General features: G+C 61.5%; 53 protein-coding genes, 1 tRNA gene and 2 pseudogenes (2 of these 56 running past the window's edge). 16 read left to right on the top strand and 40 right to left on the bottom strand.

The features are described from left to right. The 7 genes from CQ12_RS02730 to CQ12_RS02760 form a co-directional block, all read right to left on the bottom strand. Positions 1-140, bottom strand: partial view of an antibiotic biosynthesis monooxygenase family protein gene (locus tag CQ12_RS02730; RefSeq protein WP_057833826.1) — the 5' portion only. The gene continues 493 nt to the left of window position 1, outside the view; only the first 140 of its 633 coding nucleotides appear in the window; it begins with the start codon at positions 138-140; the stop codon falls past the left edge of the window. Between the two features lie 179 nt (positions 141-319). Then, positions 320-1,117 (bottom strand): MBL fold metallo-hydrolase, encoded by a 798-nt coding sequence (locus CQ12_RS02735; RefSeq protein ID WP_057833827.1) that lies wholly within the window; start codon positions 1,115-1,117, stop codon positions 320-322. Continuing rightward, positions 1,114-1,905, bottom strand: coding sequence for a TatD family hydrolase (locus tag CQ12_RS02740; protein ID WP_057833828.1), 792 nt, complete (start codon positions 1,903-1,905; stop codon positions 1,114-1,116). The genes CQ12_RS02735 and CQ12_RS02740 overlap by 4 nt, the downstream gene beginning before the upstream one ends. A 14-nt stretch (positions 1,906-1,919) precedes the next feature. After that, a complete protein-coding gene (metG, locus tag CQ12_RS02745) occupies positions 1,920-3,860 on the bottom strand; it encodes a methionine--tRNA ligase (protein ID WP_083519104.1) in 1,941 nt (646 codons plus the stop codon). Positions 3,861-3,913: 53 nt separating this feature from the next. Further along, the gene (locus CQ12_RS02750) at positions 3,914-4,954 is read right to left on the bottom strand and encodes a DNA polymerase III subunit delta' (protein WP_057833829.1); all 1,041 of its coding nucleotides are present in this window, start codon (positions 4,952-4,954) and stop codon (positions 3,914-3,916) included. Further along, a complete protein-coding gene (gene tmk / locus CQ12_RS02755; RefSeq protein WP_057833830.1) occupies positions 4,951-5,637 on the bottom strand; it encodes a dTMP kinase in 687 nt (228 codons plus the stop codon). The genes CQ12_RS02750 and tmk overlap by 4 nt, the downstream gene beginning before the upstream one ends. 2 nt (positions 5,638-5,639) lie before the next feature. Further along, entirely contained in the window at positions 5,640-6,902 is a 1,263-nt protein-coding gene (locus CQ12_RS02760; RefSeq protein ID WP_057833831.1) for a D-alanyl-D-alanine carboxypeptidase family protein, read from the bottom strand. Between the two features lie 165 nt (positions 6,903-7,067). Between CQ12_RS02760 and CQ12_RS02765 the strand changes: the two genes are divergently transcribed. Then, positions 7,068-8,012, top strand: coding sequence for an alpha/beta fold hydrolase (locus CQ12_RS02765; RefSeq protein WP_057833832.1), 945 nt, complete (start codon positions 7,068-7,070; stop codon positions 8,010-8,012). A 60-nt stretch (positions 8,013-8,072) separates the two neighbouring features. Here CQ12_RS02765 and CQ12_RS02770 read toward each other — a convergent pair whose 3' ends face one another. The 5 genes from CQ12_RS02770 to CQ12_RS02780 all read right to left on the bottom strand — a co-directional run bounded on the left by CQ12_RS02770 (position 8,073) and on the right by CQ12_RS02780 (position 12,026). Continuing rightward, on the bottom strand, positions 8,073-8,999 hold the full coding sequence (locus tag CQ12_RS02770; RefSeq protein WP_057833833.1) for a septal ring lytic transglycosylase RlpA family protein: 927 nt from the start codon (positions 8,997-8,999) through the stop codon (positions 8,073-8,075). Between the two features lie 1,391 nt (positions 9,000-10,390). After that, on the bottom strand, positions 10,391-10,648 hold the full coding sequence (locus CQ12_RS43315) for a hypothetical protein (RefSeq protein ID WP_157087964.1): 258 nt from the start codon (positions 10,646-10,648) through the stop codon (positions 10,391-10,393). Positions 10,649-11,356: 708 nt separating this feature from the next. Beyond that, the gene (locus CQ12_RS43320; protein WP_157087965.1) at positions 11,357-11,500 is read right to left on the bottom strand and encodes a hypothetical protein; all 144 of its coding nucleotides are present in this window, start codon (positions 11,498-11,500) and stop codon (positions 11,357-11,359) included. 92 nt (positions 11,501-11,592) lie between these two features. Continuing rightward, on the bottom strand, positions 11,593-11,796 hold the full coding sequence (locus CQ12_RS02775) for a hypothetical protein (RefSeq protein WP_057833834.1): 204 nt from the start codon (positions 11,794-11,796) through the stop codon (positions 11,593-11,595). Further along, entirely contained in the window at positions 11,796-12,026 is a 231-nt protein-coding gene (locus CQ12_RS02780; protein WP_057833835.1) for a hypothetical protein, read from the bottom strand. The genes CQ12_RS02775 and CQ12_RS02780 overlap by 1 nt, the downstream gene beginning before the upstream one ends. Positions 12,027-12,302: 276 nt before the next feature. Between CQ12_RS02780 and CQ12_RS02785 the strand changes: the two genes are divergently transcribed. The 3 genes from CQ12_RS02785 to CQ12_RS02795 all read left to right on the top strand — a co-directional run bounded on the left by CQ12_RS02785 (position 12,303) and on the right by CQ12_RS02795 (position 13,937). Continuing rightward, a complete protein-coding gene (locus CQ12_RS02785) occupies positions 12,303-12,530 on the top strand; it encodes a hypothetical protein (protein ID WP_347337404.1) in 228 nt (75 codons plus the stop codon). After that, positions 12,527-12,673, top strand: coding sequence for a hypothetical protein (locus CQ12_RS44830; protein WP_198164052.1), 147 nt, complete (start codon positions 12,527-12,529; stop codon positions 12,671-12,673). Before CQ12_RS02785 ends, CQ12_RS44830 begins: the two co-directional genes overlap by 4 nt. An 835-nt stretch (positions 12,674-13,508) precedes the next feature. Next, entirely contained in the window at positions 13,509-13,937 is a 429-nt protein-coding gene (locus tag CQ12_RS02795) for a hypothetical protein (protein ID WP_157087966.1), read from the top strand. 248 nt (positions 13,938-14,185) lie between these two features. Here CQ12_RS02795 and asnB read toward each other — a convergent pair whose 3' ends face one another. From asnB to CQ12_RS02810, 3 genes are all read right to left on the bottom strand, one after another. Then, on the bottom strand, positions 14,186-16,102 hold the full coding sequence (gene asnB / locus CQ12_RS02800) for an asparagine synthase (glutamine-hydrolyzing) (protein ID WP_057833839.1): 1,917 nt from the start codon (positions 16,100-16,102) through the stop codon (positions 14,186-14,188). A 90-nt stretch (positions 16,103-16,192) separates the two neighbouring features. Beyond that, positions 16,193-17,860 (bottom strand): hypothetical protein, encoded by a 1,668-nt coding sequence (locus CQ12_RS02805; RefSeq protein WP_157087967.1) that lies wholly within the window; start codon positions 17,858-17,860, stop codon positions 16,193-16,195. Positions 17,861-17,962: 102 nt separating this feature from the next. Then, complete coding sequence (locus CQ12_RS02810; protein WP_057833841.1) at positions 17,963-18,823, bottom strand: class I SAM-dependent methyltransferase; 861 nt, start codon at positions 18,821-18,823, stop codon at positions 17,963-17,965. Positions 18,824-19,035: 212 nt separating this feature from the next. Between CQ12_RS02810 and CQ12_RS02815 the strand changes: the two genes are divergently transcribed. The 4 genes from CQ12_RS02815 to CQ12_RS02830 all read left to right on the top strand — a co-directional run bounded on the left by CQ12_RS02815 (position 19,036) and on the right by CQ12_RS02830 (position 24,057). Then, positions 19,036-19,818, top strand: coding sequence for a class I SAM-dependent methyltransferase (locus CQ12_RS02815; RefSeq protein WP_057833842.1), 783 nt, complete (start codon positions 19,036-19,038; stop codon positions 19,816-19,818). Between the two features lie 23 nt (positions 19,819-19,841). Beyond that, complete coding sequence (locus tag CQ12_RS02820) at positions 19,842-20,555, top strand: class I SAM-dependent methyltransferase (protein WP_057833843.1); 714 nt, start codon at positions 19,842-19,844, stop codon at positions 20,553-20,555. Beyond that, positions 20,552-21,415, top strand: coding sequence for a glycosyltransferase (locus tag CQ12_RS02825; protein ID WP_057833844.1), 864 nt, complete (start codon positions 20,552-20,554; stop codon positions 21,413-21,415). The genes CQ12_RS02820 and CQ12_RS02825 overlap by 4 nt, the downstream gene beginning before the upstream one ends. Before the next feature lie 665 nt (positions 21,416-22,080). Beyond that, positions 22,081-24,057: an acyltransferase family protein gene (locus tag CQ12_RS02830; RefSeq protein WP_063799666.1), complete on the top strand. Its 1,977-nt coding sequence runs from the start codon at positions 22,081-22,083 to the stop codon at positions 24,055-24,057. 377 nt (positions 24,058-24,434) lie between these two features. On the opposite strand, the gene CQ12_RS43325 is transcribed toward CQ12_RS02830, so the two are convergent. The 5 genes and pseudogenes from CQ12_RS43325 to CQ12_RS02845 all read right to left on the bottom strand — a co-directional run bounded on the left by CQ12_RS43325 (position 24,435) and on the right by CQ12_RS02845 (position 28,164). Next, positions 24,435-25,034 carry a hypothetical protein gene (locus CQ12_RS43325; RefSeq protein ID WP_157087968.1) on the bottom strand — a complete coding sequence of 200 codons (600 nt, stop codon included), beginning with the start codon at positions 25,032-25,034 and terminating at the stop codon, positions 24,435-24,437. 104 nt (positions 25,035-25,138) lie between these two features. After that, entirely contained in the window at positions 25,139-25,495 is a 357-nt protein-coding gene (locus CQ12_RS02835; RefSeq protein WP_157087969.1) for a hypothetical protein, read from the bottom strand. Continuing rightward, positions 25,496-25,642 (bottom strand): annotated as a pseudogene (locus CQ12_RS47550) (DUF5681 domain-containing protein); the annotation flags it as partial. It lies immediately after the preceding gene. Between the two features lie 291 nt (positions 25,643-25,933). Further along, complete coding sequence (locus CQ12_RS02840; RefSeq protein WP_083519100.1) at positions 25,934-27,796, bottom strand: AAA family ATPase; 1,863 nt, start codon at positions 27,794-27,796, stop codon at positions 25,934-25,936. Positions 27,797-27,984: 188 nt separating this feature from the next. Then, positions 27,985-28,164: a MerR family transcriptional regulator gene (locus tag CQ12_RS02845; protein WP_057833848.1), complete on the bottom strand. Its 180-nt coding sequence runs from the start codon at positions 28,162-28,164 to the stop codon at positions 27,985-27,987. Between the two features lie 168 nt (positions 28,165-28,332). Between CQ12_RS02845 and CQ12_RS02850 the strand changes: the two genes are divergently transcribed. The 3 genes from CQ12_RS02850 (at position 28,333) to CQ12_RS02860 (ending at position 30,093) form a co-directional block, all read left to right on the top strand. Further along, positions 28,333-28,779: an Arc family DNA-binding protein gene (locus tag CQ12_RS02850; protein WP_198164053.1), complete on the top strand. Its 447-nt coding sequence runs from the start codon at positions 28,333-28,335 to the stop codon at positions 28,777-28,779. Continuing rightward, a complete protein-coding gene (locus CQ12_RS02855; RefSeq protein ID WP_057833850.1) occupies positions 28,769-29,935 on the top strand; it encodes a site-specific integrase in 1,167 nt (388 codons plus the stop codon). The genes CQ12_RS02850 and CQ12_RS02855 overlap by 11 nt, the downstream gene beginning before the upstream one ends. Before the next feature lie 68 nt (positions 29,936-30,003). After that, positions 30,004-30,093: transfer RNA gene (locus CQ12_RS02860), tRNA-Ser, on the top strand. A gap of 272 nt (positions 30,094-30,365) precedes the next feature. Here the strand turns inward: CQ12_RS02860 and CQ12_RS02865 are convergent. Both CQ12_RS02865 and CQ12_RS44835 read right to left on the bottom strand, forming a co-directional pair. Then, positions 30,366-30,563, bottom strand: a complete 198-nt coding sequence (locus CQ12_RS02865) for a hypothetical protein (RefSeq protein WP_057833851.1) — start codon at positions 30,561-30,563, stop codon at positions 30,366-30,368. A gap of 96 nt (positions 30,564-30,659) precedes the next feature. Then, complete coding sequence (locus CQ12_RS44835) at positions 30,660-30,818, bottom strand: hypothetical protein (protein WP_198164054.1); 159 nt, start codon at positions 30,816-30,818, stop codon at positions 30,660-30,662. Positions 30,819-32,353: 1,535 nt separating this feature from the next. On the opposite strand from CQ12_RS44835, the gene CQ12_RS45920 reads away from it, so the two are divergent. Continuing rightward, on the top strand, positions 32,354-32,536 hold the full coding sequence (locus CQ12_RS45920; protein WP_057833853.1) for a hypothetical protein: 183 nt from the start codon (positions 32,354-32,356) through the stop codon (positions 32,534-32,536). Between the two features lie 39 nt (positions 32,537-32,575). On the opposite strand, the gene CQ12_RS02880 is transcribed toward CQ12_RS45920, so the two are convergent. The 12 genes from CQ12_RS02880 to CQ12_RS02925 all read right to left on the bottom strand — a co-directional run bounded on the left by CQ12_RS02880 (position 32,576) and on the right by CQ12_RS02925 (position 43,351). Further along, a complete protein-coding gene (locus CQ12_RS02880) occupies positions 32,576-32,872 on the bottom strand; it encodes a hypothetical protein (protein WP_057833854.1) in 297 nt (98 codons plus the stop codon). A gap of 108 nt (positions 32,873-32,980) precedes the next feature. After that, positions 32,981-33,112, bottom strand: a complete 132-nt coding sequence (locus CQ12_RS47180) for a hypothetical protein (protein ID WP_283807343.1) — start codon at positions 33,110-33,112, stop codon at positions 32,981-32,983. Positions 33,113-33,959: 847 nt separating this feature from the next. Continuing rightward, positions 33,960-34,142 carry a cbb3-type cytochrome oxidase assembly protein CcoS gene (ccoS, locus tag CQ12_RS02885; RefSeq protein ID WP_057833855.1) on the bottom strand — a complete coding sequence of 61 codons (183 nt, stop codon included), beginning with the start codon at positions 34,140-34,142 and terminating at the stop codon, positions 33,960-33,962. Next, positions 34,142-36,334 (bottom strand): heavy metal translocating P-type ATPase, encoded by a 2,193-nt coding sequence (locus tag CQ12_RS02890; RefSeq protein ID WP_057833856.1) that lies wholly within the window; start codon positions 36,332-36,334, stop codon positions 34,142-34,144. Before CQ12_RS02890 ends, ccoS begins: the two co-directional genes overlap by 1 nt. Before the next feature lie 11 nt (positions 36,335-36,345). Beyond that, positions 36,346-36,792 carry a FixH family protein gene (locus tag CQ12_RS02895; RefSeq protein WP_057833908.1) on the bottom strand — a complete coding sequence of 149 codons (447 nt, stop codon included), beginning with the start codon at positions 36,790-36,792 and terminating at the stop codon, positions 36,346-36,348. Positions 36,793-36,863: 71 nt separating this feature from the next. After that, positions 36,864-38,327: a cytochrome c oxidase accessory protein CcoG gene (gene ccoG, locus CQ12_RS02900; protein ID WP_057833857.1), complete on the bottom strand. Its 1,464-nt coding sequence runs from the start codon at positions 38,325-38,327 to the stop codon at positions 36,864-36,866. A 99-nt stretch (positions 38,328-38,426) separates the two neighbouring features. After that, positions 38,427-39,299: a cytochrome-c oxidase, cbb3-type subunit III gene (ccoP, locus tag CQ12_RS02905; protein ID WP_057833858.1), complete on the bottom strand. Its 873-nt coding sequence runs from the start codon at positions 39,297-39,299 to the stop codon at positions 38,427-38,429. Between the two features lie 7 nt (positions 39,300-39,306). Further along, positions 39,307-39,471, bottom strand: coding sequence for a cbb3-type cytochrome c oxidase subunit 3 (locus CQ12_RS02910; RefSeq protein ID WP_057833859.1), 165 nt, complete (start codon positions 39,469-39,471; stop codon positions 39,307-39,309). 27 nt (positions 39,472-39,498) lie between these two features. Further along, positions 39,499-40,233: a cytochrome-c oxidase, cbb3-type subunit II gene (gene ccoO / locus CQ12_RS02915; protein WP_057833860.1), complete on the bottom strand. Its 735-nt coding sequence runs from the start codon at positions 40,231-40,233 to the stop codon at positions 39,499-39,501. Positions 40,234-40,244: 11 nt separating this feature from the next. Beyond that, a complete protein-coding gene (ccoN, locus tag CQ12_RS02920) occupies positions 40,245-41,864 on the bottom strand; it encodes a cytochrome-c oxidase, cbb3-type subunit I (RefSeq protein WP_430642177.1) in 1,620 nt (539 codons plus the stop codon). 539 nt (positions 41,865-42,403) lie between these two features. Beyond that, positions 42,404-42,544 (bottom strand): hypothetical protein, encoded by a 141-nt coding sequence (locus CQ12_RS44840; protein WP_198164055.1) that lies wholly within the window; start codon positions 42,542-42,544, stop codon positions 42,404-42,406. Positions 42,545-42,637: 93 nt separating this feature from the next. Further along, positions 42,638-43,351, bottom strand: coding sequence for a Crp/Fnr family transcriptional regulator (locus CQ12_RS02925; RefSeq protein ID WP_057833909.1), 714 nt, complete (start codon positions 43,349-43,351; stop codon positions 42,638-42,640). Between the two features lie 190 nt (positions 43,352-43,541). Here CQ12_RS02925 and CQ12_RS02930 point away from each other — a divergent pair, with 190 nt between their 5' ends. Continuing rightward, entirely contained in the window at positions 43,542-43,859 is a 318-nt protein-coding gene (locus CQ12_RS02930; protein WP_057833862.1) for a c-type cytochrome, read from the top strand. A gap of 41 nt (positions 43,860-43,900) precedes the next feature. Here CQ12_RS02930 and CQ12_RS02935 read toward each other — a convergent pair whose 3' ends face one another. The 3 genes from CQ12_RS02935 to CQ12_RS02945 are packed head-to-tail and all read right to left on the bottom strand — an operon-like array spanning position 43,901 to position 46,921. After that, positions 43,901-45,004: an ABC-type transport auxiliary lipoprotein family protein gene (locus tag CQ12_RS02935; RefSeq protein ID WP_057833863.1), complete on the bottom strand. Its 1,104-nt coding sequence runs from the start codon at positions 45,002-45,004 to the stop codon at positions 43,901-43,903. Between the two features lie 4 nt (positions 45,005-45,008). After that, positions 45,009-45,782 carry an ABC transporter ATP-binding protein gene (locus tag CQ12_RS02940; RefSeq protein WP_057833864.1) on the bottom strand — a complete coding sequence of 258 codons (774 nt, stop codon included), beginning with the start codon at positions 45,780-45,782 and terminating at the stop codon, positions 45,009-45,011. A 2-nt stretch (positions 45,783-45,784) separates the two neighbouring features. Then, a complete protein-coding gene (locus CQ12_RS02945) occupies positions 45,785-46,921 on the bottom strand; it encodes an ABC transporter permease (RefSeq protein WP_057833865.1) in 1,137 nt (378 codons plus the stop codon). A 285-nt stretch (positions 46,922-47,206) separates the two neighbouring features. Between CQ12_RS02945 and CQ12_RS02950 the strand changes: the two genes are divergently transcribed. The 3 genes and pseudogenes from CQ12_RS02950 (at position 47,207) to CQ12_RS02960 (ending at position 51,093) form a co-directional block, all read left to right on the top strand. Further along, on the top strand, positions 47,207-47,632 hold the full coding sequence (locus CQ12_RS02950) for a hypothetical protein (protein WP_057833910.1): 426 nt from the start codon (positions 47,207-47,209) through the stop codon (positions 47,630-47,632). A gap of 2 nt (positions 47,633-47,634) precedes the next feature. After that, positions 47,635-50,227 (top strand): annotated as a pseudogene (locus CQ12_RS02955) (cation-translocating P-type ATPase). A gap of 26 nt (positions 50,228-50,253) precedes the next feature. Further along, positions 50,254-51,093: a universal stress protein gene (locus CQ12_RS02960; protein ID WP_057833866.1), complete on the top strand. Its 840-nt coding sequence runs from the start codon at positions 50,254-50,256 to the stop codon at positions 51,091-51,093. 58 nt (positions 51,094-51,151) lie between these two features. On the opposite strand, the gene CQ12_RS02965 is transcribed toward CQ12_RS02960, so the two are convergent. The 3 genes from CQ12_RS02965 to CQ12_RS02975 form a co-directional block, all read right to left on the bottom strand. Then, the gene (locus CQ12_RS02965) at positions 51,152-53,845 is read right to left on the bottom strand and encodes a bifunctional acetate--CoA ligase family protein/GNAT family N-acetyltransferase (RefSeq protein WP_057833867.1); all 2,694 of its coding nucleotides are present in this window, start codon (positions 53,843-53,845) and stop codon (positions 51,152-51,154) included. A gap of 103 nt (positions 53,846-53,948) precedes the next feature. After that, positions 53,949-55,805: a PHA/PHB synthase family protein gene (locus CQ12_RS02970; protein ID WP_083519102.1), complete on the bottom strand. Its 1,857-nt coding sequence runs from the start codon at positions 55,803-55,805 to the stop codon at positions 53,949-53,951. A 13-nt stretch (positions 55,806-55,818) separates the two neighbouring features. After that, positions 55,819-56,044, bottom strand: the 3' portion of a protein-coding gene (locus tag CQ12_RS02975) for a hypothetical protein (RefSeq protein ID WP_057833912.1). 143 nt of this gene lie beyond the right edge of the window; the window shows 226 of its 369 coding nt (coding positions 144-369); its start codon lies off the right edge, out of view — the gene reads right to left on this strand; its stop codon occupies positions 55,819-55,821.

Genomic DNA, 56,044 nt, shown 5'->3' on the forward strand with positions numbered 1-56,044 from the left:
TCCCGCGTCAAACTCCTGAAGCGATCGATGAAGAGGCAACCGCCCATCGCCTCGAGATCGGGCTTCAGCGAGGCCGCGAGATCGAGATACTGATCGCGGTGTCCGGGCCTTGTCTGGACTTCGAAGAACAGGCCAATCATCGAAATTCCTCCGCGGCCTGCGATCGAGTTTGCACTGCGCAACCGATCTTCTGTCCGGGTTCTCAAGCACCAGCCTGATCCCGTCATAGGCCGGTATGACGCCCGGCGAAAGGCCCCGCCACGGTGTCATTTAGTCGAGTGTGTGTTGGCAAGGATGGCGCACTTCCCGCGCTGCGGTCCTAGCCGAGCTCCAGCCGCATCCCGTCATAGGCCGGGATCACGCCGGCCGGCAGGCTCTGGCGCAACACCTCGTAATCGAGGTCGGAATGCATGTTGGTGATGACGGCGCGCTTCGGCTTGAAGCGCTCGATCCATGAAAGCGCGTCGTTGACGCTGAAATGGCTGGGGTGGCCGGCATAGCGAAGTCCGTCGACGATCCAGAGGTCGAGGTTTTCCAGCGCCGACCAGCTTTCCTGGGGAATGTCGTGGAGGTCGGGCGTGTAGGCGGCGGCTCCGACACGAAAGCCGAGCGCGGGAATCCTGCCGTGGTGAACCAGGAAGGCGGAAAGCTTCACGGGTCCGCCCTTCCCCTCCGTGTTGTGGCTCTCGCCGGCTTCAATCGAGTGGCGAGTCAGGATCGGCGGATAGTCGCTGCCTTCGGGCGAGATGAAGCAGTAGGAGAACCGCGCCATGATGTCTTTGGCGGTCGACTGGTTGAAATAGACGGGAATACGCCGGCGCTGGTGCAGCACGACCGAACGCAGATCGTCGATGCCATGGGTCTGGTCGGCATGTTCATGCGTCAGGTACACCGCATCGATGTGATCGACATTGGCGTCGATCAATTGCTCGCGCAGGTCGGGCGAGGTGTCGATCACGATCCGCGTGGTGCCGTGGGCGCCGGTACGCTCGACCAGCAGCGAGCAGCGGCGGCGGCGGTTTTTGGGATTGTTGGGGTCGCAGGCGCCCCAGCCGAGTGCCGGGCGTGGCACGCCGGCGGAGGATCCGCAGCCGAGGATCGTCAGCGTCACCGTCATGCGGCTGCCTTTGGCGCCGGCACCTTGGAGAACAGGCGAAAGAAGTTTTCCGTCGTTTGCCGCGAGATTTCCTCCAGCGAAACGCCGCGCGTTTCCGCCAGCACCTTCGCGACCTCGACCACGTAGGACGGCTCGTTGCGTTTGCCGCGAAACTTGCCAGGCGCCAGATACGGCGAGTCGGTTTCGACCATGATGCGGTCGGCCGGAAGTTCAGCCGCGAGCGCGCGCAAGGCTTCGGACTTCTTGAACGTCAGGATGCCGGTGAACGAGATCGAAAGGCCCAGACCAATCGCCTTCATCGCCAATTCGCGTCCGCCGGTGTAGCAATGCAGCACCGCGCGGAACGGCCCCTTGACGATCTCGTCTTCGAGGATTCGGCCGCAATCCTCGTCGGCCTCGCGGGTATGGATCACCAGCGGCAATCCCGTCGCTCGCGCCGCTGCGATATGGGCGCGAAAGCCGCGTTCCTGCGCTTCGCGCGAGCCGTGCTCATAGAAGTAGTCGAGCCCCGCCTCCCCCAGCGCCACGACCTTCGGATGATTGGTCAGCTCGATCAGCTCGCTTGCCGGGAGGCCGTCTTCCTCATCGGCGTTGTGCGGATGGGTGCCGACCGAGCAATAGACGTTGGGAAACCGCTCGGCGATGGCGAGCAGCCCGCCAAGCCGCTTCACCCGGGTCGAAATCGTGACGATGCGGCCAATGCCGGCCGTCTCGGCGCGCGCGACGATGCCGTCGAGATCTTCGGCAAAATCCGGAAAGTCGAGATGGCAGTGACTGTCGACGAGCATGGCTTGCAAACGGCTCAATCCGCCTTTGGTTCGACATAGCGCGGAAACACGCCGACCGGCGGCGGCAAATTCATGCCGGCCGTGATCCGTGTTCCGATCGCCGCAAAGTCCCTGCTGTCCTGGGGAATGCCAAGGCTGTCGAGCAGCTTGCCCGAGGCCTCCGGCATCACCGGCTGCGTCAGGATCGCGATCTGCCGCACCACTTCCGTGGTCACATAGAGCACGGTTTTCTGCCGCGCCGGATCGGTCTTGGCCAGCGCCCATGGCGCCTCGCCCGCGAAATAGCGGTCAGCCTCCGCGATCACGGACCACACCACGTTCAGCCATTGATGGATCTGCTGGGTCGCCATCGCCGTCCGCGACGCCTCCAGCATGGCGTCCGCTTCCGCCAGCATCTCCTTGTCATTGTCGGTGAACTCGCCCGGCTCCGGCAGCACGCCGCCGAGTTGCTTTGATATCATCGACAGCGAACGCTGCGCCAGATTGCCGAGACCATTGGCAAGATCGGCGTTGATGCGCGCGACAATGGCTTCATGGTTGTAGTTACCGTCCTGTCCGAACGGCACCTCGCGCAGGAAGAAATAGCGCATCTGGTCGACGCCGTACTGGTCGGCCAGGTTAAAGGGATCGACGACATTGCCGACCGACTTCGACATCTTCTCGCCCCTGTTGAACAGGAAGCCGTGGGCATAGACCCGCTTCTGCACGGGGATGCCGGCCGACATCAGGAATGCCGGCCAGTACACCGCATGGAAGCGGATGATGTCCTTGCCGATGATGTGCACGTCCGCCGGCCAGTAGCGCCAGTTCGCATCGCTCTCGTCAGGGAAGCCGACGCCGGTGATGTAGTTGGTGAGCGCATCGACCCAGACATACATCACGTGCTCGGGGTCATTCGGTACCTTGACGCCCCAATCGAACGTCGTGCGCGAAATCGACAGATCCTTCAGGCCGCCCTTCACGAAGCTGACGACTTCGTTACGGCGCGAATCCGGGCCAATGAAATCCGGCTGGCTCTCGTAAAGCTGCAGCAAGCGGTCCTGGTAGGCGGACAGTTTGAAGAAGTAACTCTTCTCCTCGACCCATTCGACCGGCGTGCCCTGCGGGCCGCGGCGCACATTGTCCTCGCCGAGAACGGTTTCCTCTTCGGAGTAGTAGGCCTCGTCGCGCACCGAATACCAGCCGGCATAGGTGTCGATATAGATGTCGCCGTTCTGCTGCATCCGGTTCCAGACCACCTGGACCGAACGATGATGCTCGGGCTCCGTGGTGCGGATGAAGCGGTCGAACGACACGTTCAGGCGTTCGTCCATCTCCTTGAACCGGCCGGCATTGCGCGCGGCGAGTTCGGCGACGCTCATGCCTTCGCTCTCGGCGGTCTGCACCATCTTCAGGCCGTGCTCGTCGGTGCCGGTGAGGAAGAACACATCCTTGCCGTTGAGCCGCTGAAACCGCGCCAGCGCGTCGGTCGCGATCGCCTCATAGGCGTGGCCGATATGCGGAATGCCGTTCGGATAGGCGATTGCGGTCGTGATGAAATAGGTGTTGCGTTCGGCGGCGGCGACGGAGTTCGCCGCAGGAGTCGGCTTCAGACTTGTCGTGGACGGCTTTGCGCGGTCGACGGCGGCCGCGAAGGCCCATGCGGTCGGGCTCGCTTCTTGCGGTGCGACGGCCTGCGGTTTCGTCGCCTTGTGCGCAGACTTTTTGGCCGGCTTTTTGGCGGACTTCGGAGCAGCTTTCTTTGCGGACTTTTTCGCGGCCTTGCCGGCGAATTTCTTCGAGGTCTTCTTCTTCCCCTTCTTGGCCTTCTTCACGACACGGCCGCGCTTGGCCGCACCCTTCTTGGCGGCGCGCTTCTTCGCGGCCTTCTTGGCGGCTTTCTTTGCCGCGCGCGGGGGTGGCGACTTGCGGGCCTTCTTCGCCTTCTTCGAAGCTTTCTTTGCAGCCTTCGCCACCACGAAATCCTTTTCAACTCAACGATTGCAGGGAATATTGTCCGATTGAGCGTTTACCGCGTCGCTTCCGCGAGCATCCCGAACACCGAGAAAACCAGCGGTTTTCGCTCCAAATTGTAGGATTCGGTGTCGCGCGCGGCGCGGACGATCTTTTCCCATACCTCCGCAAGCCGTGCAAGGCGGGGCAGATTCGCGTTGGCATCGCCAGCACGCAGCTTTTCGCCGATCCAGCGATCGATGCCGTCGATGAAGGCAGCCAGCGCTACCCGGTCGCTGGTGCCCAGCGCTTCGCCAAGGGCATGCAACTCGCGCGGATCGACCTGCGGCAGCGTCGCCAGCAGCGCTGCGGTCCGCTGCTGCAGCTTCAGCGCGTCGCCGCCGAGCAGCGTCAGCGCGCGGGACACGCTCCCCTCCGCGGCATCGGCGGCCTCCGACAGCGCCGGATCATCGGGGGCGATGTCTGCGGCGTCCGATGCCGCGCGAATGACGTCGTCGGTCGCAAGCGGCCGCAGCGGCAGCTTGCGGCAGCGGGACAGGATCGTCGGCAGGGCCCGCGCCGGCGAATGGCTGACGAGCATAAACAGCGAGCGGTGCGGCGGCTCCTCGAGAATCTTCAGCAGCGCATTGGCGGCGTTCGGATTGAGCTCGTCGACGGTATCGACGATGCAGACCCGCCAGCCGTCGATCGCCGCGGTCGAGCCGAAGAATGAAATCGTTTCCCGCGTCTCGTCGACGGTGATCACCGTCCGCATCACGCCGCGATCGTTGAGGCCGCGCTCCAGCACCAGCAGCCCGCCATGTGCGCCGGCGGTGATTTGGCGTGCGACGTGATCGTTTGGGTCGAGCGCCAGCGTCTCGGCGCGCTGCACCGAAGGCAGGGTCGGGTTGGGATTGGCGAGCACGAAGCGCGCCATGCGATAGGCCAGCGTCGCCTTGCCGATGCCTTGCGGGCCGCCGATCAGCCAGGCATGCGGAATGCGCCCGCTGCGATAGGCCGTCAGCAAGGCGGTTTCCGCCTCGCGGTGGCCGAACAGATCGGCCGTTTCGCGGGGATGCCTGACCGCCGTTTCCTGCTCGGCCTTGCGCGCGCTCATGCCGTTCCCGCCGGGCTCTTGGTTGCTAACAGGTGATCGCGCAGCGCGGCCCAGACGCGGCCGGCAACCGTGTCGGCGTCGGCATTCGCATCGATGAGCACGCAGCGTTGCGGCTCTTCCGCGGCGATCTGCTTGTAGGCGTCGCGGAGCCCCTGATGGAACTGCAGGTCTTCCGCCTCGAACCTGTCAGGCACGCCGCTGCCGCGGCGGGCCGCGGCGCGCTGGTGGCCGACATCAACCGGGATATCCAGAATGATGGTCAGGTCCGGCTTGAGATCGCCGATGGTGACCCGCTGCATGGCGTTAAGAACGCCGGGCGCGACTTGCCCCAACCGGCCCTGATAGGCGCGGGTCGAGTCCGAGAAGCGGTCGCACAGCACCCACGTGCCCTGGCTGAGCGCGGGCTGGATCACGGTGCGGACGTGGTCGTCGCGCGCGGCTGCAAACAGCAACGTCTCCGCGTCCGGTCCCAGCAGCTTGCCCATCCCCGAGAGCACGAGATGCCGCATGATCTCCGCGCCCGGCGAGCCGCCGGGCTCGCGGGTAACGATGGCGCGCAGCTTCGTCGCCGCCAGACGCTCGGCGAGCTTCTTGATCTGCGTGGATTTGCCGGAGCCCTCGCCGCCTTCAAAGGTAATGAACTTCCCGCGTCCGGATGGCCGCTGCAGCGTTGCCTGGTTCATGCTCAGAGCTTCTCTGCACTCGCGCGGAACACGCCGATGACGAGTTCGCTGGCTCCGTCGATCGCGCGGCGCATGGTCGACCCGGTGCCCACCGCCTCCGCAGCATAGACCGGCGCCTCCACGGCGACATTGGCGCCGCGCCACACCTTGACGACGCCGACCGGTTGGCCGGCCTGTACCGGCGCCCGCACCGGGCCATTGTAGACGATGCGCGCGATCAGTTTCTCACTGCCGTTCTTCGGCACCATCACCTTGATCGGCTGGGGGCTGGCAAGTTTCACCGAGCGGCTTTCGCCGCCGAACACCTTGGCGTAGCCGACCTGCTGGTTGGCCGCGAACAGCGTGCGGGTCTCGAAATTGCGAAAGCCCCATTCCAGCATCTTCTTCGCCTCAGAGGCGCGATCGTCGGGATCTTCGAGCCCATTGATCACGACAATCAGCCGCGTGTCGTTCTGCACGGCCGAGCCGACCATGCCGTAGCCGCCCTCCTTGGTGTAGCCGGTCTTGAACCCGTCGGCGCCGTTGAGCGTGTTCAGAAGCGGATTGCGGTTTTGCTGGCGGATCTTGTTCCAGGTGAACTCCCGCTCGCCGAACAATTTGTACATGTCGGGATAGGCCACGATCAGGTGGCGGGCGAGCTTTGCCAGCTCCCGAACCGTCATCTTGTTGGCGGGATCGGGCAGGCCGCTGGAATTGCCGAAGGTCGACTTCATCAAACCAAGCTCGCGGGCGCGCTTGGTCAGGAAGTCGGCGGCAAAGATCCGCTCGTTGCCGGCCATGCCTTCGGCCAGCGCAATGCAGGAATCATTGCCGCTCTGGATGATCGCGCCCTTCAACAGGTCGTCCACGGAGACCTTGCTGTTGAGGATGGCAAACATGGTCGAGCCGCCCGCCGGCGCACCGCCCTTGCGCCAGGCGTTCTCGCTGATCCGATATTCGTCCGTCAGCTTGACCTTGCCTTCCTTGAGGGCATTGAAGACCACCTCGACCGTCATCAGCTTCATCATGCTGGACGGCGCCCGCAATTCGTCGGCGTTCTTCTCGAACAGCACGCTGCCGCTGGAGGCCTCGATCAGGATCGCGGTCGGCGCATCGCCGTCAAAGCCGCCGTCTTCCTTCTTCGGCGCGCCCTGCACGCTGTTGTTGGCGGCGTAGACGATCCCGCCCCAGCCGACCGACAGGGCGAGAACAGCCGCCATCAGGCTCCGCCACGGGAGAACGGCCGCGGCGTCGAATTTGCGGGAAACGGAGGTCTCTGCTGCCATCGGCGATGTCCTGAATCCGCGCGTTCTAACAGTTGGAAGTATCGCAAACAACAGAGGTTTTGGACGTGCAGCCCATGTCGATCGGATTGCGGCAACGGACCAAGGAACATATCGTGGCGATGCTGCAATCTCCTGACAGAATACGAAAAACAGGGCGGAAACGCGATGCCATCTTCACGCACTATTTCTGCCAACGGGCTGGACTTCTTTGTTGTCGAAGAGGGACAGGGTCCGCTGGTGCTGCTCTGCCATGGCTGGCCCGAACTGTCCTACTCCTGGCGGCACCAGATCCCCGCGATCGCGGAAGCCGGTTTCCACGTCGTCGCTCCCGACATGCGCGGGTTCGGCCGGACCAGCGCGCCGGCCGATGTCGGCGCCTACACCATCTTCCACAATGTCGGAGACATGGTCGCGCTGGTGGCGGCGCTTGGCGAAAAGCAGGCAGTCATTGTCGGGCATGACTGGGGCGCGCCGGTCGCCTGGCACGCGGCGATGTTCCGGCCCGATGTCTTCACCAAGGTCGCGGGCCTCAGCGTTCCACCGCCCTCCCGCGGCCGCGGCCGGCCGCTCGAAACCCTGCGCCAGAACGGCATCACCAATTTCTACTGGCAGTATTTTCAGGCCCCGGGCGTGGCGGAAGCCGAGTTCGAGCGCGACGTCGCAGCGACCATGCGAATCGTGCTGGCCGGGCGCGGGCTCGCCGATCCGGCAGCCCATCAGTTCGTTCAGGAGGGTAAGGGCTTCCTCGGCGACACCGATCCGAAGCGCCCGTTGCCGAACTGGTTGACCGAGGCCGACCTCGCCTATTTCGCTTCCGTCTATCAGGCCTCCGGCTTCCGCGGCGGGCTGAACTGGTATCGCAACATCGACCGCAACTGGGAACTGACGGCGCCCTGGCAAGGCGCGCAGATCCGCCAACCCTCCCTATTCATCGCGGGCTCGAAGGACGGCGTCATCACCGGGCTGATCGGCGCCAAGCAGGTCAAGGAGATGGAGCGCGTGCTGCCTGATCTGCGGCAGAAGCTGATTCTCGACGGGGCCGGCCACTGGATTCAGCAGGAGCGGCCCGACGAGGTCAACGCCGCCCTGATCGCCTTCCTGAAGGGGTAGAGTCTTTCGTTTGACTCGTTTTCTCGACGCGAATCGGCTGCCACTTCGCTTGAAAACGCTCTAGTAGAGGCCGCGGCCGCTGAGGACTTCGCTCGGCCCCCGCGGATCGACCGGCAGGTAAGCCTGGATCGGGGCCGCATAGTTGGCCTCGTTCTCGTAGGACACGGCACGCGGATTTTCCGCGGCACGGCCACGCGAACGGCTGGAGGCCGACATTTCCGAGGTCGCATTGACCGAGGCGTAGTCCGCCGACGTATTGCCGAGGCTATAAGGCCGTCCCTCCGGCATCGGCACCTCGCCCCGGATCCGGCCCGCGGACGACGGCATCATCTCGGGAACAAACGGCCGGGCCGAAGCGACCCGTACCGTGGACGGGGACGGCGCGGGCTCGCCGGTCCGCAGCGTCGCCAGCAGCTGGCGGTCGTCGGAACCCTCCAGCGGGGCCCGGCCGACATACTCAACGCGGACCTTGGCGACGCCATTGGCTTTGAATTCAAGCAGTTCCGCGGCCTTGTTTGAGACGTCGATCAGCCGGTTGCCGTGATAGGGTCCGCGGTCGTTGACGCGGACGATCAGCGACTTGCCGTTCCGGACATTGGTGACGCGGGCATAGCTCGGAATCGGCAGGGTCGGATGGGCCGCCGTCAGCGAGGTCATGTCGAAGACTTCGCCATTGGCGGTCAGCCGGCCATGGAAATCATCGCCATACCAGGAAGCCATTCCCTCGGCACGGTAGTTCGGATCTTCCTCCGGCACGTAGACCCGGCCCGCGACGGTATAGGGCTTGCCGATACGGTAGGTTCCCCCGCCCTTCGGCACGGGATCCCCGAACGCCACGACACGGGGGCTCGAGGAGACGCCGTATTTGGGATCGATGCGCTTGGCGAATTTGTCCGACGAAGCGCAGTTGGCGAGGACAAGGCATGTTGCCACGGCAACCGTGCCACGAACCGCCCGAACGATCGTTGTTGGCCGTCGAATCCCCATCACCCCAAGTACCATTTTCAGCGGCCTGCTGCCTACGTTGAAGCGCTACGGCCTGATCCCCACGATGCAGCCCACCTCCGCATCACGTCGTGAAGATATCGCAACCGGAACACGGCGGAAATGGGGTGCGGCCTCACGTGGTGAATGATCTGGTCGCGCGTGGTGAATCAATGGTTGCCTGCTCTATCCGTTGATTTACGGGCATAGCGCTTCGATTCACAGCGTATGCATCCTTCGTCGTAGCTCTTCCTGTGCCGCTTTCAGACAATCTGTTGCATCAAATCACCACTCACGACCGATCTGCGATTCCGCCCAGTGAATCTTTTTGACTGTGCAACGGTGGAGTCGTTCTGTGGATTGCAGGGGCGCAAAGGATTTGTGCGATGATCGAGACGGTTACAGCAGTGATGGGCCTGGTGAGCGCAGGCATTTTTTTGGCTCATGCATTTGAAGGCTATCGTTACAGAGCTTGATTTTTGACGGCCGGGGTTCGGGTAACCGCCCGGACTTCAGACAGGGAAATGGCAAGGCAGTTCGGATCGGGGATTCGGAAAGCTTTAATAAATTCGGACGAGCATCTGGTGTGGTAGGTGTCCTATGCGCAACCACGACATTGTCTCCAACGGATTTCTCGCTCTGGCGACGGCCAGCTTCGTGCTCCTCTGCTCGAGCCTGCTGGCAGTAGCGTTCGGCTAGCGACAGCCGAACCATTGGGCGATGATGCCGGAGCGATGCGATCCCGGGCGAAATTGGCAAGTGCCGACAAACTGCCGGCGAGCGATCAATGGTCGATGCCGCCATCACTATTCCCGACGCGTGTGACGCGGCTCCTCCGGTCCAACCGGCGACACTGATTCGTCGTGCCTCCTGCCCTGGCGATTCCCGGCAAATCCCGTTTTCTTCTCTTGTGTTTCCACCTTCGCATCGGCTAAGCGCTTGATCGTAAAGGCAAGGAAGGGTGGCCGAGTGGTTTAAGGCACCGGTCTTGAAATTCTGGAATGGCCGTCTCGTCTGGTGTCGAGATGTCTCATTGAGTGCGGAAATGTTGGGGAATTACCCGCGCCCGCTCTCCTTTCGTCACCGCCTATTCAGCGTCGTCCCAGCTAGTTGGGTAGCAAAACGGGTAGCAAATCCGCACCCCAATTGCTCTCCAGCGCCATGCGAGGGGACGATACTATGCGAGACGGTGATCCCGACTTACCGGAAGTGCTGGCGTGGCTCGCCTGGCTGCTTCGGCTAATGTGCCGGCGCAGCAAGAAAAACCCGACAGCGTGAGTGTCACGGCGCTTCGCTTGCCTTTCGCAACTCGCCAATGCTGTATGGCTCGTTGACGCGATTACTCAGCATACTGATCGATCGCAACCGGCGTCACTTTGTCCGCCAACGTCAACCTAGCGCTGTCCTATCGTCGTCCACGAGGCGCTTGGCGCTTCCTGAGCGGCGGGTACGATCAAATGAGGTGAGTAAATGTTGTCCGGCTCCCCTCGCCTGTTGACCCACCAGCGACTTCTCAAGACCAGGCTTTCGACGAGGTAGCAATATTCGCTGGATCGCTCGATGCCGGCTGGCGGATCGATCACTCGGGCAGCGATGCCAGGAAAACCGAGCCGGTACAGGTTTCCGATTTTCAGACCGTCTGTTGGGTACATCGCTCAGTCTCCACCGCTGTCGCGAATCGTAACGCAACACCCAATCAATTGGGCCCGCGAATGGTCAACAATAACTAACAGATGATTGAACCTGCGGGGTGGGCGCGACGACAATTACCGGATGGATATCCTCATTGTCAGTCTTGGGATCGCTGCAGGCCTTTACATCGCGGTAAGGCTTACCCTGCGGTACTACTTCCCGCCCGATACCTGACCGCGCCGTAGCCCCCTGCTAAGGTTCGGCGCCGATGTTCGGCCCAAATTCCAGTATGCGAGCAGGCACGTGATGAAACGGCTTTGGCGCGGGGCTGGGGGCTAAAATGCGCCAGAGCCGTCCTCTCAAGATGCGCCCTTTCGAGCGCAGAATCATCCTACCGGGATAAAGCGGCAAAACCGTGCGACATCGCCCGGAGTGTCAACGAGCGGCATCCTTTCCCTTCGGCGGGCGGCTTCCCTTCGCTCGCTCGGCTTGCCAGGCGTCGTAGGCCGCTGTCCCGGGTCTCGGAGGCGCGTTGGCCGGCAGTCCGCCCATCCATGACGGCATGTCCGCGACCGGATTGCTCCCGGTGCTCGCACATCCTGCCATCAGGTTGGCAATGACAAAAAGGAGCGTAAGGCTAGGCTTCATGTCATAAGCTCCAAGCCAAGTGGCCCGACGCACGACGCGCACGCGCCGGGCCTTACCACTACCTGTCACCCCCGGAATGGCTAATTCAGGCTGCGGTCGATTCTTGGCAGAATTGCGCGTTGCCTTACGGAGCGGTTTATGGAGAAGCCAGTACTGCTGACAATTTGTGCCATGCTTTTCGCTTTCGGCATTTTCACGATCGTCGTTTCGTCCGGCGTCTTCATGCAACTCCTCGGCGCCGTCGTCATGGCCTTGGGTGGATCGGCGGCCTACCTGATACTGTCTCACCGGAGTCCAGAGGCGCCTCGCAAATGATCTAGCCTACGCCATAGGGCTTGTTGAGGAAGTAGTTGCGATTGCCGAGGGCCTTCTCGGCATACTGATCGATCGCAACTGTGATCGCCTGGACGTGCTGATAGCAATGACCTTCGCGGGCAGCCCGCTGCCGCAGCTCGGCAAGCGCGTCGATCCAAGGCGAGTTGTCGGCCTTGTCGTCGTACCATTTGAGCGGCTCTGGCATCACCAGCTCCGGCCGCCAAGCACCCGCCCTTTCGTCGGGCCGCCGTGCTCTTTCTTCAACCGGTCCCGCTCGGCGCAAAGGTCTTCGATCTTCGCCAGCATCCTCGTAAGCAACAGTTCTGCCGATGCAGGCGAGATGCCGAGCCGCTGAAGCTGCAGGATCTCCTTACGCTGTCTTCCGACCTGGACGCGCATGTGATCGATTTCGGAACGGACGTGATCTAGGCCCATAGCGCTCCCCCAATCGCCTCTGGATCGTACGAACGAGACCGTCAGCGCGGCGCCCAAGCTGGTCGTAGAGGCGCAGGCGCCTAAAGAGGATCTCGATTTCACGATCGTTTTTCATAATGCAGGAATAGTACAAAACGAGAACAAGATGGCAAGCCGCTAGCAATAGGCAGTGCTGCAGCGGAACACCCAAGATCATTGCCCGAGTGGATTTTATTGCCCTGGTCCGCCTCGTTTGAGGATCCAATACCGCTTCCGAATGGCCGCCGGCTCCTCACGTTGAAGGATGCCGCCAGCTACGTCATGGAGCTACCGAAGGCCGAGCACTCCGCGCCCGAATGGCAGGCTGCGATGGAGGCGCTAATCCTCGTTGCAGAGCGCGGCGGCCCGACGATGCTGGCGCGGATTGGCGTCATGCGAGCATTGAACCGTCACGTCGAGCGGGTCTTCAATACCGACTGCAAGGCCCATCATTGGGGCAAGCGCAAGCTGAAGAGAGACCAATGACCGTTTTTGTCTACGTCAACACAAGCAAGCAGGTCGGAGAAGCGGAGCACATCAAGGTGTTCGCCAATGTGGACGCCGCAGAAAAATGGTTCGAGGAGAACGACCCTGAAGGCGTGGCTTTTGAGTATGAGGTTCTGGAATGAAAGAGGCGGACCAATGAGGCGGCGTTAGTTCCCATGAATGCTCTTGCGTTCCAAAATCAGGCCCGACATTCGCCAAGCCATAGACGGTTTTGGCGTGCTCTTCGCGGTGACGCTTTTCTTCTGCCTAATTCCAGGCAGCCCACGACGGCATCGTCAACCGAAACCGGCAGTTCGATCGGCAGCGGTGGTGGTATCCGATCTATCAGCTAGTCTACCCCGGTGGCGCGCGCCATGAACCGGATTGGCCGGCGCACCCTAATTGCAGTGGCGGTCTTGCTGGTCTTTGCTTTGTTTCGGATGCTGGCGGGATATGGCTGAACAAGGAGGAATAGATGCCAAAGGGGCGTTTGATTGACGTGTTTGTTGCCAAGAAGCGTGATGAGAAGGCCATTAAAGCCCTCACGAAACATCTCAATCAGGGTGCCGGCGGTCAGCGCGCGGCAAGGACGAAGCGAAAAGTAGTCTTGATCTCATCTGTCGCTCAAAAAGCCCCCCAGCGTGAACCGGCGGTCCTGATAATCAGCGGCGCAACAGCCGCTCCCCGATGTCGGCATGCTTGCGCCCGCCCACCAGACACCAACGCGCGATCTTCAACCTGGCGAGCAAGAGCCGGATCAGCCGCATCCGTTGCCCCCGATCCGTACAACGGTTGCCGCAGGCTTATCGGCCGGTGCCGTCCAGAACGCCGGTAGCGTGACAAGCCGGATTGCAGCGAGGATCAACAATCAGCGACCCTGAGCAGTCGCCTCAGTTGCACCCGATTGACTCAACGCAATGGAAAGTGAAATTGGATTCTTTGGAGGACATGCAACGTGCTGACTCGAAGGAGCCGCTCATGACATCGAGGCGAGGCTTGATCTGGGGATTAGCAATTGCCGGCGTAGTCGTGTATTTCGCGCTCGCCACCTATTTTGAACGCTCCTATCACGTGTCAAGACCGTCAGGCAAAGTGGTGCTCTCGCTGACCCCGCCATTTTTACGCGAAAGCGGTTTCGCCTATCGGGGCGCGCTTCTTCTGGAAGACCGCAGGACACTCGCCAACATTCCATCTGATGATCCCAACAATGCCGAGGATACCTCCTCCCCAATTCAGATCTGGGAAGATCAAGCGCTACTCGGCCCAGGACATAGTAGTTTCGAGGCGATTAGCAAAAGCGGTCGCGGTCACTTCGCGCATTGGACAGGCCGCGGGATCTTCTTTTCGACAAGCGACAATACTGATCCCAATGAGAACCGGCGGCGCTATTGGGCCGTTGTTCCTTAACGCTTGGTCTGGTCCTACATGCGCACACAGACCGACTTCGGATGTTCTCTTTGTTCGCTAGCTACTTGCTTAGAAGGCTCGGTGCAGCGTGCCGATGACCGATTTACGGCTACACGTTGCGCGCACTCGCCTGCTCCTGGCGTCCGCAGGCCCTAAACGTCTGCCTGTGCCACCCATGTCGAACAGGCAAGCAGAACGTGAAAGCGATCAGACTGGACGTTGAGCGCTGAGGAAATGGCGAAGGTGGTTCAGGCTGCCCGTGCTCCACGCAACTGAACGCCTTCCAAGCCGGAGCGGTAGAGCGCAAATGTCAGCATCGGCCAGAGCGCGTAGGCGTGATTCGATTTTCGGTCCGCGTGATCCCGCCACAGTTCGCGGATCGCGTTGGGCTCAAGATAAGGCTCGAAAATGCCGCGCGAGTGTTCGAAGGCATTTTCGCAAAGAGGACGCAGCGAGCCGCGCAGCAGTCCGGCCAGCGGATTATTGAAACCCCGCTTCGGCGCATCGGTGATCTTCGCCCCAGCGCCCTTGCCGCGCAGCGCCTTGCGCAACAGCGGCTTGCTCGGCCCGCGCAGCGGCACCAGCAGATCGAGGGCGCAGCGACCGGAAAATTCCATGATCCGCCGGTCGAGAAACGGTACGCGGATCTCGACTCCGTTCGCCATGCTCATCGCGTCCGTCTTCATCAATAGACCGGTCGGCAGGTGATAGGTCTGGTCCGCGATCAGGCATCGGTCCAGAAGTGTCGGGCCGTCGGCTTGCTCGATCGCAGCGCGATAGCCCGCCATCGGGCTTTGCTCCGCGAGGTGGCGCAGCGCCGATCCATACAGCCTCGGAATGAGAAATTCCGGGACATAGCGCCGCCATTCGGCATGGGCATAGGGGCCGCCGGAGGCGACGCCCAGGAGAAAGCGCGACAGCAGCGCGGTCACCGGCAACCGCGTCTCGTTCGCCCCCGACGAGGCGTAGGACCACCTGCCCGCGGTTCTCGCCACAGGCCCAGGGATCATGTTGCCGAAGCGTTCGGCCAGCCGCGAAGCCCGGTAGGTCGAGTAGCCGCCGAAGAATTCGTCGGCACCGTCCCCGGAAAGCGCCACCGTGGAATTACGGCGAAGCTCGGCGGTCAATAGGAGCAGCGGTCCGGCGGCTTCGTCCGCTACCTGGCCGTCGAAATGGTGCACGACACGGGCAAGCGTCGCGTCGGGAAACGGATCCTCGCTCACCGGTACGATCTGGTGCGGTAGCGCGGTCTGCCGCGCCACCATCGAGGCAATCTCTGTTTCATCGTGGGACTGCTCGGCGAACGCAGCGGTGACTAACGGGAACTTGCCGCGCTTTGCGACCGAATAGGCTACCATCGAGCTGTCGATGCCGCCGCTCTGCAGGATTCCGACCGGCACATCGCTGACCAACTGGTCGCCGACGACCCGGTCGAACAGCGGCAAGAACGCCTCGACGGCCTCGTCGAGGCTCCGAAAGTCCCTTGTCCGGCGTGGTTTCCAGAATCGCTGCGATGTCTCGCTGCCGTTCTGATAGACCACGATCGAACCCGGCTCAACCTGGCGAATGTGCCGCATTGTCGTCGTGGTCGGCCCGACATAGCCCATCGCGAAGAAGCGGTGGAGCCCTTCCAGATCCATCTCGCGTGGGTGCGCGGGATCGGCGAGCAGCCCCTTGATCTCGCTGGCGAAGCGAACGACCGTCCCCACCTGCGAGAAGAACAACGGCTTGGTTCCGATCGAGTCGCGCGCAAGGATCAAGCGCCTCGTCGCCGCGTCCCACAGTCCGATCGCGAAGATTCCTTCGAGGCGGGAAAACAAATCCTCACCCCAGGCAAGAAACCCCGCCGGCAAGATTTCCGTGTCGCAATGCGAACGAAACACCACGCCAAAATCACGTTCGAGTTCAGCACGCAATTCTGCTTCGTTGTAGATCTCGCCGTTATAGGTCACGGTGATCCGGCCGCCGCGATCGCTCATCGGCTGCCGGCCGGCCGCGGTTAGATCGCGAATGGCAAGGCGCCGATGCCCAAAGCCGACTGCGCCGTCATGCCACGTTTCGCCTGCATCAGGGCCACGATGCGCCAGCACACCGGTCATCCGTGCCAGGACAGCCGGATCGACGTCCCGGCCGTCGAGATTCAAGATACCGGCGATTCCGCACATGAGCTGGATCGGATTAGAGCTGCGGGAGGTGGGACAAACGATGGCGCATTCGCGCCTACGATAGCTGGCGACATGGATACCTACAATGGACTAGCGCGGACAATCGACGGCCTTTCCCTGATATGAAGCAAATCGCAGCAATCGAATTCGGCCGGTATCGATCACATGCGCAGGCTCGCGCGACGCAAACTCGCCGGGCTCGCTCCCTTTCGGCAACGCGACCACGACGTTAAAATCGCCGCACACACGCGCGACGACCTTGTCGACTTCTGCAAAATTGCCGGCGTGATGGACCAGCTTGTAAGCCGTTCCGACTTGCACGCTGATCGGGTTGGCTTCGAGAATCGGGGATACCACGACATCCTTGTAGGCCGTGTTACGGCCGATATCGTCCCACATCCGATAAGCATTGCTGTCGATGCGCCCTCGCGGCGCATAGCTGTCGTAGAACGTTACGCTCACTGCATCGAACAGCGACGATCCGGCCAAAAGCAGCCCGACCGCCGCGAGGGCCGACCGCGGCAAGGGAACTTTGGATTGGCCATTCGACTGCCGTACCAGCACGAAAACCGAAATCGGCAGCAAGGCAAATGGAATCATGGAATAGGCAAACAACGCCTTCGTGATTGCCCATCGGTGAATGAACGTATGCTGGTAGAGCACGATCATATGCAGATAGAACGGAATGGTGATCAGCAGCAAAAACGACATCGTCGCAAAGATCGACCGGCGTTCGGAGGGGGCGCGGGCCCGCCGAAACGCGGCGATGAGCAATCCCACGGTCACCAGCGCGGAGACCGCAATCAGCGAGAACGCATGCGGCGAATAATAGTCCTCATGCATCTCCTCGAAGAAGGCCTTGGCGAATCCAGTGATTGGACTTTCATCAGTCAGGTTCATCCGCTGCAGGATCTTGCGGATCAGGTGCTTGATCGAGGCACCGGCACCCTGCGCGCCCGGCGCCAGAAACCGCCAGGCAAGGAAAATCGAAAAGGCCGAAACCGGCAGCGACAAAAGGCTGAAAAACCGACGCAGCTTCATCGGCTCGAGGACGCCGGCATATCCTGCGGCGAAACGGCTTATCAGCCAGAAAACGAACAGCGTGTAGGATAGCCAGTCGACGAAAAATGCCAGATAGATTGTGGTCAGTTGCAGCGCAGTGATGACCCATTTGTCGCGTTGCGATCTCGCGCCGTAATACAGCACCTCAAGCAGCAGGAATACCGCGGTGAATATCAGGACCGCGGTGACAACGTCGTAGATCTGCGAAAACGCATAGATCGGGCCGCGCGAGAGCAGGATCGGAAACGCGACCCCGAGCGCAAGCAAACCGCTGGTTACCCTGCCGAGCCGGTTCATCGACGCGAGATTGAAGACGGCGAGCGCGGCCGCCAGGGCGATCAGCCCGTGCATGGTGACGTTGATCCAGTTCACCAGCGGAATGCTTGGCTGGATGCTGAAAAACATCGCGGCAAGATAGACGATGACAAAGGCACCCGGCGGCCAGGAATCATAGATGCCGCGCAGTTCCATCGTCGGCGTTTCAATGGAAAGCGGTGCGCGCGGCGTGGCGAACAGCAAATTCCGCGCCCCCTCATCCCACCATATCCGGGCCCACATGTTTGCCGCGGCGGTAGTGACGTCGGCGTCAAATACCGGAATCTGGCCCATGTAAGGAAGTCGTTGCTGGAACGTATAAAGCCAAATCACCAGGACGCCAAAGGCGACCAGTCCACCTATTAAATTTCGAGATCGCATGGGGTTTTCCTGAGCGCCAAACCCGCGCCGCGGTTCATGCCGCAATTGCGCAGAGCTGGCCAATGACTGGTGGTATCGCGCAACTTGCGCACCGTCGGCGACTTAACGTCCCGCCGGCGCGGCGAACGCATGCTCCGCATTTACTGCCCGTGTCCCGACGACCGTCCAACTGTATCCGTAACGGAAGTGAGTTTGGACGTCGGCAAAGCCGTTCGATTCCAGCAGGGCGCGCGCCTCGGCCTCGCAATAATACTTTGCATACGCCGGCCTCAACTGATCGTATATCACCAGGTAGCGCTTCGAACGCGAAAACCGGCCGAGCACGTTTTTCACGTAGTCACGCAGTGGCAATCCGGGGATGAAGCGGCAGGCGTAAATATAAAGGTTAAGTGCCAGCGACAGAACATGCGCGATTGCTGCTACGACAAAATGTGGAAGTCGGGTGGTCACGGTACGCAGCATACGAATGCCGGTTACGATGACACCGCTGCCTTCCTTCCCATAGAGCCAGACCACCATCTTGCCGCCCGGGCGAAGTGCACCCAGCGAAGCGGCTATGACCGGATCGGGGTTCGGGATGTGGTGAATGACGCCGATCGAGACGACAAAGTCGTAGGCACCATCCCTAGGAATTTCGTGTCCCGCTCTATTCAGAAGCACCACGCGGTCCGAATCGTCCGAGAGATTGCGTTTCAGCACCTCGAAGGCAGCCGACGGCTCTATCGCCGTAACCTCTTTCGCTCCCGCCTGTAGGAGCATTTTTACAATGCGCCCCGTACCGCTGCCTATCTCCGCAACGCGCTTCCCTTGCAGGTCCTCCAGCCTAAGCAGCGGCTCGAAGGTTCCCTGCAGGATCGCGAGGGTTCCGTAATACCCCTCGTTGTCCGTATAACGGCGCCATTGATCTCCGAAATCAGATATCGTTTGGTCTGAGAGGCGGGATTGGGACGGTGTAGCGCTCATTGTGCTGCCTCGACGACATCGCGGAAGCCGCCACCGCGATTCGAGCGTTCAGTGTACCCCAAACGGTAATCTCCTCGCGCATGGGACGGAAGGCGGCTGAGGGCGGTTGATATTGCGACCGTGCGAAGCTATGCAATAAATCTACCCGTGGAGCAACTCTCCGAGAGTTGCGAAAATAGGCTTTGAAACTCAAGTGTTTTGCGAATTGGACCATGGATAGTTCCCGGCAAAAGCAGCATTACACCGAGATCCATGATGCTTACGAGGCGCACTATTACGATGCGTCGTCGATGAAATATCGATCGCGTTTCATCTATGACTGGCTGTTCAATCACATTGATCTGAGCAACGCCAGCATCGCTGATCTTGCCTGCGGCAGTGGTTACAATTCACTGGCTGTCATGGAACGGTTCAGCGACGTTCGCACGGTCGGCTTTGACATCTCCGAACCGGCCTGCGAGTCGTACAAGCGCACGACGGGAAACGCAGCGCAGGTGCTCGACTTGACCCGGCCCGCCGAAATCAAGGAGCAGTTCGACGGCGCGATCGTTGTCGGCGGGCTTCACCATTGTGTCGTGGATCTCGCGCAGACGCTGCGCAACATCGCCGCGATGGTGAGGCCAGGTGGCCACCTGCTCATGATGGAACCGAGCGCCGATTTCGCGCTGAATGTGGTGCGGGACAAATGGTACGCCTCGGACAAGTACTTTGATGCGCCGACCGAGCAGGCGCTGTCGCACAATGCGATTCTGAAGCAGGCTGCGCCTTATTTCGAAGGCGAGGCAGTCCGCTATTTCGGCGGACTGGCTTACTTCCTGATCCTCAACAGCCTCGTCATGCGCGTGCCGCTCGGCGTCAAGCCGATGCTCTGGCCGATCGTCAAGCCGATCGAGGTCGCGTTCGGCAACATTCCATGGTCCGGCATGTATCCTTGCTTCCTGGCCAAATGGAAACGAACCGGAGTGCCGGTTTCGGGCTGCGCTACCATTCAGTAAGGGCTTTCCCCTTGAGTGAACATATGTCCGCAAGCGATCAGATGGCGCCGACCTTTTCCAGCGCCATTGCCGATGCACACAACTACATGGACTGGATCATCGGCACCATGCGTCCCTATTTCGGCCGTGAGGTGATCGAGATCGGAATCGGCCACGGCAGCTATTACGAGTATCTGGGCAAGCTCGGCCGCTATCGCGGCGTCGACATCGATCCGGACAACGTCGCGAGCTCGCGCGCGAGGTATCCGGAGGGCAGCTTCGAGCTTGCGGATATCACCTCGGAGGAATTCAGATCGAGCCTTCCGCCGGGCAGCGTCGACACCGTGGTGTGCTGCAACGTCATCGAACATATCGAGGACGACAATCGCGCCGTCTCCAACATGGCCAACGCGCTTGCCCCCGGCGGACACCTGTTGATCCTGGTGCCAGCACTGCAGCAGCTTTACGGCGACCTCGATCGGCTCGCCGGCCATTACCGGAGATACAACAAGCCGCTGATGCTCAAGGCCTGCGCCGGGGCGCCGATCGAGATTCTCGAACTGCGCTATTTCAATCCGATCGGCGGGCTCGCGTGGTGGATCAACAGCTTTGCAAAACATCGGTCGCTGGACGATTCCGCCGTCAATGCGCAGATTCGCATCTTTGATAAATACGTCTTGCCCATCTCCAGGCTGGTTGATCCCCTAACCCGCGGCTTCTTCGGCCAATCCCTGATCTGTGTGGCACGCAGAACATGATCTCGATCGTCATTCCCGCCTTGAACGAAGAGCGCGGCATCGGGGCCACCGTGACCGATATCGCCGGCGTGTTGACCGCAGCTGGGCTGATGCCGTTCGAGATCATCGTCGTCGATGACGGGTCGACGGACGGAACCGGGAAGGCCGCCACCAAGGCGGGCGCCCGGATCATCCGCCACCCTCACAACGTCGGCTATGGCCGATCCCTTAAGAAGGGGATCGAGGAAGCGACGTACGACATGATCGCGATTTGCGATGCCGACGGCACCTATCCGGCCGCCGCCATTCCCGAACTCGTGCGGCTTTACAACGAGGGCTTCGATATGGCCGTGGGCCAGCGCCATGGCCCGCACTATCGACAATCCATACTCAAGATGCCGCTGCGCGCAGTGCTGCGTTTCCTGGTGGAGTGGACTGCGGGCCGTCGAATTCCGGACATCAATTCAGGCCTGCGCGTGTTCAGCCGCACCGCGGCAATGAAATACTTCCCGCATCTGTGTGATACGTTCAGCTTCACAACGTCGATGACGCTCGCCTACATGATGACGCGACGCTTCGTCACCTATTACAAGATCGACTATTTCGAGCGAACCGGCAGGAGCAAGGTGCGCCTGTTTCGGGATTCCCTGAAAACGCTGCAATACGTCGTCGAAGCGATCGTCTACTATAATCCGTTGAAAATCTTTCTGCTCCTCAGCTTGATCTGCGGCGTGATTGCCGCCATCGTGATGCTTATCTCGCTGTACTTTTCGATCGTCACGGGAATCATGCTTGCGGTCGGCACGACGATGGCTGCGATTGTTATGTTCGGCATAGGCATGCTGGCGGTACTACTCAAGCAGATCATGGATAAGGCGTGACCGGGCTCGTTAGAAAGTCTGATGAGTAAAGTTGAAGGACGGCAAGGTACTCCGCGCGTCGAGACACTGGACCTGATAGCCGTAATCAAGCAGCACTTCTACATTTCTACGAGGGTATCTAGTCGTCCGTGAACAAGGCTCTAAGCGATTGAGCGGGAGTCTGTTTTTCGGATTGAGGCCGTTTGAGTTGCAGGGATTTGGCGGTTAAGACCGCCAAACAGCAAGCTTTTTGACGTATCGAAAGCCACCGTATATCGCGACGGCGCTGTGCTTGGTGAAGCAACGGCAGTATACCCCGATCCATAAACACACTCATCTCTGGAAGACGACGCTGGACGTACGTTGGATTTTGAGGGCGAGCAAGTGACTGAAAAACGCGGACGCTATTGGATCACCTACCGTTAGTGTTGAAGTAGCCGGCGCCACGATCTTCTCGCAATCAGATCCTGATATAGGTGCATGCGCCCATAATGGATCAGCATCAGTTACTTTTGTTGTTGCTGCTATCGACCTAGCAGACGTCTGGCGCTGGAATTCGCCTAAGAAAAGGTCACGAAGGCAATTGGCTGGCATCAGTTTTGACATGGCACGACCGCCAAACCTCTCGGCAGCCATGAACACTTTGAAACGCGCCTGAGGACGATCTGCACTATGCCGCGAACATGATGAAGCCCTACATCCCTCCGCACGTCACCGACTACTACCGCGCGGACATCGACGGGCTGCGGGCCTTTGCCGTACTTTCGGTAGTGCTATATCACGCTTTTCCGAAAGTCGTCACTGGCGGCTTTGTGGGCGTAGACGTCTTCTTCGTCATTTCAGGGTTCCTCATCTCGAAAATACTTTTCACTGAAATAACCGAACACCGCTTTTCGTTCACGACGTTCTTTGAGCGACGTATCCGGCGCATTTTCCCGGCACTTGCTGTTTGCTTGGCCGCCGTGTCGGCTTTCGGTTTTGTCCCCCTGACGCCGCCCGAGTTGGGGCAGCTGGGCAAGCATGTGTTCTTCGGCGCAGGCTTCCTCTCCAACATAGTGCTATGGAGCGAAAGTGGCTACTTCGACAGTGTCGGCACCTATAAACCGCTCTTGCATCTCTGGTCGTTGGGTATCGAAGAGCAGTTCTACATCCTTTGGCCGGCCTTGCTATGGTTGGCTTTCCGGTTAAAGGCCAAGGTGGGACGACTGCTGGCCGTGCTGTGCCTGGCCTCTTTCACAATCAACGTCGCGCTATCCACCACCGACATCTCCGCCGACTTCTACCTACCCGTCTCACGTTTCTGGGAGCTCTTGGCAGGGGCCGGTCTGGCCTGGCGGGGCCAGTTTGTCCTTTCGCCTAATGTCCGGTCCTCGATCTCCTTTGCGGGCTTGGTTGCCCTTCTGACATCGGCAGGCCTCTTCACGGCTGAGATGCGCTTTCCGGGCTGGCTTGCTCTGCTGCCGGTGGCGGGAGCCGTAGCTGTAATCCTCGCTGGCCCCGAGGCGACGGTGAACCGGATTTTCTTTTCCAACCGCGCCGCCGTCTTCGTCGGGCTGATAAGCTATCCGCTCTATCTCTGGCACTGGCCACTAATTTCTTATGCCTATGTCATTCGTTTGGGCCAGGCGCCGACGCCCCTGATGGCGACGGCACTTGTGGCTGCTGGTTTCCTGCTGGCTTGGGTGACCTATCGATTCATCGAGTATCCGGTCCGCTTTGGGGCACACCGCCACGGTCGCACCCAGATCGTTGCTGCATGCGTGGCAGTTCTCGGTGCCTGCGGACTGGTACTGTGGGCCAAGAATGGTTTCCCCGACCGTTTTCCCCCCCTCCCTGGTGTCGACATCCGGAAGATTGGCGACGCCAAACTCGATGCGGACTTCAAGCCTACCAAGGACATGCAGGTGTCAAACCACGGCTGGACTTTGGTGGCTCATCTGGGCCACGGCGAGCGGAAGGTGGCGTTAAGCGGCGACAGTCAACTGCTTCACTACGGACCCCGAGTGCAGCAACTGGCCGACGAAGGGCAATTGGCGGCCAAGACTTATTTCGTGACAGGCCCTAGGTGCCCTCCGGTTCCGGGCGTGATCCAGCGGGACAAATTTGCGGCTTGTGCCAGTTTGCCCGGCATTTTGGCCGACTTGGTACAACGCGAGAAGGTGCAATCGGTGGCGTTGGGCGCAGCATGGGGAGGCTACAGTGACGAAGGCATGTTGATCGAACGCGACGGTAGGCAGTTGCCCGCAAACACAAAGGAGGGCATGGACGCGTTCTACGCCAACCTTGAAGACTATGTACGCTTGTTGCAGAGTCGTGGAGCCCGAGTCTATTTGGTCCTGGGAGTGCCTTTTCACGAGCGCTTCAATCCGGGCAAGATGGTAACGCGCAGCCTGACCGGCTTTCGAATCGCTCCGGACGTTGAGAAGGCGGTACCTATCGCCGAGTTGCAAGCCGCCCATGCTACCGTCAACGCCAAGCTGCGCGCTGTTGGCGAGCACACAGGGACGACCCTACTCGATCCTCTTCCCGACATTTGCGGCAGCGGCGGTGACAGCTGCTTGCCGTTCTTCGGCGCAGGTGAGCCGAAATTCTCAGACAACGTGCATCTACGTCCCATCTTCGTAGGGGAGCACATCCGCTTTCTCGATCCCTTGTTGAAGTGATCGTCGGTCGCGAGCTTGCGTTGAGTTTGCCCGAATCTCTGCATTTCCGCGCCACGCAGCAAGCGTGGTCAATTTACCTGGCGAGCAACCATTCGGTTGACCCCTCGTGACGGACGCCGCTGCACGCATAAGCGGTTTCTACACCAGCTATGGCGACCGCGAGCTCTGCACCACGCCTGCTGTCAAATTCTCCGATGATTGTGCTTTCCAAACGAGAATCTCCTGGGTGATCGATGGCTGAGAAGGCGATTAACCGGCCAGCGACGACCTACGAGCACACGAATGTCGTGATATGTGGAGGATCATGGACCAAAATTCCATTCAGGATTGTATAAGAAAATCAATGTGGGAGCCCAGGTTCGCCAACATATTTCGAATCATTTCAAGCCGAGCTTGAGCGCGAGCGCCACGATTCCGCGATCGAGAATATCGTCATAATGATCAAATCGGGTTTCGTATCGCCTGTAGGTTTTCCAGCGCATCCACTTGGGTTTGGGCGGAAAGTCCCATTCCTCGGGATCTAGCTTTCCGATCGAACAGAGCCGCGCGTTAATTCTGGATTTCGCGTGGTGCGCACGGCTGTCCCGGTCGAGAAATTGGGTTGCGTACGCTACTCGGCATTTCCTGGCCTGCCGGCTGCAGAAGCGTGTTGCACCAGGCGGCCGCCATAGCACTGATGCTAACCGGCCGGTGCCTGGGCAGATAAAATACCATTGGTGACCGCCGAAACGTCGCGCCTGAGCCGCAAGCAAAATAAACTGATTCAGTCCGCCCTCCAATTTCAGCCAGCCCGATGAGGTGTCACTCAGATCGGCCGAGATCAGCGCGGACGCAACTTCTCCCCAATAGCTGTGCGTCCAACCAATTCCGCGAAGGCCACTATAGGACCCCCGCTTGACGAACCCCTTTCTCGCGAGAGAATTGAGATCGAGCTTCAATCCGTCTTGCAGACAGACCGTGTTGCGCGAACGTGGCATCGTGGTTTTTCTCGCCTCTCAAAGGTGCAACGCCTACATCAAGGCGACGAGTGTCCTAACCGAATTAGAGAACCGGTGCCCATCTTCGCGAAACACGAGTCCAATCAATCCCTTGCGTCTCGCGGCTCTTCGTTTGCTACCGTCATTGCTACCGCTTCGTCCGTTTTCACCTCGATTAGTTGCGGTAGATCCTTCGCGAAGTGAGAGCGCAGGCCATCCTCGATGACGCCGGCTACATCTGCAGGCACCGCGTTGGCGCCAGGCGGTAGACACTCACGGACGATCGACACCAGCCGCGCCATGATCGCCCAGTCCTCCGGATCCATGTTGCCAGGCGTGCGATGTTCGACGCTGATGAAGACGTCACGCGGCAGCAATCCGTACGCGATCGTCGCCAGCTTGCCGGGATCTTCAATCGCCAGGCGCCGCAGGACACTCTCCCCTTGCTGCTCCCAGACCACCGCGAGGTCGGAAAGGAGCTGCTCCGATATCTTTTGCCTCGCCCCGATCGGCCGCCCCTTCGGGTTGCCGCTCTGGCCAGGCTTCCATGGTCTCAATCCGCTCTGATTGTTTTGTTTCTTCACTGGTTCGACCCGCCTTACACACATTCCGTTGCCTCAAAGCCGCAACATTCCTCACAAAAGCAGCGTGCCGCGTATCGCGTATCGCCCCCTAGGAAAGGAAAAATACGATACGGCCCTACGGGGTCTAAGGACCCCTCCCGTATTAGGGTTCGCGTATCGGTGCGTATCGGTTCGCAATTGTTCAGAAGTGTCTGTTTCAATTCATCTTCTCGCTTTGGCGTATCGCTGCGTATCGGTCGTATCGCATCGGTCGATACGGTCATTTGCCGGCGTCGTTGCCGAGTGGTCGCGTATCGCCGCGTGTCGGTCAGTTTTTCAGCCATAAGTGGCCCCTGCGAGAGCAGCGTTCGTCTTCACTCGCTTGGCCTCATCCTTCCCCTTGGGGCTCAGGAAGAGGCCGCTGCGATCGCTCTCGACCAGCTTGGCCTTCTTCAGTCGCTCGGCCAGGCGCTGCACCTTCGACTTGTTCGGCTCGCCGTTGTGCGTCGTCCAGCCCAAGGCGTTTGCAAGGGCCACCAGTGAGAGATGGTCATTGTCCGCAAGGATGGAGAGCACGGCGTCTTCATCGCTCCTTGAGCTTGCCTCGGCCGCTCGTCGCTCATTGTCAGAGAGCGTCTTGGCAATGACGGTCGGGATTAGCCGGCCCTTGCTGTCCCGTATCCGCTCCGACGTCACGGTCTCGACTTGGAAAGTGATCGGCGCGAAGTCCGGCCCACGAAACTTCCCCTGCCAGTGCAGGCTGACAAGGCTGTCTGTCTTCCAGCACGTCAGGTTGCCGTCTACTTCAGCAATGAACGCGCCGCCGCCGCGAGGTAGCAGGTTGCCCTGCGTTGGGCTCTTGACGGGATGGCAAAGGACTATGACGCAAGGTCCGCCGGGCAGGCCTCCCAGTATCTGGCGCATCTGCCGCGCGTGAGTTCCGGCCTCGACGTTTCCGTTCTCTTCGGTGCCCTCGAAGTATGCCGCGCTGGTGTCCACAATCACCAGATCGACATTGCCGCCGAGCCGCTCGATCTCGGTCTTGATCCGCTGCCCGGTGTTGGAGAGCTTCAGGACGCCCTCAACGAAATGCACGTCAATGGCTTCGGTGTCGAACTTCATCTTCTCGGCGAATGCGATCCACCGCATTTTTAGATCGTCTGGGTTTTCGCCGATCAGGTAGAGCACCCGGCCGGGATCCACCTCGCGATTGCCGATTGATCGACCCAACGCCTTCGATGCTGCGAAGAGCAAGGCAATGGCGGTCTTACCGTGTCCTGTCGGTGCCGTGAGCGAATAGAGGAAGCGCCGCTGCACTAAGCCGTCGATGGCGTAGTCAGGCGGCACAAACCCCCGCACGAACTCGGCGCTGGATTTGACGAGACAAGGCTGCGCCTCTGGTGCCGGAGCCTGCCGCATCAATGCCGTAAGATCGTCGGCGGTGCCACCCGCTTCCAGCCAGTCGCTGACGTCGCCCTTCGAAGGCAGGTCCGGCAGATTGAGAGTGCGGATCGACCGGGCCACGCCCTGGAGCGCAGCTGCTACCTGCTCAGCATGGCGCACGCCGGGCTCGTCGTTGTCCGGCAAGATGTAGATGTCCCGGCCCTCGAGGTATTGGTTGAGGTCCGCCGTCCACTTCTCTGCCCCGCCTGAATTAGTGGTGGCCGCGAAGCCGAGCGCCAACAGGTTATCGACGTCCTTCTCGCCCTCGACGATCAGCACCGGCGCATCAGTTGCAGCGACGAGCTCGGGGAGCCGGTACGGGATCTTGACCTTGGGCGCACCCTTGACCCAAGCCGTGCCGTCCCATTGCTCCTGCCAGAAACCCTTGGCCGCGGTGCGGTTGACGCGCAGATAAGGTTGGCCATCTTCGCGCTGGTAGACGTAGGCGGTCGGTTTCGAAGGTGGCGCAACTTGCGCCACCCGGCTGGTCATGCGCGCGATGGGATCGGGCCTGGCCTGCACCCTGGCCGGCTCCCACCGCGGAAGCCCTGCCCGCTCGCGAATGTAGTCTTTGCACACCAGCGGATCGTCGCCGGCAAAGCTGTACACCACCATGCCGTCAGGCGCATCTGCATCGAGTTTGATGGAGAGTGATCGATCCCTTGGGGAGTGATTTGGTCCCGGCGCCAACACCTCGTTGCCGGAAACCTCGCCTCCCAGTGCTGCTGCGAGCTGTTGCGGTGAGATGTGCATCATCGCACCACCCCATAGGCCAGAGTGGCGATCGTAGCCGCCGTCTCGATCGTCAGCGCGTACAGTCGGCACAAGCGCGATGCTTGCAAGGACCGAGGAGAGGGTGATATAAAATCCGTGTCTTCCAGGACAATCGGAATTTCAATTTGGGTCGCCCTCTCGGCGGCCCTTTTTGTTTCGGCCATGCTCGCTTAGGCGACCTCCGACCGCTTCGGGCTCAGCATCTCTTCCAGCGCTATAACGGGCACCCTCAAGATCTTGCCGATCCTGATGGTGGGGATGTCTCCCCGCTTGGCAGCCTCATAAGAGGCGTTCCGGCCTAGATCGAAGTATTCCCGCCCGGCTTCCGGGACCGAGATCGTTTTCTTCATCGCGTCGTCCTTCCGTGGTGGTACCAAATCAGGTACCGCATGATTTACCTTGTATTGAAGTGTGTCTGCAAGTACCAAAATCGGTACCTGTGGATTCCGGCGAGGTACCAGTTGTGTTACCTCGTCTTTTGTGTTATTTGGTGCCTGTCAGTTCAGGCGGGGGTCAAGATGGCGCGCAAGCCGACAGAATTTGTCCAACTCAAGCTGCGGATCCGGGAGAGCCTCCGTCGCCGGCTTGAGCGCAGGGCGACCAAGGAAGACCGTTCAACGAACGCAGAGGCCGTAAAGAGGCTTGAGGACTCCCTCGATCATGAAGATCGTTTAGATGCGTTCGCCAAAGAGGGCTTTCGCATGGAGGAGCGGCACGTACAGTGGCGGGAGGAGAAGGCCAGGGAAGAGGAAAAGGCGAAGGCCGATCGACTGGATGCCCGCCTTTTCCGCAATCTTACTCAATCGATTCCAAGCCTGCCCGTTCTCATTGATCTTCTGCCGCTTCTGAAGGGTAATCCGGACTGGCAGAAGACCGAATACGGCCGACGCCAGATGGCTGCCAAGGTTGCTGAAATCATCCTGAATGCGGACGAGTATTCAATCGGAGGCGGCAATGAAGGGTAGCATCAAGGAACGCTCGCCCGGCCATTGGGCAATCATCCTCGACCAGCGCGATCCCGCCACCGGCAAGCGCCGCCGGAAATGGCACTCCTTCAAAGGCAACAAGCGCGGAGCGCAGACCGAATGCGCCCGCCTGATTTCCGAAATGAACGGCGGTGACTATGTCGAGCCGTCCAAGCTCACACTGGCGCAGTTCCTCGACCGCTGGCTGAAGCACATCAAGCCGAACGTCTCGCCCCGCACCCATGAGCGGTACGAGCAGATCGCACTGAAGAACATCGCCCCCCTGCTCGGCGCCAAGGTGCTCTCCAAGCTCCAGCCGATCGATATCAGCCAGGCCTACAGCAAGGCGCTGGAGAGCGGACGGCGCGATGGATCTGGCGGTCTGTCTCCCCGCACCGTCCACCACATGCACCGGGTTCTGTTCTCTGCTCTCGGCCAGGCTGAGCGCTGGCGCCTGATCGCCCGCAACCCGGCGGCACTGCTCGAGAAGCGGGACCGGCCCAAGATCGAACGCAAGCCCGTCCGCACCATCGACGCGCCGGCAACGGCAGCCGCCTTTGATGCCGCGCGCGAGCGTCGCTTATTCATTCCGTTGATACTGGCAACCCTGTGCGGCCTGCGCCGCGGCGAAATCACTGCGCTGCGCTGGCGGTGCGTCGATCTCGACAAGGGGCAGCTCGCCGTCGTCGCCAGCACTGAGCAGACTGATGCCGGCACCATCCGCGAGAAGGAAGCCAAGAGCGGCCGGGCTCGAACTGTCGCCCTCCCCTCGATGGCCGTCGAGGAACTGCGCCGCTGGCGCGTCCTGCAGGCAGAGGAGATGCTTCGGCTGGGCGTGCGGGCCGATGACGACCTCCACGTCGTTACCCAAGTCGAGGGCTCCCCGCTGCAGCCGCGCAGCCTCACGCATTCGGTCTCCGAGTTCCTGAAGGTCTGGGGCGTCACCCTGCACGGCCTGCGGCACAGCCACGCCAGCCACATGCTGGCGTCGAACATTCACCCGAAGATCGTCCAGGAGCGGCTGGGTCACTCCTCGATCGCGATCACGATGGATATCTACAGCCACCTGATGCCGAACATGCAGGGAGAAGCCGCGGCAACAGTTGACGGCGTGCTGCGCGCCGCCATAAACAAGCGAACCGACGACGTTGGGTAGCAAAGCGGTAGCAGAGACCCCTGTTTGTTCTCTGCGAAGCGACGAAAAGCTGAACAATTTCAAGGTCTGGAAGGGTGGCCGAGTGGTTTAAGGCACCGGTCTTGAAAACCGGCGTGCCTGCAAGGGTACCGTGGGTTCGAATCCCACCCCTTCCGCCAGTACATTGTTCTCCCTTGTTCGCCATCGTTCGGAATCGTTGGCCAGGCATCGTTCTCTGGCGGCACCGGATTTTCGCTCAGCGGCAATGCGCCGCCCGCAATAGGGACGCTTTGATTGGGTGGTTTACAGCGGACGGTCACGCTAGCCGCGTGGTGGCGCGGATGCCTAGTGAGATGCTGATCGTCTCCATTTCAGCACTGACCAGCCGCGACCTAGGCTCTGCATCTGTCGACGCGATTCGCGCGTAAAAAGAACGCCCTTGGGTGGCCTTCTATTTGCGGCGAAGCTTAACTTTAATATTTTGACGGGCAGTGCCGTCGACCGGATCAGGCTCGGCTTTGATGGTCGACGGATTGCCGCCATTCAGTGTTCTCAACGCTTCAATGACCAGCGTCATTGCCTCGTCCTTCGTGGTACGCGCCGCCATGATGGCATCGAGCTTTTGCAAAATATTGGTAATGTCGGCCATTGGGATTCTCCGGTCTTAGCGTGAGTTCCCCCAAATGGGCCTTACACGAATAAGTAGCCGGGCCACAACCAACAAACCCCCAGATGGGGATGGATTTCAAGTGGGGCCGAAAGCGCTGATGAGTCCGATCGCTATGGCGATGAGGGCGGCGCAAATCCAGAAAACGGGTGCGCTGGAGCTTAGGCCGGCAATGACGATCCAAACACCAAAGCCGACGATACCGAGCGAGATCGCATAGGCAGCCGCTTTTTCCATGGTCGGCCCAAAAGGAAAACCGGCATCGATATCGCCTTTACGACTCGCTACCGGCTAAAACGTTCCAGCGTGCATGCAACAGCCCTTCGGGGTAAAGGCCGTGGCGCCCGCTTCGCGGCGTGTTTCCTAACTCCCGGTGCCAGCCCGCTGGCACCCGGCCCTAGGAAAGCCTGTTAGTACCGCGAGCAACACCCATGACCATCGAAAGACCTATGCTTCCGCCGCGTGCGGAGTCCGTGGGGACAGCGGCAACCAGCAAAACGCATCAGTGACTCTCCCAGGCCCGCCAAGGGACTATCCCGGCGCCGCGCGCTTGCCGGCCTTGCCATCCTGCCAGCCGCTCTATCGACGGCCGCAGAGCGGAACGCCTTGAACGCGCGATTGCCGACGACGTCGCGTTTCTCGCCGCGCATCCGACGCGACGGAAGCGCGATGAGGAGCGTTCGGCATGAAGCGGCGGCGCCGATCGATGAGGAAGCGAAATCGGCAGCGGCTGGCGGCTCACGCTCGCCGGCTGAGGCGGTGAAACACGAGGCCCGCCGGTTCGCGCCGGCGGGCAACAATAGCAAGAGCCGCCCGAGCGATCACCGGGGCGGCTCTTGTCGCAATTGCCGGTTCGTGACCGATTCCATTGCGTGAATTTCGGCGAGGCCGCGAAGATCGCCCTCTTCGGACCAGCCTCTGATCGTTCGGGTATGCGCCCCGCTTCGACTGATGAAGAGAATACTCGATAAAAATTTAACGACAATCGAAACACAAAATTAACGTTACTCCATCGGCGAAACCGATGGCCCGCCGGTTCACGCTGGCAATGAAAAGGCCCCAGCTTGTGGGGGCAGAACGCTGGGGCCGCCATTCCAATGCGCCATGCTGGAAGGTTAGCGGGCGCCAAGCAGGAACGGGCCTGGTGACTCTCCGTTCCTAAATCCGCCGATTGCTAGAACCACAGGGCGGCTACGATCAAGATGGCCGCTCCAACCACGAGGACCATCACGTCGATAGTGAGCCACCGGGGGACGCGCATCGCAAGTTTCGTCATGGGTCGGGTCCTCCCAACCTGCATTCTCCAACGATCGCGAGCTGGACGCTGTGAGCTGTTTCACTTCATCGGGAAAAAATGGCAATTCGGCCAGTTGACGCTAGCGGGCCTGCCCTTTGTCGGCTGCCGTACAGACCGTCTTCCGGCGGCGGGATATTCTGGACGTTCCCCCCCGGCAATGCTCCCCAAGCCCCGCCGGAGGTCTCTACAGTGTTGGCGGCCCCGGCGCGTTGCGTATTTGCCGGGGCCGCCACAGGGCGCGCGATGCAATTAGGGGAACAGCCAAAACGTCGCCGCTTCTCGCAAACATCGACATTGGAAGAACGACTAGCCTGAGGACACGGAACGGTTGCTACAGAAAGCGAATATGCTTGAACCCTGCCCCGCCCGGGATGATGTCCTGAGAAAAATCCGGCAGAACGAAACTGCCGCGCACGTAAGCGAGTGGCTTAATTCATCAGGTCTGCAATCTCCGACGTCACCGGCTTAATCCGCAATGAAAGACATGCAGGCCAGCCTGGAGAAGCTTCGCGCCGATGCAGCGGAAGCCGCGCTGATACGGGACTTGGCCACGGATAGCCATAAGCGGGAGTTGTTCACCAGGTTAGCGGATCACCTGGCTAGGCTCGCCGTAGAGGTTGAACGCGCGATTGCGACAAGCCCATTGCAGAAGAAGTAAGGCCACCTCAGTTGGCGGCCTCTTTTCTTGCGACATCGCTTACTGCTTGTTCACACCCTTCTGTACGGCACCCGGTTCCTTGGCAGTGCCCGTGTTATTTGGCCCGGCTGCCGTACTTGCGCCGGAAGTGCTGGCGTCTCCTCCGGGCGAGGGTCTGCTAGCCCCGGTGGTGCCCTTGTCCATGGCGCCCGTTCCGTCCTTGATCGCGCTGTCCGACGTGTTTGGTCCGACATTGCCTTGGCTCGACGCGCCTCCAGTGGGCTGATTGGTTTGCGCGAAGGCGGCGGGGGAAGCGAGCGCCAAAATGCAGACCGAAGCCGCCATAATCTTCTTCATAAAATGATCTCCCTGGGTTCTGTTTTGTTTCGCCCAAGGAAATCGCCGCTCATTGCCTTCGTTCCTATTCCTGACCGGTTGGATGACGGCTCTTCATTCGAGGAGCTCTTACTCAAAGGCGACACCCTCGGGATCGTTTTCCTCGAACCATTTTTCCGTGGCGTCCGTGGCGGCGAAGACCTTGACGTGCTCGGCGTCGCCGACCTGGTTGCTGGTGTTGACGTAGACAAAAACGGTCATTGGTCTCTCCGCCGCCAATCGCTGGCCGGACGATGTTCGGCTGTCGGACATTGGGACTCAGTTCGTCTGCAAAGCGTGCGGCAAGCGAGGCTCCGACGTGCGGCCACACTTCAATTGGATTCGTAGGGCGCCTGCGGCAGCGGGATACCGCGCGGCGAAAACCAGTTGCCTGATTACCGCTTCTGGAACCAGCGATTCGCGTCCTACCGTTTGCGGGGGGATACGCTGTGGACCTATTTCGAGCTGAGAAGATTGCCAGTGTGCAAGATCAATCAATCCATGACTGCCGTTTCTGCGCAGGAAGGCTCACTCTGCTCAAAACGATCATGGAATCCGAGAGTGGAGTCGTCACACACATATTTGAATGCTTGCAATGTGGAGATCGCACTTGGAACGAGTAGGCTGTAAGTCCACTGCGGGATCGTAGACATCAATTGGCGGCTCAGCCGCGACCGTTCCGGACGACACGCAGAGGGCCTAAGCATGCGTCGCCGTGCGACGAATTAGAAAAATCGATAAACCCACCTAGGAAATGGCGGGGCGCAAGTTGAAAGTAGGAAGCATTGAGTCTGGCGGGCTCTCGATTGCCTGTTTCATTCGTCGTCAGTCCGAAACTGGAGCCTGGTTGGAGGTGGTCAAACCGATTGAGCTTCCGGCACAATTTATATTGCTGGTAGTCCCTGACCGCACCAAGCATCGCTGCACAACTCTTTGGCGTACGGGAAAGATGATCGGCGTTAAATTTCTTTGAGCAATCGCCTGGTTTGAGCTAGCGCCTTTCAAGGACGGCTTGAATCCCGCTTCCATCAGCTTGCCGCCAACCGAAATGGCGGCGTTTGATCTGCACCTAGTGACGTCCGCTCCCCGCCGAAGGCGCCCTCTCCGAAGCCGGCTCGTCATCCGCGATCGCGCGCCATCCTGCCCCCTCCAGGTCATCATACTGCCCGTTCTTGAGCGACCAGAGAAAACCCGCCAGGCCAAGGGCGCCGAGTGTGAGTGCCAACGGCACGAGGAATACCAGGACTTCCATCAGCAAAGCTCCCTTGCGCCGCTATGGGCGCGCAGCGCGTTCAAGATCACCAGCACTGAAGAACCCGACATCGCGGCGGCGGCGACCAGCGGCGTGGCGAGGCCCGCAATCGCCAGCGGCACGGCCAGCGAATTGTAGCCGGCGGCCAGCCACAGGTTCTGCCGCATCAGCAGCAGTGCCTTCCGCGAGAAGCCGATGGCGGCGACGACGGGCGCGAGGTGATCGCCGAGGAACACCAGATCGGCGGTCGCCTGGCTCAAATGGGTCGCGCTGACCGGCGACATCGAGACATGCGCAGCGGCCAGCGCCGGCGCGTCGTTCATGCCGTCGCCGACCATCAGCACCTTGACGCCCCGCCGCTTCAATTCCTCGATGCGGACAATCTTGTCCGCCGGCGTGACGCCCGCGCGCCATTCGTGGATGCCGAGCTGTTCGGCTGCATGGCGCACGGCGGGCTCGCGGTCACCAGACAGAATCTCGACTTCGATCCCGGCCTTGACGAGCGTGGCAATCGCGCTGGCCGCATCCGGGCGCAAGCGCTGTCGCACCGCGAAGACGTGCCGCGTCTCGCCGTGACGGAAGGCAACGACGGACGCTTCGGGATCCCGATGCAGTATCTCGTTGGCGAGTTGATCCGCGCCGCAGAACGACGGCCGGCCCAGCCGGACTTCGAGCCCACGGACGAAGCCGCGCACGCCCTGGCCGGCCACCTCCTCTGCTCCGGCCAGCGGCGTCCTTGCGCCGGAAGCGCGGGCCACCGCGGCGGCGACGGGATGATGGCTGGCAAGCGCGAGCCGTCCGGCGAGTTCGAATACGTCTCGCGGCACGTCGACGGCATTGGTGACGTCGAGCTCCGGCAGGGTCAGCGTGCCCGTCTTGTCGAACACGACGCGCTCGACGTCGGCCAGCCGCTCGATGGCGTCGCCGGAATTGAGCAGCACGCCGGTGCGGAACATCGCGCCCGAGACGACGGTCTGCACCGCCGGAATCGCAAGCCCCAGCGCGCAGGGACAGGTGATGATCAGAACCGAGATCGCGATGACGATGGCGTCGTGCCAGGTGGCGCCATAGGCCGCCCAGCCCAGCATCGTCAGGAGCGCCGCTGTATGCACGACCGGCGAATAAAGCCGCGAGGCGCGGTCGGCGAGCTGCACGTAGCGGGAGCGCGCCTGCACGGCGTTGTCGAGCAGCCGGCTGATTTCCGCCAGCAGTGTGCCTTCGGAGGCCGCCGACACCCGCACCCGCAAGGCGCCTGACAGGTTGAGTGTGCCCGCATAGACGGCGGTGCCCGGCCCCGCCTTCACAGGCAGGGTCTCGCCGGTGATCAGGCTCTGGTCGATCTTGGACTGTCCCTCGATCACGTTGCCGTCGACCGCGGACCGCTCGCCCGGCCGCAGCAGCACGATATCGCCGGCTTGCACGGCGGCAATCGGCACCACGCTGATCTCGTCGGTGCCGATGAACTTGGTCGCCGTCTCCGCCTTGAGCGCGGCGAGGTTTCCGGCCACCGCCCGCGTCTTGCGCCGCATGCTCTGGTCGAGGTAGCGGCCGGCCAGCAGGAACGCGAGCAGCATCAACGCGGCATCAAAATAGGCGTGTTCGGCGTGGTGGAGCGTCTCCATCACCGACATGCCGAGCGCCATCACGATGCCGATCGAGATCGGCACGTCCATATTGGTGCGACGCGCCCGCAACGCGGTCCAGGCGGAGCGGAAGAACGGCTGTCCCGAATAGGCCGCGGCCGGCAAGGCAATCAGCGCCGATAGCCAGTGGAAGAAATCACGCTGTTCCGGGATCATGTCGCTGACATTGCCGGACCATACCGGGATCGACAGCATCATGATGTTCATCGCGGCAAAGGCCGCGACGCCGAGACAGCGCAGCAGGAAGCTCGCCTGCTCGGTCTCGATGGCTTCGGCGCGGACCGGCTCGAACGGATAGGCCTTGTAGCCAAGCTCGGCCAGCCGGTCGATGAAGCGGGCCGGGTCGAGCGTGCCCTCCTTCCATTCCAGTGCCACGCGGCGGTCGGTCAGGTTGACGCGCGCCAGTGTCACGTCGGGAAGCGCGGAAAGGCCGCGCTCGATCTTCGACATGCAGCCGGCGCAATTGACGCCTTCCACCGCCAGATCGATATGCGACAACCCGGAGCCGAGATGCCGAACATAATGTGAGAAGTCTCGCGTCGCCTGCATGACTGACCTTCCTAGTTCAACAGCACGCGGTTTCTGGACAGGAACATCCGCTGACCCGACGCCATGCCTTCGAGCACCAGATCCCACTGGCCGGGTGCGATGGTCTCCGCGCTGCCGCGATAGATGCCGATCCCCACTTCCGCGAGCGCGACCGGCAGATCGGCCCGCCGGTCAGTCGGCCGCTCGAACCGGCCCTGGAATTTCAGGCCGGACATCGGCTTGCCGTCATGGTCGCGGGCCTCGACCTGCAGCGTCGCGCCACCCTGCCCGCTGCGCTTGACATGGGCGTCGACCTTCCACTTGCGCGCGCTCTGGGCCTGCGCGGTGGTGATTTCCTTCTGATAGGCAAGGCTGGCAGCGTAGGCGCTGTCGACCTCGGTGCCCGGCAAGGTCTGGATCGCAAGCCGCATCATCAGCAGGTTGACCCCGATCACGACGCCGAAGAACGCCACCATCATCACGAACACCATGCGCCCGGTGATCGGTCTCGGCTTCTGCGCCCTGCTCATGTCAATGCTCTCCGGAAGTGTCATGGCGACACGAAATGGTCGGTAGCGGTGGCAACTTCGCCGAGCCCGATATCGGTCACGCGGAAATTCACCGGAACGGATTTGGCCGGATTGCTCTCCGCCGGCGCCGTCACCAGCATCCGCAGCTCGGTGGTGGTGTCGCGCGCCAGGATGATCATGGGCCGATCCTGCGTCACGGAATCGGCGCCGACGACATGGAGTGTGGCGTTGACCGGGCCGTCGATGTCGATCGCGATGACGCGGTCGAAGCCGCGCTTGTTCAGGAGGCGCACGGTATAGGCGTTACGGATCGATCCGTCGGCAAGCTTCACCGCGACCGGATTGCGGTCATGCAGCACGTTGATGTCGAGCAGCGACCGCGTCAGCAGCGCATAGAGCATGACAGCGCCGACGGCCGCGATCAGGGCGGCATAGGTGACGGTGCGCGGCCGGATGATCCGGTAGATCGGCGGCTTGCCTTCCTGCCGCCGATGAATGTTGATGTCGTTGTCGTAGCCGATCAGGCGGGTTTCCCGCCCGATCTTGGTCATCACGGTGTCGCAGGCATCGATGCAGAGACCGCATTGAATGCAATCGAGCTGCGGCCCGTTACGGATATCGATGCCGGTAGGGCACACGGCCACGCACTGGTAGCAGTCGATGCAATCGCCGACCGGCTGGCCGAGCGCGCGCAGTTCGTTGGCTTTCTTCAGCGACGTGCGCGTCTCACCGCGATCGTATTTGTAGGTGACGTTGAGCGCCCATTCATCGGTCAGCGCCGCCTGGATGCGCGGCCATGGGCACATGTAGACGCAGACCTGCTCGCGCATGAAGCCGGCCAGCAGATAGGTCGTCGCGGTGAGAATGCCGATCCAGATATAGGCGATCATCGGCGCCTGGAAGGTGATGAGCTGCTTCACCAGCGTCGGCGCATCGTTGAAATAGAGTACCCAGGCGCCGCCGGTCCACCAGGCGATCATCAGCCAGATCGAGTGCTTCAGCAGGATCTCGGCAAAGCGCTCGAGCTTCATCGTGCCCTTGGCCGCATCCTTGCGCATGCGCTCGCGCCGGTCGCCTTCGATCAACCGTTCGATGGCGTAGAACAGATCGGTCCACACCGTCTGCGGGCAGAGATAGCCGCACCAGATGCGGCCGCCGACGGCGTTCATCAGGAACAGCGTCAGGGCAGCGATGATCAACAGGCCGGTGAAGTAATAGACTTCCTGCGGCCACAGCTCGATGAAGAAGAAATAGAAGCGGCTGTTCGGCAGATCGACCAGCACCGCCTGGTTCGGGGCGCCGAGGCCTCTGTTCCAGCGCACGAACGGCAGCAGGTAATAGACGCCGAGGCAGAACGCCATCAGCCCCCATTTGGTCCGGCGAAACGTGCCGGAAACGCTCTGTGGATAGACTTTCTTCTGCGCCGCATAAAGCGGCGCGTCCTCGTCAAGCTGCAGGTCGGTCGGGCTCACGGGTTTGTTCATCGCCGGGTTGGTCTCGTCTCGGGCGTTCACTCTAGAGCCGGCCCCGGAACCCCATTTGATCCATCTCAAACAGAACGGCGACGCCGCATCGCCCGGCCGCTATTTGCCTCCGCCGAGCGAGTGGACGTAGACCGTCAGCGCCTTGATCGTGGAAGGATCGAGCCGGCCGACCCAGGCGGGCATGACGCCGGCGCGGCCGCTGTTGATGGTTTCCACCAGCGAAGCCTCGTCCGATCCGTAGAGCCAGATCTTGTCGGTCAGATCGGGCGCGCCGAGTTCCTGGTTCCCCTTGCCGTTGTCGCCGTGACAGGAGGTACAGTTTTCCGCAAAGATCTTCGCACCGGCGGCAGCATCGTAACCCGCGGCCGTCGGCAGGCCGGATAACGACCGGACATAATTGGCGACGGTCACGATCTGGTCCTTCTTGAGGACGCCCTCCTTGCCAAATGCCAGCATGGCGCTCTCATGCGCCTTCGGGTGCCCCGAGCGGGCGCCAAACTGGATCGTCTGCATGATCTGGTCGAGGCTGCCGCCCCACAGCCATTCGTCGTCATTTAGATTGGGATAGCCCTTGGCCCCTGCCCCGCCGCTGCCGTGGCAAGGAGCGCAATTGTCGCCGAACACCGTTTTGCCGCGCGCACGAGCCAGCGCCAGCAGCGCCGGATTCTTCTCGATCTCCTCCAGCGAGGCGTTGCCAAGCGCCACCATCTTGTCGCCGCGGATCTTTTCCAGGTTGGCAAGCTCGGCGGCGACCTCGGCGCGGGTGGAGTAATTCCAGATACCGGTCGTATGGCTCCAGAGCAGCGGCCATGCCGGATAGACGATCCAGTAGCCGACCGCCCAGAGGATGGTCAGGTAGAAGGTGGTCAACCACCAGCGCGGCAGCGGCGTGTTGAGCTCCTTGATGCCGTCCCACTCGTGACCGGTGGTGGTTCTTCCGGAAACATGATCGAGATCGCCGTGTTCGGTCATGATCGTATCACTCCTCACGCAAAGGCATTTTCGCCGCTTCGTCGAAAGCGGCCTGGTTGCGCGGCCAAAGCGCGTAGGTCAGGATGGCGATGAAGATTCCGACGAAGATCGGCGTCCAGAACGTCGTGACCAGATCCGACGCAAAGTTATGGACCGTGAGGATTGCTTTCATCGTTCTGCTTTCTCAGCGAAGGGTTGCTCAGCGAAGATTTGCTTTTTCATTGTAAAGTTTGAAATCGACCAGCGTGCCGAGCATCTGCAGGTACGCAACCAGCGCATCCATTTCGGTCGGCGCGCCGGCTTTGCCGTCGAAATTGCGGGCAACAGCCTTCGGGTAGCGCTTGGTGAAGGCATCCACGCCGGCATTGTCGGGATCGGCCTGCGCCTTGAGATCGGCGATGGCATTGGCCACCTGATCGTCCGTATAGGGCACGCCGACGGCACGGTTGGTGCGCAGATGGCCGGCAACGCTGGCCTCGTTGACTTCCGTCTGCGACAGGAAGGCGTAACCGGGCATCACCGACTGCGGCACGATCGCGCGCGGATTGTTCAAATGCGTGACGTGCCATTCGTCGGAATACTTGCCGCCGACGCGCGCCAGATCGGGACCGGTACGCTTGGATCCCCACTGGAACGGATGGTCGTACATGCTCTCGGCCGCGAGCGAGTAGTGCCCATAGCGCTCGACCTCGTCGCGCAGCGGCCGGACCATTTGCGAGTGGCAGAGGTAGCAGCCCTCACGGACATAGACGTTGCGTCCGGCGAGTTCGAGCGGCGTGTATGGCCTGATGCCGTCGACCTTCTCGATCGTGCTCTTGAGGTAGAACAGCGGGGTGATCTCGACGAGACCGCCGATAGCGATCACCACCAGGATTCCCGCGATCAGGACGATCGAGTTCTTTTCGAAGATTTGGTGCCGTGACCAGAACGACATTTCAGCGCTCCTCATTCCGCCGGCTGAAGAGCGACAGGCGACTGCACTTCCGCTTCGCCGACGCGCACCGTCATCCAGAGATTATAGGCCATGATCAGCGAGCCGATCAGGAACAGCCCTCCCCCAGCGGCACGGATGATGTAGAAGGGATGCATCGCCTCCACGGTTTCGATGAAGGAATATTCGAGGAAGCCGAGCGAGGTGTAAGCGCGCCACATCAGGCCCTGCAGGATTCCCGACACCCACATCGCCGAGATGTAGAGCACGATGCCGATGGTCGCGGTCCAGAAGTGCCAGTTGACCAGCTTCAGGCTGTACAGCCCCTTGCGATCCCACAGCCATGGAATCAGGCAGTACAGCGCGCCAAAGGATACGAAGCCGACCCAGCCCAGCGCACCGGAATGCACATGGCCGATGGTCCAGTCGGTGTAGTGACTGAGCGAGTTGACGACCTTGATCGACATCATCGGTCCTTCGAAGGTCGACATGCCGTAAAAGGCGACCGACACGACCAGCATGCGCAGCACCGGATCGGTGCGCAGCTTGTCCCACGCTCCTGAGAGCGTCATCAGGCCGTTGATCATGCCGCCCCATGAGGGCATCCACAGCATGATCGAGAACGTCATGCCGAGTGTCTGCGCCCAGTCCGGCAGTGCCGTGTAATGCAGATGGTGCGGACCGGCCCAGATGTAGAGGAAGATCAGCGACCAGAAATGGATGATCGACAGCCGGTAGGAATAAATCGGCCGCTCGGCGCGCTTCGGAATGAAGTAGTACATGATGGCGAGGAAGCCGGCGGTCAGGAAGAAGCCGACGGCGTTATGTCCGTACCACCACTGGAACATGGCGTCCTGGACACCGGCCCAGGCCACGTAGGACTTCGAGCCGAAGACCGAGACCGGCACCGCGGGATTGTTGCCGAGATGCAGCACGGCGATGGTGACGATGAAGGCGAGATAGAACCAGTTGGCGACGAAGATATGCGGTTCTTTCCGCTTGATGATGGTGCCCAGGAAGACCAGCAGGTACACTACCCAGACGATCGTCAGCCACAGATCCGCATACCACTCCGGCTCGGCATATTCCTTGGATTGGGTCACGCCGAGCAGATAGCCGGTGCCGGCGACGAGAATGAAATAGTTGTAGCCGATGACGACGAACCAGGGAGCGAGATCGCCGGCCAGGCGTACGCGGCAGGTCTTCTGCACGACGTAGAGCGAGCTTGCGATCAGCACGTTGCCGCCGAAGGCGAAGATGACGGCCGACGTATGCAGCGGCCGCAGGCGGCCGAAGCTGGTCCATGGCAGATCGAAATTGAGCGAGGGCCAAGCGAGCTGGGACGCGATCAAGAGTCCGACCGCAAATCCCGCGATGCCCCAGATCACCGACATGACGGCCGAGAACTTGATCGGGCCCATGTTGTAATTGGGCCGGCCGTTGATTTCCTGCGGCGGCAGCGACGGGCGGGCAAAATACCGATTGCCGATCGCAATGACCGCCCAAAGGCTGGCGGCCGACGACAGCGCGGCATGGAACGCAAACGCGGTATCCTGCGCCATGGCCACGGCGAGCAGGCACAAGAATGCGGTTAGCGAAAAGACCGTCACCAGACCGGCCTCGCCAAGCGTCATCGATTTTGCGGTTGAAGATGGGTTCATGAGCTAGCTTCTCTGCTGCGGATGCCGGCCTCACTGATCACAGCCCCGCGATCGGGAGATTGATCGAAATCAATCTTCTCGCTGTTTTGCGCCGCCTGTCGTCGATCGGACTGGACGCGCGAATTCAGCAGCAAGATGGGCCAATCGACAGGCAAGCCTGCGTTGCCTTGGCGCGCTCCGAAGCGACATCGGCCTCGCCCGGGCGTCCCTTCGAGTCAGTCGAAGGCCCACAGCATTCCGGGTGGGAGAGACCAGCATCCGGCGCCGTCTGTGTAAGCCCGGCGCGAGCGGTGACGTTTGAGCACCTGAACCAGGTGACCATTGTGCGCCACTGGCGACCGACGGCGGCAGCCAATCTTCCCGCATCGGCGGTCATGATTGTCACGACTAGACCTCGATGATCACGCGCGACCACAATTCAAGGTCGCGCCCTCTGCGTTGACATGGATCAAGCAAGATCAGACAGCTTGCTGGATCGCGCCCTGTCGGCGCGGGTACGCGGATCGGCGCTATCAGAACGCGCGGCGCTTGACGTCGGGGCGTCCGGCAAATTGTCTCGGCCGGGTCTGCTGATCACCCCAGAACAGTACCCCGGCAAACACCACGAACACCGCGACGACGAAGACGGTAACGATCAACGAATCGGCTGGCATGCGGCTGATCTCCTGTTATGGCGGCAGCATGCACGCGGACCTCGATCGCGGCTTTGATCAGGATCAAGTACACTGCGATCTACGCGTGATTTCTCATGCCGCAGCCATGGCGGCGGCCCGGCCCGGGTCGAGCAGGCGGACACCACCCGCGACGATGATGAGCATCTTCTCGCGCTCGAACCGGGTCAGCGTCCGGCTCACGGTTTCGATCGTCAGCCCGAGATAATCCGCGATATCCTGCCGGCTCATCGGCAGCGCAATGGTCTGGCGCTCGTCGCCGATATGGGCCAGACGCTTCCGCCAGCCGACGAGGAAGGACGCCACTTTCTCCTCCGCGGTCCGACGGCCCAGCAGCAGCATCTGCTCCTGCGCCAGCATCAGTTCCCGCGCCGCGAACTCGTTGATCCGAATCAGGAAGTGCGGCCTCTGCGCGATGAAATGCGTGAACGCTTCCCTGGAGAAACGACATAGCGTGACGGAATCGACGGCATCCGCCGAAAAACTGTAGCGATCGGACGGCGCCATCCCGAGAAAGTCGCCCGGCAGCGCGAAGCCGACGACCTGACGCCGCCCATCCGGCAGCAGCTTGTACAGACGCGCGACGCCTGCCGCCACGTTGTGAACCGACTGCGCGAGTTGACCCGCCGTGAACAGCGCTTCATTGGGAGCGAGATGAACGTGGCGGGCGATCCGCTCGAACTCGACAAGGTCGGACTGGTCAAGCGCGCCGCAGATGCTGAACGAGCGTACGGTACAGGCCGAACAGCGGCCGAAACTTGCCCGGTTTGGAGAGATGGTTCGTATCATTTGCCGCTGTCCGTTCATACGTGGATTGAAGCCCACCCCCTGATCATGGCCGACGCCCAGGACCTCGGAGATATAGTTCATTGCAGCTGATACGGCGTGGGCTGGTTGATCCAGGTCAAATTCGCCGACGATTAACCCTTCACAATAGGAACCGGCGCGAGAATCCATTCGCTATGGAGTTGGAGCTGCGATGATCGGACGAATCCTGATGCCACTGGCATTCACGTTGATCTCGTTGATGCCGGCAGCGGCTGCTTCACCTCAGGAGCAGCGCGGCAAGACCTTTGCGCTGAACAATTGCGCGCGCTGCCATTCGATCGACAAGGTGTCGCCAAGCCCGCTGAAGATCGCGCCGCCCTTCCGGACGCTCCACAAGCGCTACCCCGTCGAAGCACTGAGCGAAGCGCTGGCTGAAGGCATTCAGACCGGCCACCCAACGATGCCAGAGTTTCAGCTTGACCCGGACCAGATTGGCGACCTGCTGGCGTATCTGAAGACGCTCGAATAGACGGGGCTCGCCCTCAGGTGTGCGAGCGAGCAACGCCTCGCCTAGTTCACCTGCACCGTCCACGCGATCATGTCTTTCGCGATCCGGCCGAACGCTGCGCTGAACGCAGCAACGGCTTCGGGCGGAGTGACGGAAGCAAACGTCTCGCTTTGCTCGAACAGCCGCGAGGAGACGACCTTGCCGTTCTTGTCGACGACCCTCGCCGACAAACCGATCTCGGCGGCCGGCCCCTGTTCGACGGCGATACGGAACCGCCTGACGTCGATCAGCAACTGGAATTCGGTCTGCGCGATGTCGGCCATCCGCAGCGGCGCATGCGCGATGTCATAGTTCTCAAAACTTTCGATCAGCCGCGCCTGGATCAATTTCGGCAGCGCATCGGCCCACATCGCTTCCGCGAAGCCGGGATACTCCTGCGCCGGTGAGAACAGGAAGCGTTGCGTCTCCAGCATCGCAATTGCCGTCGGCTCCGGAATCGCCCATTGCACGTTGATGACCTTGCTCGCCGGTCCCGTATTCTGCAGCGCGGCGAGGTGATAGGTGATCTTTGGCGGCGGACTGGTGACGCCGGTCATCCGTTCGAGGCCGGCGACAATGCCATCGAGCTTGCCGGTATTGCGCGCCAGCCCTTCGGAAAACACCTTGAAGTTCGAGATCGTGTCCTTCAACGCCTCCGAATTCTCCGAGAGCACGCTATCCACCTTGCGAAGCGCGTCGCGCGCGGCCTGCGTCATGCCCTGCCCCGCGCCCGACTCGGCGACCAATGTCGGCACCGGGCCGCTTTGCGCGACCTGCGCTCCGCCTTCGAGTGCGACCACGGGGACGCCGGTCAGGCCCTGAAATTCCAGGCCGACCCTGGTGTCGGCGCGGACCGGCGTCGTTGAAACGACCGAGATAGTGGCATTGACGCCGCGCGGATTGCCGGGGGCGAGCCCGAGTTCCGTCACTTCGCCGACGCGGATGCCATTGAACAGCACCGCCGCCCCGACGAGAAGGCCTGGAACGGAGCCCTCGAACTGCACGCGATAGCTGGACCGTGGGCCAAGGCCGCCCGTATTCTGCAGCCAATAGACGAACCCGAAGACGGCTATGATCGCCGCCATCACGAAGGCACCGACGATGACGAAGGGAGCGCGGGTTTCCATCTGATTAGCTCGCTCTGGGCTGAAGCATCTGCGAGCGCTTGCCATGGAAATAGGCCCGCACCCAGGGATGCTCGGATTGAAGGAGTTCGTGCATCGGTCCGATGGCGACGATCTTGCCGTCGGCCAGCGCCGCGACGCGGTCGCAGACGGTGTTGAGACTGGCGAGATCATGGGTGACCATGAACACCGTCAGTCCCAGCGTTTTCTGCAATGTCTTGATCAGCGCGTCGAAATCGCCGGCGGCGATCGGATCGAGCCCCGAAGTCGGCTCGTCGAGAAATACGATCGCCGGATCGAGCGCGAGCGCGCGCGCCAACGCCACGCGCTTGGTCATGCCGCCGGACAGCTCGGACGGAAACTTGTCGCCGTCCTCCGGCTTTAGTCCGACCATTTCGAGTTTGGCGGTGGCGATCTCGTCCATCAGGCCTTCAGAGAGCACAAGGTTTTCCCGCAACGGAAACTGGATGTTCTGCCGTACCGTGAGCGATGAGAACAGCGCGCCCTGCTGGAACAGGATGCCCCATCGCCCGGCCGCGCTCCGCGTGGCGCGATCGTGATTGATCGGCGACCCCATCACCTCGATCTCACCGCCCTGTCTGGGGATCAGCCCGATGATGGTCCGCATCAGCACCGACTTGCCGCCGCCGGACGCGCCGACCAGGCCAAGGATCTCGCCCCGGCGCACGTCCAGCGCAAGGTGATCGATGACGACATGGCGGCGGAAGCCGACCACGAGATCGCGCACCCGAATGGCAAACTGGCCGGACGTGCCCTGCATCGCTACATTCCGATCGAGGCAAAGAACACCGCGAACAGCCCGTCGAGCACGATCACCAGGAAGATCGATTTGACGACCGAGGTGGTGGTCTGTTTGCCGAGCGACTCCGCGCTGCCCTTCACGCGCAGGCCTTCGCTGCAGGCGACGATGCCGATCACCAGCGCCATGAACGGCGCCTTGATGATGCCGACTTCGAAATGGGTAACGGAGACGGCGTCGTGCAATCGCGCAAGGAAGATCGACGGCCCCATGCCGCCATAGAACCAGGCCACGAGCCCGCCCCCGTAAAGTGCCGCCATCGCGCCGATGAAACTCAGGATCGGCAAGGCGAAAACCAGCGCCAGAATCCGCGGCAGCATCAAAACCTCGATCGGGTCGAGGCCCATGGTCGAGAGCGCGTCGATCTCCTCCCGCATCTTCATTGAGCCGAGTTCGGCGGTGTAGGCGCTCCCGGAGCGCCCGGCGACCATGATGGCGACGATCAGCACGCCAAGCTCGCGCAGCACGAGAATGCCGACCATGTCGACGACGTAGGAATCCGCACCGAACTTGCGAAAATGAAAGATGCCCTGCTGGGCGATGATGGCGCCGATCAAAAAGGTGATCAGGACGACGATGGGGATCGCCTGCCAGCCGACGCGGTAGAGCTGGTAGGTCAGGGATGTCAGCCGCAACGATCGCGGCCGGCGCAGGACGCCCACAAGCGCCATGCATAGCGAGCCGAGCATCTGCAGGAATGCAGCGATGTCTTCGCTCGCACCAATGGTGGCGCGGCCGATGCCATCAAGCTTCGCCACGACCGGATTGCGTACGGGAGCTGGCGCCAGCGTTCGCCGGTTCACCTGGCGAAGCTCGTCAAGCAGGCCAGCGTAGTTTTCGGCGATGCCGACGACCTCGGCGCGGTGACCGGCAGAAGTCGCCCGCCGCGACATCTTTTCCAGCAACCAGGCCCCGAGCGTATCGAGTTCGCGCACGCCGGCCATATCGACCTTGACTGCCGTGGCGCGGTCAACCTGCGGCGCGACGTCGCCGGAGAGCCGTTCCAGCGCGGCGGCATTTGCCGCCGTCCAGGAACCGCCAGGACGCAATTCGAGAACATCGCCAGACAGCGTGTCCGTTAACAAGGTGGCAGTCGGCAAAGCAGCATTCCCCCACTCGCAGCAAGTTCGTCCTACGCGGTGCTCGGCTTGCCCACGTTGACTTGCCTCAAGTCGCTACTCCCAGGCGCGGTGGCGCAGTTGACCCAAATCAAGTGACGATGATGTCACTTTATCTAGAGTTGGACCGACACGTGGCGACGAGAACGAGGAGAGACGAGCTTGCAGCTCAGGAACGAGATGTCGTCCTCTTGTGTACACGGCAGAGCCGAATTGACCGCGGCGGTGTTCACCGCCTCATGGCAGAGCACCAAGGAGCCATCCGAAATGTCCAAGACCAGATCCAAGCCCCAGCCGAAGCCGATCCTGAACGCGTCCTTGCCACCGCAGTTCCGGCAATTCCGATTGGCATTGGCTCGCGAGCCCGGACGTCCCGAAGGCGATGCCGACATCGCTTATATCATCGTGGCGCCGCTGGATTCGGAGGACCGCATCGATGCAGGACTGTGGCGCAAGCATCGCGATGCCTGCCGGGTGGTGCGCCAGCGCCCGGACCAGCGGGACAAGCATGGTCACCTCGTTCACCGCCCCGGCGGCGGCTGGGCTTTCCACTATGACGAAGGCGAGACTGGTCTGCCTGACGCAGTCGGCTATCACTTCGCGGACGAACGCTTCGTCGTCGGCGAATATGTCTCTCTCAACGAAGGTGGCAAGATGCACACCTATCGGGTGACAACGATATCGTATCTCTGACGATGAAACAGCTTTCCGGCCTCAGTGAAACCGAGGCGGCGGCGCGACTGCAAGCCGAGGGGCACAACGAACTCCCCCAACCCGATCGACGCACGCCATTTCGAATTGTGGTCGAGGTGCTGCGCGAGCCGATGCTCGCGCTGCTGCTGGTCGGCGGCTTGGTCTATCTCGCGCTCGGCGACCTGAAAGAGGCGATCATCCTCGCCGCCTTCGCGACCATGTCGATCGCGATCACCGTGGTGCAGGAAACACGGACCGAGCGCGTGCTGGAAGCGTTACGGGACCTGACGAGCCCCCGCGCGCTCGTCATCCGCGACGGAGAACGCAAGCGGATTGCCGGCCGCGACGTCGTGCGCGGCGACCTCATCGCTCTTTCCGAGGGCGACCGGGTGCCTGCCGACGCCGTTCTCCTGCAATGCAGTGATCTGCAGGCCGACGAGTCGACCCTGACGGGCGAATCGGTGCCGGTTCGCAAGGTCGCCTGGGACGATCGCACCGGATCGGGACCACACCGTCCGGGCGGCGATGACCTGCCGCAGGTCTTCTCCGGCTCGCTGGTGGTGCGGGGCTCCGGGCTGGCGGAAGTAACGGCCGTCGGAACGCAAAGCGAGATCGGCAAGATCGGTCAATCGCTAGTCAAGCTCGAGACCGAGCCGCCCCGCCTACAGGCGCAAACCCGGCGCGCTGTCACCCTGTTTGCCGTGCTCGGCGGCGGCGTGAGCCTGCTCGCGGTTCTGCTCTACGGACTAATGCGTGGCGGGTGGCTGGATGCAGTGCTGGCCGGCATTGCGCTCGGCATGTCGATGCTCCCGGAGGAATTTCCTGTCGTCCTGACCGTCTTCATGGCCATGGGTGCGTGGCGAATTTCACTGGCGCGCGTGCTGACGCGGCGCGCGGCGGCAATCGAGACGCTGGGCTCGGCCAGTGTTGTGTACCGACAAGACGGGTACCCTGACCGAGAACCGGATGACGATCGTCGAGCTGAGGCTGCAGGACGACACCATTCTTCGTCCCGCTCACGATAGGGAGATGCCGGGAGCATTCCGGACACTGTGCGACTTCGGCCTGCTCGCGAGCGCGCCGGAGCCGTACGATCCAATGGAGCGGGCATTCCATGTGCTCGCGCGCGAGCGGCTGACGGCGGCTTCGTATCAGCACCCGAACTGGAAGCTCGTTCACGCCTATGGTCTTCGCCCCGACCTGCTCGCCGTGACGCATATCTGGCAGGCCGATAGCTCGCGACAGGAGTACGTCGTCGCCGCCAAGGGCGCACCTGAAGCAATCGCCGCTCTTTGCAAGCTGAGCACCACGGATCGCGCCGCGCTGACGCAATCCATCGATGCAATGGCTGCCAACGGTCTGCGCGTGGTGGGCGTCGCGCGCGCCACGCATATTGGCTCGGCCTGGCCGCTTTCACCGCATGAATTGACGTTTGAGTTCCTGGGGCTGGTCGGCCTCGCCGATCCACTCCGCCCCAGCGTGATCGGGGCGGTTCGTGAATGCCAGTCGGCCGGTATCAAGGCCGTGATGATCACTGGCGATTACCCCGCAACCGCAAAGGCGATCGCCCATCAGGCCGGGCTTGCACGCGGTGAACTCATCACCGGCGCCGAGCTCGATAAGCTGAGCGAGGCGGAGTTGGCAACGCAGGTGGAAACGGCAAGCGTTTTCGCCCGGATCATGCCGGAGCAGAAGCTCCGCATTGTCAATGCCTACAAGGGCAATGGCGAGGTCGTGGCGATGACCGGCGATGGCGTCAACGATGCACCTTCCCTGAAGGCGGCTCATATCGGTATCGCCATGGGCGGCCGCGGAACAGACGTGGCACGCGAAGCCTCAGCAATCGTTCTTCTCGACGACGATTTCGGTTCGATCGTCAAGGCGATCCGCCTCGGCCGGCGCATCTACGACAATTTGCGCAAGGCAATGAGCTTCATTCTGGCGGTTCATGTACCCATCGCAGGTCTGGCGTTGCTGCCATTGCTGTTCGGCACCCCGCTCCTGCTCGGGCCCATCCATATTGCCTTCCTCGAAATGGTTATCGATCCCGTCTGCTCGCTGGTGTTCGAGGCCGAGACCGAGGAAGAAGATGTCATGCATCGGCCTCCCCGCGCGCCCGACGAACCGCTGTTCTCATGGGCGCTGATCGGCTGGAGCGTGTTGCAGGGCGCGACTGCGTTCGTGCTCGTGGCCGTCATCTACGTCATGGCACTGCGCTCGGGCATGCCGGTGCCGGAAGTGCGCGCGCTGACGTTCTTCTCGCTCGTCGTGGTGATCGTCAGTCTGATCCTGGTCAATCGCTCCTTCAGTCCGTCGCTGCTGACGGCGTTTCGCCGGCAAAACCGGACCCTGACCGCGGTGCTGGCCGTTGTTGCCGCCATTTCGGCTCTCACGCTGCTTTGGCCCGCAGCAAGCAAGCTATTTGCATTTGGACCGCTGCACGCCGACGACATCGCCCTGACGCTCGGCGCAGGATTGATGGCGCTGATCATCCTGGAAATGCTCAAGCCGGTGCTGCGCCCACGGCTGCAATCCTGGAACCGGAAAATGCAACCCCTTGCGCTGGATCAAACGCGCAAATCCGCGGGACGCTAGGTTGTCTTCCGAAACAGGAGAATCCCATGGCGTTCAAGGACATATTGCTGACACTGACGAGTTATCCCGAGCCGACCCCCGTCGCGGTCATGGAGGAGGCCGTCTCCATTGCCGCAAGCCTCGGCGCTCATCTTGCCGCCGTCGCATGCGAGGTACACGTTGAAATACCCGGGCATTTTCTTTCCGGCTCGGTAGCAAATATCCCCGGCCTTATTGCCGGCGAAGCCGAAAAGAGCCGCAAGAACGCCAAAGACATACTGGCTGCTTTCGACGCCGCTGCGAACAAGGCCGGCATTCTTCACGAGACCTATCTCGAGCGATGCCCGACCTACGCGGTACCGGACATGCTGGTCGACTATGCAAGGCTGCGCGATCTCACGATCGTCCCGGTGCCGGAAAATAGTGACCAGTGGTATGCCGAGCAGGTGATATTCGGATCCGGCCGGCCCACTCTTGTCCTGCCCGAGGGCCCTCACCCCCGTCCCTTCCAGCTCGGAACAGTTGCGGTTGCCTGGGATTTCAGCCGCGCTGCCGCCCGCGCGGTTTCGGATGCGCTGCCGCTGCTGGAGAAAGCGAAGAAGGTGCGCATCGTAACCGTCAGCAACGAGAAGAAGCTCGCTAACAAGCATTCGGCCGAAGAACTGGCAAAGAACCTGGCCCGCCACGGTATCGATGTGGTGCTGGACAAAGTCGACGCCGCGGGGCGAGGGATCGGCGAGGTTTTGGAAGCCTACACGGTTTCGCAGAAGATCGACGTCCTCGTGATGGGAGCCTACGGGACCTCGCGTTGGCGCGAGTTTATCCTGGGCGGCGCCACCCAGACCCTGCTGTCAAAGCCGCCCCTTCCGATCATGTTCTCGCATTGACACTCAACCGTTGCCGCGCGCGGCGTCATCGCGCCGCCGCGGCAAGCCCAGGCAACGATTAGAGCGCCAGCCTGACGTTGCAAATGTCGTGCTCGACCGGGTCTGTCTTCACCTCAAAGCCGAGGCTGCGGCACATCGCCAGCATGACCGTGTTCTCGGCGAGTACGTCGCCGGAGATGGCTTTCAGTCCTTCCGACTTCGCGTATTCGATGATCAACTGCATCAATACCCAGCCGAGGCCCCTGCCCTTGAGGTCCGAGCGCAACAGGATCGCATATTCGCCACTCTCGTAAATCGAGTCGGAATGGATCCTGACGACGCCGACGAGTTCATTGGTCGCTTCGTCGAACGCGACAAAGGCCATCGCCCGGGCGTAGTCGAGCTGGGTCAGGCGGGCGATGAATTCGTGGGAAAACTCCTTCATCGGGGCGAAAAATCGCAGCCGCAGATCGTGCATGGTGACGTGCTTCAGCATCTCATGGATCAGCGGCTCGTCCTCGGGCCGGATCGGACGAACGAATACGCGCCAGCCGTCCTTGACCTCGATGTGGCGCTGCCATTGCGAGGGATAAGGCCGCACCGCGAAATTCGCAGGCCCCGAGCCGCGGAACTTGCGCTCGACCTGACCGATCACGACACGCGCATCGACAGCGAGCACGCCCGCTTCATCGGCCAGCAGCGGATTGATATCGAGCCCTCGGATTTCCGGAATATCGGCGGCCATTTGCGCGAGCTTGACCAGGACCATCGCCACCGCATCCTGTTTCACCGCCGGCACGTCGCGATAGGCGTGGAGCAGCCGGGAGACGCGGGTGCGCTCGATCAGGCTGCGCGCCAGTTGCAGATCGAGCGGCGGCAGCGCCAGCGCCTTGTCGTTGATGATCTCGACCGCCGTGCCGCCGCGGCCGAACACCACGACGGTACCGAATGTCGGATCGTCGGCGAGGCCGAGAATGAGTTCGCGCGCCTTCGCCCGCACCACCATTGCCTGCACCATCACGCCCGAAATCCGCGCCTTCGGCCGCAGCGATCGTGCCCGCGTCAGGATCTCGCTCGTTGCCTTGCGCACGGCATCAGCGCTGGTCAGGTTGAGCACGACGCCGCCGACATCGGATTTGTGCACGATGTCGCGCGACATGATCTTGAGGACGACGGTCGACCCCTTCGCAAAGATCGCATTCGCATGCGCGACCGCCTCTTCGGCATCGGCGGCGGCGAAGGTCGGTACGGCCGCGATATCGTAGGCGTCAAGGAGCTGTTTCACCTCGATCGGATCGAGCCACGAGCGATCATCGTCCAATGCCGCGGTCACGATCTTCCGCGCCGCATCCACATCGGGCGCAAACTCGCTCGGCATCGCCGGTGGAACCTGCGCCAGTGCCTCCACGACTTCGCGATGCCGGACCAGATGCATGAAGCCGCGCACCGCGTCGTCCTCGGTCAGATAGTTTGGAATGCCGGCGTCACTGAGCACCTTGCCGATCGACGGTTCGGCGCCGACCCAGACCGCGAGCACCGGTTTGGGTAACCTGCGGCGTTCGGCGCGGTACTTCTGGACCACGCCGGTCACGGCTGCGGCGATCTCATCGGCGCGCGCGATCGCGGTCTGGACATTCATGACAAGCACGGCGCCATTGTTTGCATCGGCCAGCAAGGCCTCCAGCGCCAGGGCATAGCGCTCGGCATCGGCGTCGCCGATGATGTCGACCGGGTTGGACTTCGACCATGTCGGCGGCAGCACCGCGTCCAGCCGCTCGTGCGTTTCCGGCGAGAGCTGGGCGGAGATGCCGCCGAGTTCGGCCAGCCGGTCGATCGCGAGAACACCTATGCCGCCACCATTGGTCAGGATCGCCAGCCGCTTGCCGGGTGGGGATTTGAGGCGTCCGAGCGTTTCCGCGCAGTCGAACAGTTCGCGCAGATCGGAGACGCGCAGGATGCCGGCGCGCTGAAATGCGGCATCGTAGACGGCGTCTGCCCCGGCCAATGCGCCGGTATGCGTTGCCGCCGCCCGCGCGCCTTGCGCCATGCGGCCCGACTTGACGACGACGACCGGTTTGACCCGGGCGGCGGCGCGGGCTGCTGACATGAACTTGCGGGCATCCTTGATCGCCTCGATGTAAAGCAGAATGGCGTGGGTCTTTTCATCCAGCGCGAAATAATCCAGCAGATCGGCGATATCTACATCGAGCTGGTCGCCAATCGAGACAATGCCGGAGAAGCCAACGGACCGCTGCGCCGCCCAGTCCACCATGCCAGCGGCAATGGCGCCGGATTGCGAGATCAGCGCCAGATGTCCCGCGACCGGCATATGTGCTGAAAAGCTGGCATTGAGGCTGACGCCCGGCATCATGATGCCCAGGCAATTAGGACCGATCAGCCGCATGCCGTATTTCTGCGCGGCCCGTTCCGCTGCCTCCGCCAGCGAACCCGAACCATGGCCAAGTCCGGCACTGACAATGACCGCGCCTGCCGCGCCGCGGCGGCCCGCTTCATCGATCAGGCCCGCGATAGTGCGAGCCGGCGCGGTCAGGACAACGAGTTCCGGCGCGAACGACAGTTTTGCAATGCTGTCGACCGTCGCGACACCATCGATCTCGGGATAGCGCGGATTGACGAGGCCGAATTCGCCTTTGAATTGAGCTTTACGAATATTGTTGAGAATGGCGCGGCCGACCGAGCCGTGACGGGGACTGGCCCCGACCAGTGCGACGGAATGCGGCGACAGCAGATTGCGCAGACGATAGGTGGACATCGTTTTCCAGTGTCGGTAGGTCGCTGCCCTTCGCGCGGCAGGTTAACCCGGAACGGTCGCAGCGTGATGACAAATCGCACTCGGCTTGGCGACTGGATCCGCGTCAATGGCGAACGTAGTCGCCGGGCGCCTCGGGCAAGTGCGCGGCCTGCGTGGCTTTGGTGCCCATGCGCGGCGGCCCGGATGGTTCTCCGGATCGTCCAGAGAGCCACTTGGTCCATTCGGGCCACCACGATCCTTCGACCGCCCGCACCATGGTCCGCCATTCATCGGGACCGACATATCTGGCATCCGCTGCCTTGGTCCTGATCCGGTACGTATGCCCTTCTTCGCCCGGAGGAGCCACGATTCCTGCATTATGGCCGCCGCTGGCGAGAACAAAGGTCACATCGGCATCGACCTGATAGTGGATCTTGTAGACGGACTTCCACGGCGCGACGTGATCGCGAACGGTGCCCACCACGAATATCGGCGTATGTATGTCCGATAGCGAAATCGGTTTGCCCTCGACGAGGTATCGTCCGCCGACAAGGTCGTTGTTGAGGAACAGTTTGCGCAGATATTCCGAATGCATCCGGTATGGCAGGCGGGTGGCATCGGCATTCCAGGCCATTAGGTCGCTTGGCGCGGCCCGCTCCCCCATCAAATAGTCGCGCGTTAGCCGCGACCAGATCAGATCGTTGGAGCGCAGCAACTGGAATGCGCCCGCCATCTGCGTGGTATCCAGCACGCCCCGCTCCCACATCATGTCCTCAAGGAACGCGACCTGGCTTTCGTTGATGAACAGCGTCAGTTCACCGGCCTCGGTGAAGTCGGTTTGCGCAGCCAACAGGCTGATCGACTTCAAGCGCTCGTCGCCGTTGCGCGCCATGGTGGCGGCAGCGATCGCGAGCAGCGTTCCGCCGAGGCAATAACCCAACGCTTGCACTTGCCTATCAGGCACAATACTGCCGATCGCATCGAGCGCCGCGTCAACGCCCATCTTTCTATAGTCGTCAAATGCGATGTCGCGATCACCAGCCTCCGGATTACGCCACGAGATCATGAAGACGGTGAAGCCTTCGCCGGTGAGATATTTGACCAGCGAGTTCTGCGGCGACAGATCGAGAATGTAGTATTTCATGATCCAGGCCGGCACGATCAGAACCGGTTCCGGATGAACCTTGTCGGTGGTCGGATAATACTGGATCAACTCGATCAGCTCGTTGCGGAACACGACTTTGCCGCGTGACGTGGCGACGGTTTCGCCGACGACAAACTCTCCTTTTATGACCGGGCCGAGACCCGCCGAAACCAGGCGTGTCCAGTCGCTCCAGAAATTCTGGCAGCCGCGCAGGAAATTGCCACCGCCGCTCTCCAGCATTCGCCGCAGCACTTCTGGATTGGTCGCGGCGAAATTGGAGGGCGACATCACGTCCAGCATTTGACGGACTGAGAACTCGACGATTGCCTCGTTCTGCTTCGAGACACCGCGCATGCCCGTGGTTGCGTTGTGCCACCATCGATCGGCGAGCAGAAAGGCCTGGGCCATCAGGTTGAACGGTGCGAGTTCCCACTCTGGCCGGCCGAAGCGTTTGTCCTGCAGCTGCGGTTTGATCAGCGACCATGGCCCCTGGCCAGGCGAGAAGAAATGCTGCGACGCGTCGAACAAGTGCCTGGTGTCTAGCAGGGCTTGCTGCGCGATCTCGATCTGCCGCTGCGGCGCCGCGGCCAGGTGCAATAGCCAATCCATATAGGCCAGCGACAGTGCGGCTGGCGAAATGCCGCCGCTCAGGCGTGCCAGCATGGCATGCAAGGCGCGGTCGGCTTGATATGTCTCGGTGCTATCAGCCCCCCTCAACGCGGGAACCTGCGGTTCGACTGCTGCTGCCGGCTGCCGGCCATCGCTCTGCTCCGCTGAACGGGGATGAAGCGGCAGGACGGCGACTTCCGCCGCCGGCAGGGTCGATTTCCGATCCATGCTGGTTGACCGATCAGTTCAGAGAGCGGCCATTGATCAAGTTCGACGTGGCCGCGATCATCCGCTCGCCATGCTTGAATAGCCGGGCGGAGTCGCGGCGGAAGAAGTCGAGCTGATGCTGGCCGCATTCCTGGCACATCGTCTGGATGTCTTTTACGGAATGCGCGGCGGCCATTTTCGCGACGAACTCCGTGCACAGATGCATCTCGGTTCGCGTTCGCTCCAGCATCTCATCGCCC

Source organism: Bradyrhizobium jicamae (genome assembly GCF_001440395.1).
In the GTDB taxonomy this organism is placed as follows: Bacteria; Pseudomonadota; Alphaproteobacteria; order Rhizobiales; family Xanthobacteraceae; genus Bradyrhizobium; species Bradyrhizobium jicamae.

Excerpts from the sequence above, each read along its gene's own strand:
- CQ12_RS43315 (WP_157087964.1), bottom strand. The coding sequence starts at position 10,648 with ATGTACCCAACAGACGGTCTGAAAATCGGAAACCTGTACCGGCTCGGT.
- CQ12_RS02840 (WP_083519100.1), bottom strand. The coding sequence starts at position 27,796 with ATGATGCACATCTCACCGCAACAGCTCGCAGCAGCACTGGGAGGCGAG.
- CQ12_RS02895 (WP_057833908.1), bottom strand. The coding sequence starts at position 36,792 with ATGATGGTGGCGTTCTTCGGCGTCGTGATCGGGGTCAACCTGCTGATG.
- CQ12_RS02880 (WP_057833854.1), bottom strand. The coding sequence starts at position 32,872 with ATGAAGAAGATTATGGCGGCTTCGGTCTGCATTTTGGCGCTCGCTTCC.
- CQ12_RS02780 (WP_057833835.1), bottom strand. The coding sequence starts at position 12,026 with ATGGGCCTAGATCACGTCCGTTCCGAAATCGATCACATGCGCGTCCAG.
- CQ12_RS02775 (WP_057833834.1), bottom strand. The coding sequence starts at position 11,796 with ATGCCAGAGCCGCTCAAATGGTACGACGACAAGGCCGACAACTCGCCT.
- CQ12_RS02810 (WP_057833841.1), bottom strand. The coding sequence starts at position 18,823 with ATGAGCGCTACACCGTCCCAATCCCGCCTCTCAGACCAAACGATATCT.
- CQ12_RS02830 (WP_063799666.1), top strand. The coding sequence starts at position 22,081 with ATGAAGCCCTACATCCCTCCGCACGTCACCGACTACTACCGCGCGGAC.
- CQ12_RS02935 (WP_057833863.1), bottom strand. The coding sequence starts at position 45,004 with ATGGAAACCCGCGCTCCCTTCGTCATCGTCGGTGCCTTCGTGATGGCG.
- CQ12_RS02910 (WP_057833859.1), bottom strand. The coding sequence starts at position 39,471 with ATGAAAGCAATCCTCACGGTCCATAACTTTGCGTCGGATCTGGTCACG.
- CQ12_RS02855 (WP_057833850.1), top strand. The coding sequence starts at position 28,769 with ATGAAGGGTAGCATCAAGGAACGCTCGCCCGGCCATTGGGCAATCATC.
- CQ12_RS43325 (WP_157087968.1), bottom strand. The coding sequence starts at position 25,034 with ATGCCACGTTCGCGCAACACGGTCTGTCTGCAAGACGGATTGAAGCTC.
- CQ12_RS02940 (WP_057833864.1), bottom strand. The coding sequence starts at position 45,782 with ATGCAGGGCACGTCCGGCCAGTTTGCCATTCGGGTGCGCGATCTCGTG.
- CQ12_RS02795 (WP_157087966.1), top strand. The coding sequence starts at position 13,509 with ATGACATCGAGGCGAGGCTTGATCTGGGGATTAGCAATTGCCGGCGTA.
- CQ12_RS02950 (WP_057833910.1), top strand. The coding sequence starts at position 47,207 with ATGTCCAAGACCAGATCCAAGCCCCAGCCGAAGCCGATCCTGAACGCG.
- CQ12_RS44830 (WP_198164052.1), top strand. The coding sequence starts at position 12,527 with ATGACCGTTTTTGTCTACGTCAACACAAGCAAGCAGGTCGGAGAAGCG.
- CQ12_RS43320 (WP_157087965.1), bottom strand. The coding sequence starts at position 11,500 with ATGAAGACGCCGGACGAAACGACGATCGTGAAAATGCCGAAAGCGAAA.
- ccoN (WP_430642177.1), bottom strand. The coding sequence starts at position 41,864 with ATGACGCTTGGCGAGGCCGGTCTGGTGACGGTCTTTTCGCTAACCGCA.
- ccoS (WP_057833855.1), bottom strand. The coding sequence starts at position 34,142 with ATGGAAGTCCTGGTATTCCTCGTGCCGTTGGCACTCACACTCGGCGCC.
- CQ12_RS02850 (WP_198164053.1), top strand. The coding sequence starts at position 28,333 with ATGGCGCGCAAGCCGACAGAATTTGTCCAACTCAAGCTGCGGATCCGG.
- CQ12_RS45920 (WP_057833853.1), top strand. The coding sequence starts at position 32,354 with ATGAAAGACATGCAGGCCAGCCTGGAGAAGCTTCGCGCCGATGCAGCG.
- asnB (WP_057833839.1), bottom strand. The coding sequence starts at position 16,102 with ATGTGCGGAATCGCCGGTATCTTGAATCTCGACGGCCGGGACGTCGAT.
- CQ12_RS02865 (WP_057833851.1), bottom strand. The coding sequence starts at position 30,563 with ATGGCCGACATTACCAATATTTTGCAAAAGCTCGATGCCATCATGGCG.
- CQ12_RS47180 (WP_283807343.1), bottom strand. The coding sequence starts at position 33,112 with ATGACCGTTTTTGTCTACGTCAACACCAGCAACCAGGTCGGCGACGCC.
- CQ12_RS02925 (WP_057833909.1), bottom strand. The coding sequence starts at position 43,351 with ATGATACGAACCATCTCTCCAAACCGGGCAAGTTTCGGCCGCTGTTCG.
- CQ12_RS02890 (WP_057833856.1), bottom strand. The coding sequence starts at position 36,334 with ATGCAGGCGACGCGAGACTTCTCACATTATGTTCGGCATCTCGGCTCC.
- ccoG (WP_057833857.1), bottom strand. The coding sequence starts at position 38,327 with ATGAACAAACCCGTGAGCCCGACCGACCTGCAGCTTGACGAGGACGCG.
- CQ12_RS02765 (WP_057833832.1), top strand. The coding sequence starts at position 7,068 with ATGCCATCTTCACGCACTATTTCTGCCAACGGGCTGGACTTCTTTGTT.
- CQ12_RS02740 (WP_057833828.1), bottom strand. The coding sequence starts at position 1,905 with ATGCTCGTCGACAGTCACTGCCATCTCGACTTTCCGGATTTTGCCGAA.
- CQ12_RS02845 (WP_057833848.1), bottom strand. The coding sequence starts at position 28,164 with ATGAAGAAAACGATCTCGGTCCCGGAAGCCGGGCGGGAATACTTCGAT.
- CQ12_RS02960 (WP_057833866.1), top strand. The coding sequence starts at position 50,254 with ATGGCGTTCAAGGACATATTGCTGACACTGACGAGTTATCCCGAGCCG.
- CQ12_RS02965 (WP_057833867.1), bottom strand. The coding sequence starts at position 53,845 with ATGTCCACCTATCGTCTGCGCAATCTGCTGTCGCCGCATTCCGTCGCA.
- CQ12_RS02970 (WP_083519102.1), bottom strand. The coding sequence starts at position 55,805 with ATGGATCGGAAATCGACCCTGCCGGCGGCGGAAGTCGCCGTCCTGCCG.
- CQ12_RS02760 (WP_057833831.1), bottom strand. The coding sequence starts at position 6,902 with ATGGCAGCAGAGACCTCCGTTTCCCGCAAATTCGACGCCGCGGCCGTT.
- CQ12_RS02770 (WP_057833833.1), bottom strand. The coding sequence starts at position 8,999 with ATGGGGATTCGACGGCCAACAACGATCGTTCGGGCGGTTCGTGGCACG.
- CQ12_RS02825 (WP_057833844.1), top strand. The coding sequence starts at position 20,552 with ATGATCTCGATCGTCATTCCCGCCTTGAACGAAGAGCGCGGCATCGGG.
- CQ12_RS02805 (WP_157087967.1), bottom strand. The coding sequence starts at position 17,860 with ATGCGATCTCGAAATTTAATAGGTGGACTGGTCGCCTTTGGCGTCCTG.
- tmk (WP_057833830.1), bottom strand. The coding sequence starts at position 5,637 with ATGAACCAGGCAACGCTGCAGCGGCCATCCGGACGCGGGAAGTTCATT.
- CQ12_RS02750 (WP_057833829.1), bottom strand. The coding sequence starts at position 4,954 with ATGAGCGCGCGCAAGGCCGAGCAGGAAACGGCGGTCAGGCATCCCCGC.
- CQ12_RS02735 (WP_057833827.1), bottom strand. The coding sequence starts at position 1,117 with ATGACGGTGACGCTGACGATCCTCGGCTGCGGATCCTCCGCCGGCGTG.
- CQ12_RS44835 (WP_198164054.1), bottom strand. The coding sequence starts at position 30,818 with ATGGAAAAAGCGGCTGCCTATGCGATCTCGCTCGGTATCGTCGGCTTT.
- CQ12_RS02815 (WP_057833842.1), top strand. The coding sequence starts at position 19,036 with ATGGATAGTTCCCGGCAAAAGCAGCATTACACCGAGATCCATGATGCT.
- CQ12_RS44840 (WP_198164055.1), bottom strand. The coding sequence starts at position 42,544 with ATGCCAGCCGATTCGTTGATCGTTACCGTCTTCGTCGTCGCGGTGTTC.
- ccoO (WP_057833860.1), bottom strand. The coding sequence starts at position 40,233 with ATGTCGTTCTGGTCACGGCACCAAATCTTCGAAAAGAACTCGATCGTC.
- CQ12_RS02930 (WP_057833862.1), top strand. The coding sequence starts at position 43,542 with ATGATCGGACGAATCCTGATGCCACTGGCATTCACGTTGATCTCGTTG.
- ccoP (WP_057833858.1), bottom strand. The coding sequence starts at position 39,299 with ATGACCGAACACGGCGATCTCGATCATGTTTCCGGAAGAACCACCACC.
- CQ12_RS02820 (WP_057833843.1), top strand. The coding sequence starts at position 19,842 with ATGTCCGCAAGCGATCAGATGGCGCCGACCTTTTCCAGCGCCATTGCC.